This is a genomic window from Acidovorax sp. GW458-11-26-14-TSB4, assembly GCF_059423865.1.
The window spans coordinates 111,692-169,224 of sequence record NZ_JBWKYR010000011.1; the positions used below are offsets into that span (position 1 = coordinate 111,692).

The following is a 57,533-nucleotide window of genomic DNA, read 5'->3' on the forward strand; positions in this document are numbered from 1 at the left end:
CCGTCCACCCCAGCGTGGACCCGATCAAGCCCGCCCACAGCAAAGGCAGGGTGATGTCGTCAGGCAGCAGGGTCGTGTCCCAATCGATCATGGCCAGCGCCACCATCGCTGCGGCGAAAAGGCACCAGGCCAGGGTGGGTGCAGACAGCCCTCCCCAATGGCCCAGAAAGGCAAACAGGCCCGCTGTGCCCAGTTCCACCAAGGGGTAGCGCACGCTGATGCGCACCCCGCAGGACGAGCATTTGCCGCGCAGGAACAGATAGCTCAGGACAGGAATGTTCTCATACCACTGCACCATGTGCCCGCAGGCCGGGCAGCGCGAGCGCGGCACCATGAGGTTGAAAGGCTCTGCGGGGGGGGCGGGCGGCACTTCTGCGGCGTCGGTCGCCGGTGAGGTGCTCGCAGGCATCAGCGCTGCCTGCTCCGCAGCGTAGGCCGCCACTTCCGCGTTCCATTGCCGCTCCATCATCTTGGGCAGCCGGTAGATCACCACATTCAAGAAACTGCCGATCATCAAGCCCAATGCGCCGACCAGCGCGGCGCTCCACCACGGATCCAGGCCCATTACACGACTTGGCCGAGCTTGAAGATGGGCAGGTACATCGACACCACGATTCCACCAATCAGAGTACCCAGGAACACGATGATGATGGGCTCCATCAGGCTGGAAAGACCTGCGACCATTTCGTCGACCTCGGCTTCGTAGAAATCAGCGGCCTTGCCCAGCATATGGTCGATCGAACCGGATTCTTCACCGATCGCGCACATCTGCAGCACCATCGACGGAAAGATATTGGCATTGCCCATGGCCGCAGTGAGGCTGGTGCCGGTGGAAACCTCCTGCTGGATCTTTTCGGTGGCCACAACGTAGACCGAATTTCCCGAGGCGCCACCTACGGAATCGAGGGCTTCCACGAGCGGCACGCCAGCGGCAAACATGGTGGCCAGGGTCCGGGTCCAGCGGGCAACGCAGGACTTGTCGATCAAGGCGCCGAAAATCGGTATTTTCAAAAGTACCCGGTCCATGAACCGTTGCATCTTTTCGTTGCGGCGCCAGGCCTGCATAAAGAAATAGAACCCGCCACCGATGACGCCGAAGATCAACCACCACCATTTGACGAAAACGTCGCTGATACCCATTACGAGAAGGGTCGGGGCGGGCAGATCTGCGCCAAACGAAGAAAATACGTCCTTGAATGCTGGGATCACGAAGATCATGATCACTGTAACCACCACGAAAGCCACGATCAGCACGGAGATAGGATACATCAAGGCCGACTTGATCTTGGACTTGATGGCCTCGGTCTTCTCCATGTAGGTCGCCAGGCGGTCCAGCAGGGCTTCCAGGATACCGGCCGCTTCGCCGGCCTCCACCAGGTTGCAGTAGAGGGTATCGAAGTACAACGGATGCTTGCGGAAGGCTGCATTCAGCGAAGTCCCCGTTTCCACATCGGTGCGGATGTCGTTGAGCAGCTTGGTCACGCTGGCATTGGTATTGCCGCGGCCGACAATGTCGAACGACTGCAGCAGCGGCACACCGGCCTTCATCATGGTGGCCAGTTGGCGGGTGAACAGAGCGATGTCCTTGGGCTTGATCTTCTTGCCCGACCTCATGCGCCGCTTCTTGATCTTGGTCGGGAACACGCCCTGGCGGCGCAATGTGGCCTGGACCTGGTTTTCGCCCCCCGCGCGGATTTCTCCCCGCACGATCTTGCCGGCACGGTCCTTGCCTTCCCATTCGAAGACGAAATCCTTGATGTCCTTGGTTGCTGCTGCAGTTGCCATGGTGTTCCCCGTCGATATTCTGTAATGCTTATTCGTTGGTCACGGCCAGCACCTCTTCAAGAGAGGTCAGGCCCAGCTTGGCCTTGTGCAGGGCAGCCTCGCGCAGGGACCGCACGCCTTCGTTCCTGGCCTGCTCGGCAATCTCCAGGGCGCTGCCGTCGCGCAGGATGATCCGCTGGATTTCTTCGGAGATGGGCATCACCTGGTAGATGCCGACCCGGCCCTTGTACCCATTGTTGCAGGCCGAGCAGCCCACGGGCTTGTAGGGGACCCAGGAGCCGTCCAGTTCTTCATCGGGATAGCCCGCATCGACCAGCGCTTCATGCGGTATGTCCGCGGGTGCCTTGCACACAGGGCACAGTCGACGGGCCAGGCGCTGGGCGGTAATCAGGATGACGCTGGATGCAATATTGAACGGCGCAATGCCCATGTTGCGCATCCGTGTGAGCGTCGTCGGGGCATCGTTGGTGTGAAGGGTCGACAGTACCAAGTGGCCCGTCTGGGCGGCCTTGATCGAGATATCGGCCGTCTCCAGATCGCGGATTTCCCCCACCATGATGATGTCGGGATCCTGGCGCAGAAAGGACTTGAGCGCCACCGCGAAGGTCAGACCCGCCTTGTCGTTGACGTTCACCTGGTTCACGCCCGGCAGGTTGATTTCCGATGGGTCTTCTGCCGTGGCGATGTTCACCCCCGGCTTGTTCAGCAGGTTCAGACAGGTGTACAGAGACACCGTCTTGCCCGAGCCGGTCGGGCCGGTCACCAGAATCATGCCGTAAGGGCGGCTGATGGCGTCGAGCAGACGCGCCTTCTCTTCGGGCTCGTAGCCTAGCGCGTCAATGCCCAGCTTGGCGCTGGAGGGATCCAGAATACGGATCACGATCTTCTCGCCGAACAGTGTGGGCAAGGTACTCACCCGAAAATCGATCACCCGGTCGGGGCCGATTTTCAGTTTCATCTTTCCGTCCTGGGGCACGCGCTTTTCGGAAATATCCATGCGCGAAATCACCTTGATACGCGATGCCAGCTTGTCCTTGATGGCGATTGGCGGCGAGGTGATTTCCCGGAGCTCGCCGTCAATGCGGAAACGCACGCGGTACTGATGCTCATAAGGCTCGAAATGCAGATCGGATGCCCGCATATTGAAGGCATCCAGCAGCATCTTGTGCAGGAACTTGACGACCGGGGCATCCTCGACGTCGGAAGCGCCGGCATCGGCCGGGTCCGCCGCTTCTTCGATCGGGATATCGTCGAATTCGAAGTCGTTCCCGCTGGTCATGCCTTCCATCGACTCGCTTGTCGACTTCGTGCTGCTTTCCACCAGGCGATTCAACTTGTCATATTCGGCAATAATCCAGTCCACTCCCATCTGGGTCGTGAACTTGATTTTCTCGGCGGCCTCCTGGTCCGTGGGGTCAGCGGTTGCAACGATCAGCCGGTTGTTGCGCTTGCTCAGCACCACCACCCGGTAGGATTGGCAGATCTTGGCGTCCAGCAGGTCCTTGGGCAGCCGCAGGGGGTCGATGGCCTCCAGGTCCAGCAGGGGGGCTCCGAAAACGGCGGATACCGTATGGGCCAGATCGGTGGCCGACACAACGCCCGAACCCGTTAATTCCGCAATAAAGCTGGTCCGGTTGACTTGTGACTTTTTGTAAATATCTTCAGCCGCTTTTTGGGTCAGCTTTCCCGCAGACATCAACGCCCGGCCCAAGCCCGGAAGGGCTATTGCAGGTGTTTCTTTCTGAGCAGTATCTACAGCAGCCATGTAACCGGTAATGTGTTAGGAATTGAACAGCAGGCCATCCTATCATCGCCTATCGGCAAAGACCTGTACAGCGCTGCATATTGGCGCCTGAACCACAGTTGGAAATGGATTTGTGTGCAAAGCCGACCACCGCAGGTGGCTGGTCGGGGTGAGAGGATTCGAACCTCCGGCCTCTACGTCCCGAACGTAGCGCTCTACCAGGCTAAGCTACACCCCGTGTGGCGCCCGTGGGGCGCCTGAACCGGCCTAGCGTCGGGGCAATGCCCTAGGCGCGGCGGTCCAGCAATTGAGATGCCAAGTGTAGCAAACCAGCGGTGTATTCGTTGTCGGGAAAGGCCTGCAGGGCCGCAATGGCCCGGCGGGCCTCCGAGACCGCTGCGGCCCGGGTGACTTCCAGTGCGCCCGTCTCCCGGACGATGGCGATGATGGCGGGGAGCTGTTCGGTGGAGCCCTGCTCGATGGCTTCGCGGATGATCGCCGCCTGTGCCGCCGCGCCGCGCTGCATTGCGGCGATCAGAGGCAGGGTGGATTTGCCCTCGCGCAGGTCATCCCCGAGGTTCTTGCCCATCTCGCTGGCGTTGCCATCGTAGTCAAGCACATCGTCGATGATCTGGAAGGCGGTTCCCAGGGCTTGGCCGTACATTGCGCAGGCTTCCTCCAGCTCGGGTGGGCTGCCCGCCAGGATGGCACCCAGGCGTGCGCTCGCCTCGAAGAGCTTGGCGGTCTTGGAGCGGATGACCCGCAGGTAGCCCTCTTCATCCAGCGAGGCATCGTGCATGTTCATGAGCTGCTGCACTTCTCCCTCGGCGATCACGTTCGTGGCTTCCGAGAGGATCTCCATGACCCGCATGCTTCCGGTCTCGACCATCATCTGAAAGGAGCGGGTGTGCAGAAAGTCGCCCACCAGCACGCTGGCCGGGTTTCCGAAGGTTTCGTTGGCCGTCGCGCGGCCGCGCCGCAGGGTCGACGCGTCCACCACATCGTCGTGCAGCAGGGTGGCAGTGTGGATCAGTTCCACCACAGCCGCCAGGCCGAAGCGGTGCACGCCGCGGTAGCCCAGGGCGCCGCACACCAGCAGCAAAAGCGCGGGGCGCAGGCGCTTGCCGCCCGCCGCGATGATGTACTGCGAAATCTGTGCGACCAGGGGGACGGAGGAAGTCAAGCGTGCGGCAATCACCCGGTCCACCTCGTGCATGTCGGCAGCGATGAGCGTGAGTGCGGGCGTGGCGGCTGTTGGAGAGTGATCAGTCAAGATAGGAGCGCTCGAAGTGCAGCGGATTATAGGAACGGCCATGGCCTTCCCGCCCTGGCGGCAGGCCACGTCCGTTGCGGATGTCGCTGGCTTGCCACGATCTTGAGGCTATGCTAAACTGGCGGGCTCTGCAGAAATTCGTCTGCAGAACTCAAATCAAGAGGTCAACATGTACGCGGTCATAAAAACCGGCGGCAAGCAGTATCGCGTTGCTTCCGGCGAAAAAATTAAAGTAGAACAGATTGCTGCGGACGTAGGCCAGGAAATTGTGATCGACCAGGTTCTGGCTGTCGGCAACGGCGCTGAACTGAAGGTAGGCACGCCCCTGGTGTCCGGTGCAACGGTCAAAGCCACTGTCGTGGCCCACGGCAAGCACGACAAAGTGCACATCTTCAAGATGCGCCGTCGCAAGCACTATCAGAAACGTCAAGGTCACCGCCAGCAGTTCACCGAACTGCAAATCGGTGTGATCGCTGCTTAAGAAGGAGCTGATGTCATGGCACAGAAAAAAGGCGGCGGCTCTACGCGAAACGGACGTGACTCCAAGCCAAAGATGCTGGGTGTCAAGGCGTTCGGTGGTGAACTGATCAGTGCTGGCTCCATCATCGTGCGCCAGCGCGGTACGCGTTTCCACCCCGGTACCAATGTGGGCGTGGGCAAGGACCACACCCTGTTCGCACTGGTGGACGGCCACGTGTCGTTCGGCACCAAGGGTGCCCTGTCCAAGTCGACAGTCAATGTGACGGCCGCCTGAGGGTTTTCACCCCGGCAGCAAACGAAGCCCCGCCTGGTCGGGGCTTTGTTGTTTGGACGCCTGCGACTTCCCTCCGGCGCGTCCTGTCGGCGTCTCGGACGCCCCTCGAAAAGAGCAAAGCCCTGCTGCTCCTTCATTGGTGATTCTCCTGCGCAGCGCTCTTTTGTAAACTGGATACCCATGAAGTTCGTCGATGAAGCCTATATTGACATTGCCGCCGGTGATGGCGGCAATGGCTGCGTGTCGTTCCGGCACGAAAAGTACAAGGAGTTCGGCGGTCCCAATGGGGGCGATGGCGGCCGGGGCGGGCACGTGTTCGCCGTGGCAGATCCGAACCTGAACACCCTGGTCGATTTTCGCTACTCGCGCCGGCACGAGGCCAAGCGCGGCGAGCACGGCATGGGCTCCGACATGTTCGGCGCTGCCGGTGCGGACATCACCTTGAAGGTGCCCGTGGGCACGATCTTCTCCGATGCTGAAACCGGCGAGGTGCTGTACGAGTTGCTCAACCCGGGTGAGCTGGTCACCATCGCCAAGGGCGGCGACGGCGGTTTCGGCAACCTGCGCTTCAAGAGCGCCATCAACCGCGCACCCCGGCAGAAGACGCCCGGTTGGCCCGGTGAGAAGAAGAACCTCAAGCTCGAGCTCAAGGTGCTGGCCGACGTCGGCTTGCTGGGCATGCCCAACGCAGGCAAATCCACCTTCATCGCCGCTGTGTCCAATGCGCGGCCCAAGATCGCGGACTACCCCTTCACTACCTTGCACCCGAATCTGGGTGTGGTGCGTGTGGCGCCTGAGCAAAGCTTCGTCATCGCAGACATTCCTGGTCTGATCGAAGGCGCTTCCGAAGGCGCGGGCCTGGGCCACCAGTTCCTGCGGCATCTGCAGCGCACCCGCCTGCTGCTGCACATCGTGGACATGGCGCCGTTCGATGATGCGGTTGATCCGGTGGCGCAGGCCAAGGCCATCGTGGGTGAGCTCAAGAAATACGACCAGGAGCTGCATGACAAACCACGCTGGCTGGTGCTCAACAAGCTGGACATGGTGCCGACCGAAGAGCGGGAGCAGCGCGTGAAGGACTTCGTCAAGCGTTTCAAGTGGAAGGGGCCAGTGTTCCAGATCTCGGCGCTGACCCGCGAAGGCTGCGAGCCACTGATCCATGCCATCTACCGCCACGTGCAGGCCGAGCAGCGCTCGGAAAACACGCCCGAGGAAATCGATCCACGCTTCGCCGGGGACGCTCCTGACTGAGGCCACCGTCCGAGGGCCCATGCCAGGCATGGGCCACCAAAGAACAATGCAGTGATGGCGGCTCCTTCCGGGCCGTTCAGCGACAAGAGGCAAAAGAAACAAACATGGTTTCCAGTGTGCTGCGGGACGCCCGCCGAATCGTCGTCAAGGTAGGCTCCAGCCTGGTCACCAACGAAGGCCGGGGCCTTGATGAGGCGGCCATCGGCGAATGGAGCCGGCAATTGGCCGCCTTGGTGCGGGGCGAGGGCGGCGGCGCACCGCGCGAGGTGGTCATGGTCTCCAGCGGCGCCATTGCCGAAGGCATGAAGCGTCTGGGCTGGAACACCCGTCCTCACGAAGTGCACGAACTGCAGGCGGCAGCGGCCGTCGGCCAGATGGGCCTGGCCCAGATGTACGAGACCAAGCTGCGCGAGCAGGGCATGGGCAGTGCCCAGGTGCTGCTCACCCACGCCGACCTGGCCGACCGCGAACGCTACCTGAACGCGCGCTCCACCCTGCTCACCCTGTTGCGCCTGGGTGTGGTGCCGGTGATCAACGAAAACGACACGGTCGTCAACGACGAAATCAAGTTCGGCGACAACGACACCCTGGGTGCCCTGGTGGCCAACCTGGTCGAGGCCGATGCCCTCGTCATCCTCACGGACCAGAAGGGCCTGTACACGGCCGACCCGCGCCGCGACCCATCTGCGCAGTTCGTGCACGAAGCCAAGGCCGGCGACCTGGCACTTGAAGCCATGGCCGGCGGCGCCGGCTCCAGCATCGGCAAGGGCGGCATGATCACCAAGATACTGGCGGCCAAGCGCGCCGCCGGCTCAGGGGCCTCCACCGTCATCGCCTGGGGGCGCGAGCCAGATGTGCTGGTGCGCCTGGTCCAGGGCGAGGCACTGGGCACCCTGCTGGTGGCGCAGACGCAAAAGAAGCAGGCCCGCAAGCAATGGATGGCCGACCACCTGCAGCTGCGTGGGGCCGTACTGGTCGATGCCGGCGCCGCGGCCAAGGTGCGCGATGAAGGCAAGAGCCTGCTGCCCATCGGCATGACGGCCGTGGAAGGGGACTTCTCGCGCGGCGACGTGATTGCCGTCCGCGACCCGGCCGGGGTGGAGATCGCCCGGGGCCTGGCCAACTACGCCAGCGCCGAGGCGCGCCTACTGTGCCGCAAGTCCTCCGCGGAATTCGAGCGCCTGCTCGGTTATGTGGCCGAAGCCGAGATGGTGCACCGCGACAACATGGTGCTCACCATCGCGTGATGCTCGCAGACCATGCCGGGACGGTGCCAGCTCGCCGGAGCCGGCCTGCAGCCCGGGCAGGGGCTGCGCGCGCGCGCCTACTTGGCGGGGGGCGGGACGCTGCTGCTTTCCGTGTCCAGAGCGGACGACCCAGGCAACTCCTGCAGTGCCATGGGCCTGCTGCTTTGCGGATCGGGGTCGAAACTGGCGCCCGGCGGCAGTTCCATACCCGGGTTCACCAGCAGCGAACCCGTGCGGAACATGGCGCTGCCCGCGTGCTCGCCATCGCGCGCGCGCATGCCACTGCGCAGGTAGCGGTTGCGCTGCTCGTTGCGCGGCAGAAAGCGCGCCAACTCCGTCAGCGCCATTTCATACACACCGCGCTTGAACTCCACGACCACATCCAATGGCACCCAGTAATCGTTCCAACGCCAGGCGTCGAACTCCGGGTGGTTGGTGGCGCGCAGGTTCAAATCCCAGTCGTGTCCCACCAGTTGCAGCAGATACCAAATCTGTTTCTGGCCCTTGTAGTGTCCGCGCGCATCGCGGCGGATGTACCGGTCAGGCACCTCGTAGCGCAACCAGTCCCGGGTGCGGGCTACCAAACGCACATGGTTGGGGTGCAGCCCCACTTCCTCGTGCAACTCCCTGTACATGGCCTGTTCGGGGGTCTCCCCTCGGTCAATGCCACCCTGAGGGAATTGCCAGCTGTGGGTGCGGATGCGTTTGCCCCAGAACACCTGGTTCTTCTGGTTGAGCAGGATGATGCCGACGTTCGGCCGAAAGCCGTCCCGGTCAAGCATAATCAAACCCCAAATTTTTAAACTGTGTCCATTATGCACGGCGCTTAGAGCGCAGCAAGTGGGCTGCCCCTGAACGCCCTTCGCCCCAGCATGAAAGCCTCCCAATTCTTCATTTCCACCCTCAAGGAAGCGCCTGCCGATGCCGAGGTGGTGAGCCACCAGTTGATGACGCGCGCCGGCCTGATCAAGAAGCTGGGCGCGGGCATCTACAACTACATGCCCATGGGGCTGCGCGTGGTGCGCAAGGTCGAGGCCATCGTGCGCGAGGAGATGAACCGGGCCGGCGCCGTGGAGTTGACCATGCCCGTGGTCCAGCCGGCCGAACTGTGGCAGGAAACCGGCCGCTTCGAGAAGATGGGCCCGGAACTGCTGCGCATCCAGGACCGCCATGGCCGCGACTTCGTGATTCAGCCCACCAGCGAAGAAGTGATTACTGACATCGCTCGCCAGGAACTGCGCAGCTACAAACAGTTGCCAAAAAACTTCTACCAGATCCAAACCAAGTTCCGTGACGAGCGCCGTCCGCGCTTTGGACTGATGCGCGGCCGCGAGTTCACGATGAAGGACGCCTACAGCTTCGACCGCGATCAGGCGGCTGCCAAGGCGAGCTACCAGGTCATGGCCCAGGCCTACCGCCGCATCTTCGACCGCTTCGGTCTGACCTACCGTGCCGTGGCAGCCGACAGCGGCGCCATCGGGGGGGACCTGAGCGAGGAATTCCAGGTGATCGCCGCCACCGGCGAAGACGCCATCGTCTACTGCCCCGGCAGCGACTATGCCGCCAACATGGAAAAGGCCGAGGCCCTGGCGCCCACAGGCCCGCGCGGCGCTGCCTCCCAGGCCCTGACCAAGACCCCCACGCCCGGCAAGAGCACCTGTGCCGATGTGGCCGAACTGCTCAAGGTGCCGCTCAATACCACGGTCAAGTCGCTGGTGTTGGCCACTGACGAGATCAACGAGGCGGGCGAGACCGTCAAGACCCAGGTCTGGCTGCTGCTGCTGCGAGGCGACCATGACATGAACGAGATCAAGGCTGGCAAGGTGCCCGGCCTTTCGGGTTTCCGCTTCGCCACCCTCGGTGAAATCGAGGAGCACTTCGGCTGCAAGCCCGGCTACCTCGGTCCCCTGGGCCTCAAGAAGCCCGTGAAGACCGTGGTCGACCGGGACGTGGCGCTCATGGCCGACTGGATCTGCGGCGCCAACGAAGCCGATTTCCACATGACCGGGGTCAACTGGGGCCGTGACCTGCCCGAGCCCGACGCCGTGGCCGACCTGCGCAACGTCGTGGCAGGCGATGCCTCGCCCGACGGCAAAGGGGAACTGGCGATCGAGCGCGGTATCGAAGTGGGCCATGTGTTCTACCTCGGTACCAAGTACAGCCGCGCCATGAATGCCACCTTCCTCGACGAGAACGGCAAGCCCCAGCCGCTGGAGATGGGCTGCTACGGCATCGGCATCACGCGCCTGCCAGCCGCCGCCATCGAACAGAACCATGACGAGCGCGGCATCATCTGGCCCGACGCCATTGCCCCCTTCACCGTGGTGATCTGCCCCATCGGCATGGACCGCAGCGAGGAAGTCAAGGCCGCGGCCGATAAGCTCTATGCCGAATTCCTCGCCCAAGGCGTGGACGTGCTGCTCGACGACCGCGGCGAGCGCCCTGGCGCGATGTTCGCCGACTGGGAGCTGATCGGCGTGCCCCACCGGGTGGTGATCGGCGACCGTGGCCTCAAGGAAGGCCATGTCGAATACCAGCACCGCCGCGACAGCGCCGCCACCAAGGTGGCGATCACCGACATTTGGGCCCACGTGAAGGGCCGCATGGCGGTATGAGCGGCGAGGGGGTGGACGCATTGAACGGGCTGGGCACCGGGCTGTCGCGGCGCAACTGCCTGGTGGCCGCCGCGTCGCTGGCGGCTCCCTCGGCCTGGCTGGTTGCGCCCACGGCGGCGCACGCTGGCGGCCAGCTCGAAGAGCCCCTGATGGACTCGGTGCGCACCGCGCTGAGCTCCGCCATCGCCAACCAGGCCCCGCCCGAGCCCGAATTCTTCACCACCGACACCCGCCTGCATTACGTGCGCTGGCTGGCCGCGATGAGCGACCGCCTGCGCCGGCGCAAGCCCGAGTGGGAGGTGCGCCGCGACTTTCTGCAGACCGTCTGGTACGAGTCCAAGCGCGCCGGGCTCGACGTGTCCCTGGTGCTCGGCCTGATCCAGGTGGAGAGCGGCTTCCGCAAGTTCGCCGTTTCCAGCGTGGGCGCGCGCGGCTACATGCAGGTCATGCCGTTCTGGACACGCGTGATCGGCGATGGCGATGCCGGCAAGCTCTTTCATATGCAGACCAACCTGCGCTTTGGCTGCGTGATCCTGCGCCACTACATCGACCGCGAGCGCGGCGATTTGTTCATGGCGCTGGGCCGTTACAACGGCAGCCGGGGGCGTCCACCCTATCCGAATGCCGTATTCGGTGCCCAGCGCAGCTGGGAATACGTCGACCGGCCAGCGGCTGGCTGATCTCTCGCGGGAGCTAGACGATGGTTCCTGGCGTGTTCGCGTTGTCCTGGCCTCCCGCCTGCGACAGGCGCGAAACCATCACCTGGTCGATGCGGTAGCTGTCCACGTCCAGCACCTCGAATTTGTAGCCGCCCCAGCTCACGCTGTCCGTGCGGCGCGGTACGCGGCGCAGCATCACCATTAAAAAGCCGGCCAGCGTCTCGTACTCCTCGGCATGGGGCAGTTCGTCGAGCGATAGGGCGCGCAGCACGTCGCCGATGGGCGTCACGCCGTCGATGAGCCACGAGTTCTCGTCGCGCCGCACGATCTGCTCCTCGTCCAGCGGCGAGACCAAGTCGCCCATCACCGTGCTCATCACATCGTTGAGGGTCACCACACCCACCACCAGGCTGTATTCATTGACGATGACCGCAAAGTCCTCGTGCACCTGGCGGAACTGCTCCAGCACCTCCGACAAGGTGAGCCGGTCCGGCACGATCAGCACCTTGCGCACCAGGCTGTCGTCGGCCAGCGAGATGGGCTGGTTGTTGAGCACGCGCTGGAACAGGTCCTTGGCGTCCACATAGCCCACCACGTGATCGATGTCGCCCTCGCACACCGGGTAGGTGGAGAACGGCTCGGCCGCAATGCGCAGGCGTATCACCGAATCGGGCTCGTCGCGCAGGAAGAAGGACACCCGGTCGCGCTGCGACATGGCGCTCGACACGGTGCGCGTATCGAGCTCAAACACATTCGTGATCACCTGTTGCTCGCGCGCCGCCAGCACGCCGGCGCGCGTGCCGGCCTCCATCATGGCCAGGATGTCGTCCGAGGTGATGCGGTCGTCGCGCAGCGACGACAGCCCGAGCACGCGGAACAGCGCATCTGCCAGCCGGCTGTAGAACCAGACCACTGGGCGCAGCAGGGTCATGCACCAGGCCATGGGCTCGGCCAGGCGCACCACCAGCCGCTCGGGTTCGGCCATTCCCAGGCGCTTGGGGAACAGGTCGGCAAACAGGATGAACAGCGAGGTGATGACCAGGAACGAGGCCAGGAAGCCCACCGTCTGTGCATGGCCCTCGCTCAGCCACCAGCCGAACAGCACGCTGAAGTGCGGGCTCAGCGCCCCCTCGCCGACGATGCCGCCGAGGATGGCCACCGCGTTCTGCCCCACTTGCACCACCGTGAAATAGTCGCCCGGGTGCTCCTGCATGCGCAGCACGCGGTCTGCGCGTGCATCGCCCTCGTCGGCCATCTGCCGCAGCCGCAGGCGGCGTGCGGCCGCCAGCGAAATTTCGGCCATGGAGAAGAAGGCGCTGGCTGCAATCAGCAGCCCGATCACGAAAAAGCTTTGGGTAAGACTCATGGAAGGCGACAGAGCGTGGCGCTGTGGCACACCGGGCTACAGAGTGTATCTGCCTGCCCGGCGCACCAAGGCGCCCATTGCGGGCCTCCGCCTACTGCACGAAGCCGATGCGCCCGCGCCCGGCGGCGGCCCGCGGCAGGTCGGCCACCTCCACCGTGGAACGCCGGTCCAGCCGGGCGTTGCCAAAGCCCGTCATCAGTGCACGGCGCATCTCGCGCGGCGGCATCGTGGCCAGCAGGTCCAGCACGTCGCCCTGGGGCTCGGGGTCGATCAGGCGGCCCCAGTCGTGTCCCGCGCGTATGCCCTGGTACAGGTTGCGTGCAATGGTGCGGGCCTGCGCCAGCGTGGGCGCCTCCACCTCGAACACGTTCATGCGGTTCAGGATGGGGTCGGGAATGCCGCGCGTGTCGTTGGCCGTGGTGATCCAGATGACCTGGCTTGCGTCGATGGCCACCTCGGCGAACTCATCGGTGAAGCTCTGCGCCGTGTCGTGCTCGAGCAGGCTGTAAAGCGCGCCCAGCGGGTCGTACTGCGCATCGGATGCGGCCTTGTCGATCTCGTCGACCACGATCACGGGGTTGGCGTACTCGCCCTCCACCAGCGCTTCGAACACCTTGCCAGGCCGTGCGCCCTTCCATTGCGCGGACGAGCCCGAGAGCAGCCAGCCCGCGGTCATGGAACTCATGGGCAACAGGTTCATGCCCGTGCCCAGCAGTTCGGCCAGGTGCCGCGCGAAGTGGGTCTTGCCGATGCCCGGCGGGCCCAAAAGTAGCATGGGTGTCACTTCCAGGCCGTCGCTGCTGTCCTGCGCCAGGGCCACATGGCGCTTCACATCGTCCAGCACGTCGGTGAAGTTGGGCAATTGTTCGTAGAGGCTGGCCATGTCGGGCACGCCCGAGGGCTTGACCTGGAAGCGCTCCGGTCCGCGTTCGAGCATGCGCTCGTATACGGTGCGCAGGGATTCGTACTCGCGCTGGTTGCCCGACTCCTGCAGCCGTGAGAGCTTGCGCTCCACATCGCCGGGGTGGAACACGTTGCGCATCTGGGCCACCGGCAGGCGCAGGGCGGGGGTGTGGGGAACAAGGCTATGGCCGGTCATCGCATGCTCCTTGGTGAGTTGCAAAAGCGTCACATCTCGCAAGCATTCAAGCACACAACATGCCCGACGAAATGCAGGACAAGCCCTGACAACGCCTTGTGTTGCCAGAAAGCACAAAGCCGCCCGTGGGCGGCTTCTTGGCAAGCGAGGAATCGCTTATTCGCCGGTGCCCAGCACCTGCTTGAGTTCGCCCGACTCGTACATTTCCATCATGATGTCCGAGCCGCCGATGAACTCACCCTTCACGTACAGTTGCGGGATGGTGGGCCACTGGCTGTATTCCTTGATGCCCTGGCGGATCTCGTCGTCCTCGAGCACGTTCACGGTGACCACAGTCTTGGGATCCACACCGCTGGCCTTGAGGATCTGGATCGCGCGGCCCGAGAAGCCGCACATGGGGAAGCTGGCGTTGCCCTTCATGAACAGCAGGATGTCGCTGGATTTCACGAGGGCGTCGATGCGTTGCTGGGTGTCGCTCATGGGAATACTCCTTCAAAGGGGCGGGCGGGCCTCCGCGGCCCGCAATACCGCGATTATTTCATTCCTGGCCATTGTCCGCCCGAGCAGCGTGCGATGCCTGCCAGGTCCATGCGGCTTTGCACCTGCTCGAAGCCCCGCTCGCGCAGCAGCGCGCACACGGCTTGCGCCTGGTCATGGCCGTGCTCCAGCAGCAGCCAGCCGCCGGGGAGCAGATGGTCCGGGGATTGCACCACAATGGTGCGTATATCGTCCAGCCCGTCCTCGCCACTGGCCAGGGCCGCAAGCGGTTCGTGGGTCAGCGCCGCCAGATGCGGGTCGGCGGCGGGAATATAGGGTGGGTTCGAGACAATGGCGTCAAAGCGTCCATCCACGCCATGCAGCCAGTTGGCCTGCACAAACCGTACGGGCAGAGCCAGTCGCGCGGCATTGGCCTGCGCCACGGCCAGCGCGTCCGCACTGGCATCCACCGCCAGCACCTGGGCGGCGGCGCATTGGTGCTGCAGGGCCAGCGCGATGGCGCCGCTGCCTGTGCCCAGGTCCACCACGTGCGGAGCGGGCAGGGGTGTGATGAGCTTGAGCGCCCAGTCCACCAGGGTCTCGGTGTCGGGACGCGGGTCCAGCACGCGTGCGTCCACGGACAGGGGCAGGCCGTAGAACTCCTTGGTGCCGGTGAGGTAGGCCACCGGCTCTCCTGCCGTGCGGCGCAGGCACAGCGCCTGGAAGCGCTGCGCTGTTTCGGGCGACAGCGCGTCGGTGTCGTGCGCCAGCAGCCAGGCGCGGTCGGTACCGGCCCGGCCCACCGCCTGCAGCAGCAGCAGTTGCGCGTCGATGCGCGCCAGGCCCAGGGTGCGGGCCTGGCCCAGGGCATCGGCCACGGTGGCGGGCGGGTTGGCGGTGGTGTCGTCCATGGCGGGCAGGGCGTTGCAGGGGATCAGACCGCCGCGCTGGTCTCCAGTTCCTCAAGCTGCTCGGCCTCACGCGCATGGGCCAGAGCTTCGAGCACATCGCCCAGGTCACCTTCCATCACCAGCAGCAGCTTGTACAGCGTGAGGTTGATGCGGTGGTCCGTGAGCCGGCCCTGCGGGAAGTTGTAGGTGCGGATGCGGTCGCTGCGGTCACCGCTGCCGATCAGGCCCTTGCGCAGCGCGGCTTCCTTGGCGGCGCGCTCGCTGCGCTCCTTTTCCTGGATGCGTGCCTGCAGCACCTGCAGCGCCTTGGCCTTGTTGCTGTGCTGGCTGCGGCCGTCCTGGCATTCGGCGACGATGCCGGTGGGCAGGTGCACCACGCGCACGGCCGAATCGGTCTTGTTGATGTGCTGGCCGCCGGCGCCGCTGGCGCGGAAGGTGTCGATGCGCAGGTCCGCCGGGTTGAGCTTGATGGTCTCGGTCTCGTCGGGTTCGGGCATCACGGCCACCGTGCAGGCGCTGGTGTGGATGCGGCCCTGCGTCTCGGTCGCGGGCACGCGCTGCACGCGGTGGCCTCCGGACTCGAACTTGAGGGCACCATACACATTGTCCCCCTCGATGCGCAGCACGATTTCCTTGTAGCCCCCGAGTTCGGCCGCGTTCTCGCTCACCACCTCGACTTTCCAACCCACGTTGGCGGCATAGCGCGAGTACATGCGCGTGAGGTCCCCCGCGAACAGGGCCGACTCGTCACCGCCGGTGCCGGCACGGATTTCCAGGAAGGCGTTGCGGCTGTCATCCGGATCCTTGGGCAGCAGCAGTCGTTGCAGCTCGTCTTCCAGTTCCACCAGCTCGGCTTCGGCACTGGTGATTTCCTCCTGCGCCATCTCGGCCATGTCGGGGTCGGCGAGCATCTCGCGGGCGCCGGCAAGGTCGGCCTCGCGCTGCTGGTAGCGGGCATAGCGGCCGGCCACCTGGGTGACTTCGGCGTGCTCGCGCGAGATCAGGCGGTACTGCGCCATGTCGCCCATGATGTCCTCGCGCGAGAGCAGGAAATCGAGTTCGCCCAGGCGCTGGGCATAGCGTTCCAGCTGGTTTCGGAGAAAGGTCTTCATGCGGTGCCAAAAAGTGGGGAGGGGGCTGCGCTTTCGCAGCGGATGCTGCCGGTAGCGGACAGCGGGCCGGTGGGGCGGCGGTCGCCGCTACAGGCCGTTGTGCTTGCTTTGCGAGCGCAGGAACAGGCGCGAGACGGTCTGCGCCGTCTGGGCACGCATCTCGGCATCGCCGGCATGCAGCTCGGCCATGGTGCCGTGCAGCATCTTCTGCGTGATGCCGCGCGACAGGGCTTCGAGCACGGCATCCACGTCCTCGCCGCGGGCCAGCAGCTTCTTGGCGCGCGCGATCTCGGCGGCGCGCCAGCTGTCGGTCTGGGCATTGAGCTGCTGGATCAGGGGCACCACGCCGCCTTCGGGGTGGCGCTGGTCCATCCAGTGCATGAAACTCTGCACGCCCGCATCGATGATGGCCTCGGCCTGGGCCACGGCGGCCTGGCGGTTGGCCTGGGCGGTCTGCACCACGCTGGCCAGGTCGTCCACGGTGTACAGGTAAACGTCACCCAGGGCCTTGACCTCGGGCTCGATGTCGCGCGGCACGGCCAAGTCCACCATGAACATGGGGCGGTGGCGGCGCTTCTTGAGCGCGCGCTCCACGGCACCCAGGCCGATGATGGGCAGGCTGCTGGCCGTGCAACTGATGACGGCGTCAAACTCGTGCAGCCGCTCTGGCAGGTCGGCCAGGCGCATCACCTCGCCGCCAAAGCGCGTGGCGAGCTTTTCGCCACGCTCCAGTGTGCGGTTGGCAATCGCGATCTGCTTGGGGTTCCTGGCCGCGAAGTGCGTGGCACACAGCTCGATCATCTCACCCGCGCCCACGAAGAGCACGCGGATCTTGCCCAGGTCTTCGAACAGCTGGCCCGCCAGGCGCACGGCGGCGGCCGCCATGCTGATGCTGTGCGCACCGATCTCGGTGGAAGTGCGCACCTCCTTGGCCACCGCAAAGCTGCGCTGGAACAGCTGGTTCAGCGTGGTGCCCAGGGCACCGGCCGTCTCGGCGGCGCGCACGGCGTCCTTCATCTGGCCCAGGATCTGCGCCTCGCCCAGCACCATGGAATCGAGCCCGCTGGCCACGCGGAAAGCGTGGCGCGCCACCAGGCTGTCTTCGAGCGAATACGAGTGCGAGCGCAACAGCGCCGGGCTCACGCCGCCGCTTTGCGCCAGCCAGCCCAGGGTGTGGTCGATGGCCGCCTGCTCGCCCGCGCAGTAGATCTCGGTGCGGTTGCAGGTGGAGATGATGGCCGTTTCCACGCTGGGGTGGCGGCTTTGCTGGCCCAGCGACTGGCGCAGGCCCTGCAGGGTGGGCGCAATCTGGTCGAGCGCGAACGCGAACCTGCCGCGCAGATCGAGGGGCGCGGTGGTGTGGTTGATGCCGAGGGCCCAGACTGCCATGCCCCGATTATAAAATCGTTGGAACATCCCGGTACAACTGCCTGGGATAGCCTTGATCTGGGTCAATTCCTATGGGTCCGCTGGACACGCTCAACCACCTGCTCAACTTCTTCGCCCCGGCCGCAGCCATGGCGGTCCTGATGGCGCTGGGCAGCCGCATCCTCCGCTGGAAATCGGGTTCGAACTACGCTGCATGGGCACAGTTCGCTATCCAATTGGGAGTGGGTAGCGCCGTGCTGCTGGCCGGCCTGGTGGTCCTGGGCCGGGACGGCAAGATGGCCACCTATGCCGCCCTGGTGGTGGCCTGCGCCACCTGCCAGTGGTGCTTGGGCAAAAGCTGGAAAGCCTGAGTCAGCCCGGCGCAACCGGCGCCAGGGGCGTATCTCCTCCCTGTGCCCGCGCACTGTGCGCCACCGCGGTGGTGGCCGGCGGCGACAGCGCCAGGCCCGCATCGCGCAGCTTGTCCAGGATGGAAAACAGCAGATCGCTGCGCACCCCACCCGCATTGCGCGGGTTGCTCACATAGCCAATCGCCAGGAAGGTCAGCGTGCCGTTCAGGATGCCTTCGAGCTGCACGATGGGTTCGGGGTCGTCCATGATGCCCTCGTGGGCGGTGAAGGCCTCCAGGATCAGCGTGCGCATGCGCTGGGCATCGGTATCGAGCGGTGCCGGCAGGCGCAGCAGCACGCGGCCCGGGGCGCCGGTGAGCGTCATGTTGCGCACGGTCTTGGTGATGAACTCGGAGTTGGGCACGATCACGGTGGAGCGGTCCCCGAGCTGGATCTCGGTGGCGCGCACGTTCACGCGGCGCACGTCGCCCTCGGTCTCGCCCAGCACCACCCAGTCGCCCACGCGCACCGGCCGTTCGGCCAGCAGGATAAGGCCCGAGATGAAGTTCTGCACGATGGCCTGCAGCCCGAAGCCGATCCCCACCGAGAGCGCACTCGCCACCCAGGCGATGCGCTCTACGCTGATCCCCAGGCCCGCCAGCGCGATGGCGATCACCGCCACGCCACCCACATAGCCCAGCAGGGTGACGATGGAGCTGCGCATGCCAGGCTCCAGCGAGGTGTTGGGAAAGAACTGGTCGCTGAGCCAGCGCTTGAGGATGCGGATCATCACGAAGCCGGCACAGGCAATCGCCAGCGCCGTGAGCAGCGCCTGCGGCGCCAGCGTCACGCTGCCCACCTGCAGCGTCTGGTTCACGCTGCCGCCGCGGCGGAACACTTCGTCCGGCGCGGTGCCCAGCGGGGCCAGCAAGGCGATCACCATGTAGAACAGCAGCACCACGCGCAGCGCGCCCGAGGCCACCACGGCGCTCTGGTCGAGCAGCTTGCCGTCGATGCCCAGGCCCTTGTGCAGGCGCTGGCCAAAGCCGCCGCGCGAGGACAGAACGGCTTGCGCCACGTCCTCCACCAGCTCGAACAGCAGGTAGGTGGTGGCAAAGACCACGCCGGTCCAGACCATCTGGCCGGCCAGCATGTGCGCCAGTGCCACGAAGCCCAGTACCAGCAGCACCAGGATGGCGATGGCTGTGGCGGCCGCGCCCGCCACCAGCAGGCCCATCCAGATGGGGCGGGGGGCCGGTGCCTGCGAGGCTGGCTCGCTGGCGTTGCTGCCATCCTGCCCTTCCTGGCCCACGCCAGCGGATGGTGTTGCGGCAGGGGCGCGCAGGTGGCGCAGTGCGCACAGGATCACCAGAGCCATCAGCAGGGCCGACACGGCGTGTGCCGAAACCTCGGCCGAGAGGCTGGCGCCCACCACGCGGTTGACCTCGATGACAAGCCCGCCGAGCACGGTCGTCAGCGCCAGCCACCAGGGGTAGGGGGCGAGGCGCGTGGCCAGCTCGTCCGACAGGGCGGTGAGGCGCCAGGAACTGCGCTTGCGGGAGATCAGCGCATGGCCGAGCGCGATCATGAACGCCGCGAACACCGCCAGCTGCAGGGTGGCGCGCTCGAAGGCCTGCAGGCGCGGGCTCGGGGACGCCTCCACCGTGAGCCCGCCCCAGGCCAACTGGACGGCCAGGGCCAGCAGCATGGTGTGCACCAGCACCGATGCGAAGGCCAGCAGCGAACGGCGCAGCCGCCCTGGCGGCAGCCGCGCCGGGGCCAGGCGCAGCAGCAGGCGCTCGGCCAGCCAGGGGCCGGCAATGGCCACGAACAAGGCCATGGCCATGCTGACCACGAAGCCGGTGCGGTGTGCGGGCTCCCAGGCCCGGGCTGCCGCTTGCCGCAGCTCGGTGCCCAGCGATTGCAGGCGTGCCAGATCGCCGGGGAAGGCGCTGCGCACATTGCGCCAGAAGCTGCCGGTCAGGGGCGAGTCGATGCGCGTCGTGAGCGCGGTCTGGAACTGCTCACGGCGCTGGCGGATGATGTCGGCGCCGCGCTGCTCGGCATCCACCGCGATCAGGCGCGCCAGCTTGAGCTCGGCATCGATGCTGCTGCGCTCCTTGGCCAGCGCGCTGCGCTGCTGCGCCACGTCGGGGGCCTCTGCCGTGGCCCCCTTGTCCGGGGCCGGGCCCAGTCCGGACAGCCGCGTGTCGACGTCGGCCAGCGCTTCGGCGCGCCGTGCCGCCACCTGGGTGGCTGCCGTGCCGATGGCCGAGATGTCGCTGAGCCATTGGCGGTAGTCGTCGTCTTCGCCGATCTTTGTGGGGATGGCCTCGAAGCGCTCGCGCAGCGCGTCGACGCTGGGCAGTTCGGGCTTTTCGCTGCCGGAAGCACTGGCGGGGGCTGCAGGAGGGGCCGGCGTGCGGCCCTGGGCGTGTGCGGTAGGCGGCGCCAACGCGGCCAGCGCCAGCACGAAAGCCAGGAAGGCAGCGCCAGCCGCCAGGCGGGCACGGATGCAATGCAATGTCATGCCCGCATTGTGCTGCGCCCACTGCAGTCCTTGTGAGAGAGTGTTCCAGCCCGCCGCGGCGGGGTGCCGGCCGGTTCTTCAGCCCGCCGGGCTGAACAGATCCACCCGGTCGGTGATGATGCCGTCCGTGCCCAGCGCGATCAGGCGCTGTGCGGCCCAGGGATCGTTCACGGTATAGCTCAGCGCGCACATGCCCTGGCCCTGCACGGTGGCCACCAAGGCGGCATCCCACAGCGCATGGTTGCAGACGATGGCCATGCAGCCCAGGCCGACGGCCTCATCCACGAAGCCCTGGCGGTGCACGTCCACCAGCAGGGCACGCGGCAGCTGCGGTGCGGCAGCACGGGCGCTGGCCAGCGCGGCAGGCTGGAAGGATGACAGCAGGGGCGGCACGGCCTGGCCCTGCCACAGGCGGGCAGCGGTCTCGGCCACCACGCGGCCGGTCACTTCATCGTGCCCGGGCGTGGGCTTGATCTCGATGTTCAGGAAATAGCCATTGGCGATGCAGTAGCGCGCCAGCGCCTCCAGCGTGGGCAGGGGTTCGCCCGCATGGGCGCGCGAGTGCCAGCCGCCCGCGTCGAGCTGCGACAGAGCGCTCCAGTCCAGGTCGCCGCCGGTACCCTGGCCGTTGGTGGTGCGCTGCAGCGTGGCGTCGTGCATCAAGAAGGGCACGCCGTCGCGGCTGAGCTTGGCATCGCATTCGAACATGCGGTAGCCATGCTGGGCACCCAGGCGGAAGGCCGCCAGCGTGTTCTCGGGTGCCAGCTTGCCCGCGCCCCGGTGGGCGATCCAGCGGGGGTAGGGCCAGGCGGGGATCTGCTCGTGGCTCATGGCGCGTCAGCCAGCGATGCGCTTGCCCGTGGCTGCGTCGAAGGCGTGCAGGCGGTCCGTACGCGGCGCGACGTGGATCACCGAGTCGGGCGCTGGCGAATGGGTTCCTTCCTCCACGCGCACGATGAGCTGCTCGCCATTCAGGCGGCCGTAGATCAGGCGCTCGGCGCCCAGCAGCTCCACGGTTTCCACCGTCACGGCCCAGCCGTCGCTGCCCACGTCCAGGTGCTCGGGGCGGATGCCGAGGATGGTGCCTTCCTTGCCGCCTGGGGCGTTCTTGAGCAGGTTCATCGGTGGCGAGCCGATGAAGCTGGCCACGAAGGTCGTGGCGGGCGTGTGGTAGACCTCTTCGGGCGTGCCGAACTGCTCCATGTTGCCGGCGTTCATCACGATCATGCGCTGGGCCAGGGTCATGGCTTCGACCTGGTCGTGCGTCACGAACAGGCTGGTGATGCCGAGCTCGCGGTGCAGCTTCTGGATTTCCAGGCGGGTCTGGGCGCGCAGCTTGGCGTCCAGGTTGGACAGCGGCTCGTCGAACAGGAAGACCTGGGGCTGGCGCACGATGGCGCGCCCCATGGCCACGCGCTGGCGCTGGCCACCCGAGAGCTCGCGCGGCTTGCGTTCGAGCAGGTGGCCGAGCTCCAGGATCTTGGCGGCCTTGTCCACGCGCGCCTTGATCTCTTCCTTGGGCACCTTGGCGATCTTCAGGCCGTAGGCCATGTTCTCGAAGTTCGTCATGTGCGGGTAGAGCGCGTAGTTCTGGAACACCATGGCGATGTCGCGCTGGGCCGGTTCCAGGTCGTTCACCACGCGGTCGCCGATGCGCAGCTCGCCGCCGGAGATTTCCTCGAGCCCCGCCACCATGCGCAGCAGGGTGGACTTGCCGCAGCCCGAGGGGCCGACGATGACGACGAACTCACCGTCCTTGATCTCGGCGTTCACGCCGTGGATGACCTGGTTGGCCTTGGGGCCGGTGCCGTAGCGCTTGACGATGTTGCGAAGAGAGAGGGATGCCATAACAACTGGAGGATCTGGTTTGTGTCTGGACGGCATGGGTGGTGCCGCCACGGTCATAGAGAGGGTGTGTGCGGCCTGTTACTTCTCGGTGTCCACCAAGCCCTTGACGAACCAGCGCTGCATCAGCACCACCACCAGCGCGGGCGGCAGCATGGCCAGCAGCGCAGTGGCCATCACGATGTTCCACTCATTGCCGGCATCGCCGCCGGCGATCATGCGCTTGATGCCGATGACCACGGGGTACATGTCTTCCGAGGTGGTCACCAGCAGCGGCCACAGGTACTGGTTCCAGCCGTAGATGAACTGGATCACGAACAGCGCCGCGATCGAGGTGCGCGACAGCGGCACCAGGATGTCCTTGAAGAAGCGCATGGGGCCGGCACCGTCCACGCGGGCGGCTTCGACCAATTCGTCGGGCACCGTGAGGAAGAACTGCCGGAACAGGAAGGTGGCCGTGGCCGAGGCGATCAGCGGCACCGTGAGGCCCGCATAGGTGTTGAGCATGCCCAGGTTGGAGACCACCTGGTAGGTGGGCCCGATGCGCACTTCCACGGGCAGCATCAGGGTGATGAAGATCAGCCAGAAGCAGATGCCCTTGAACGGAAAGCGGAAGTACACGATGGCAAAGGCCGAGAGCAGCGAGATCGCGATCTTGCCCACGGTGATCACGATCGCGGTGACGAAGCTCACCCACATCATGCGCGCCACGGGCGCGGTGGAGCCGGCGCCGGCGCCGCCGCCGAACAGCGTGTCGTGGTAGGTCTGCCAGAAGTTGCTGCCGGGCAGCAGAGGCATGGGCGCCTGCACGATGTCCTGGGCGGTGTGGGTGGACGCCACGAAGGCCAGGTACAGCGGGAAGCCGACGATGATCACGCCCAGCACCATGATCAGGTGCGAGAAGAGTTTGAGGTAAGGGCTGCGCTCTACCATGGTCAATACTGCACTTTCTTTTCCACATAACGGAACTGGATGACCGTCAGGGCAACGACGATCACCATCAGCACCACCGATTGCGCGGCCGAACCACCCATGTCCATGGCCTTGAAGCCGTCGTGGTAGACCTTGTAGACCAGGATCGAGGTGTCGCGCCCCGGGCCTCCATGCGTGGTGGAATCCACGATGGCGAAGGTGTCGAAGAAGGCGTAGACCACGTTGATCACCAGGAGGAAGAAGGTGGTGGGCGAGAGCAGCGGGAACTGGATGCTCCAGAACCGGCGCCAGGGGCCGGCACCGTCGATGGCGGCGGCCTCGATGAGCGATTTCGGGATGGACTGCAGGCCCGCGAGGAAGAACAGGAAGTTGTAGGAGATCTGCTTCCACACCGAGGCGATCACGATCAGCGCCATGGCGTGGTCGGAATTGAGCTGGTGGTTCCAGTCGAAGCCCGACTTGCGCAGCAGGTAGGCCACCACGCCCAGCGAGGGCGAGAACATGAACATCCACAGCACGCCAGCCACCGCGGGGGCCACGGCGTAGGGCAGCAACAGGGCGGTCTTGTAGACCAGCGCGCCCTTGATGATGCGGTCGGCGAAGATGGCCAGTACCAGGGACACGCTGATGCCGATCACCGCCACCAGGGCCGAGAAGAAGGCCGTGGTCTTGAAGGACGCAAGGTAGCCCGGGTCGTTGAACAGCGTCCTGAAATTGTCGAATCCGACCCAGTTGGTCGACGTGCCGAAGGCGTCCTGCTCCTGCAGCGACTGCACCAGGGCCTGGCCCGCGGGCCAGAAGAAGAAGACGCTGATGATGGCCAACTGGGGGGCAATGAGCACCCACGGCAGCCACGCGGAGCGAAAGAGAACGCGTTTTTCCATGTCCAGACTCTCAAAAAGACAACCCGCCAACCAGCAAACCGGGTGGGTTTGCAAGGGAGGCGGGCTTTCGGCAGCGACCCGGCCGGTGTGCCGGTGCCGCTGCCATGAACGCTCGAAAAGCGCTTACTTGTTGGCGCGTGCGAAGCGCACCAGTTGCTCGTTGCCGCGGGTTGCGGCCGTGTCCAGGGCTTCCTTGGGGGTCTTCTTGCCCGACCAGATCTGCTCGGTTTCCTCGTCGATGATGGTGCGGATCTGCACGAAATTGCCCAGGCGGATGCCGCGCGACTTGTCAGTGGCCTTGCGGATCATCTGCGTCACGGCCACGTCGGTGCCGGGGTTCTTTTCATAGAAACCGGAGGCTTCGGTCAGCTTGTAAGCTGCCGTGGTCACGGGCAGGTAGCCGGTGCGCTGGTGGCTGGCGGCCTGGATCTTGGTGTCGTTCAGGAAGTTCAGGAAGTCGGCCACGCCCTTGTACTCCTCGGCCTTCTTGCCGGACATCACCCACAGGCTGGCACCGCCGATGGCGGTGTTCTGGGGCGCGCCCTTCACGTCGTCGTAGTAGGGCAGGGCCGAGATGCCGTAGGCGAACTTGGCTTCCTTGGCGACGCGGGCGTACAGGCCCGACGAGCCGGTGATCATGGCGCACTCGCCCGAGGGGAACGAGGCGTCAGGCGCATTGGCGCGGCCCTTGTAGACGAAGCTGCCGTCCTTGGAAGCCTTGGCCAGGTTCTCGAAGTGGCGCACGTGCAGCGGGGTGTTGATCTGCAGTTGGGCGTCGTTGCCGTCGAAACCGTTGTTCTTGGACGCGAACAGCGTGTTGTGCCACAGCGAGAAGCTTTCCAGCTGCGTCCAGCTGATCCAGCTGGTGGTGAACGGGCAGCTGTGGCCGCTGGCCTTGAGCTTGGAGGCGGCAGCGAACACTTCGGGCCAGGTCTTGGGGGCCTTTTCAGGGTCCAGGCCGGCCTTCTTGAAAGCATCCTTGTTGTAGTAGAAGATGGTGGTCGAGCTGTTGAGCGGGTAGCTCAGCATCTGGCCGTTGGGTGCGGTGTAGTAGCCGGCCACGGCCGACACGTACTGGGTGGGGTCGAACTTGAAACCGCCGTCGTTCAGCACCTTGGCGGCGGGAACGATGGCGCCCTTGCTGGCCATCATGGTGGCGGTGCCCACTTCGAACACCTGGATGATGTGGGGCGCATTGCCGGCGCGGAAAGCCGCCACGGCGCTCGTCATCGATTCGTCATACGAGCCCTTGTAGGTGGGCACGACCTTGTACTTGGTCTGGCTGGCGTTGTACTGCTTGGCCAGATCGTTCACCCAGTCACCCAGGGCGGCGCTCATGGAATGCCACCATTGGATTTCTACTTGCTGTTGGGCCTGCGCGGGTGCGCAGACGGACAGGGCGATGGCAGCCGACAGTGCCAGGTGCTTGAATTGCATGGAAAGTTCCTTCTGGAGGATGGCGAAATGCACAAAGGGCGGATGCTAGGCAGCCCTTGTGACAATGATGTGTCGTTGTCGGCCATGGTCACAACGGGGGAAATCCCTCTGTGACCGGCTGATGTGTTTATTTGTGACGATTATGTGACAGCTTTGGGCATTCTCGGAGCTGGGCAAGGTTTTGTGCGTTGCACCATGCTTGGTGCATAGTGGTGCTTGTGCTGCCCTCATCCGGTGCGCAATTGCGTTTTCTGACCCGTTCCGATTTCTTTCGCAACCATCAACTGCCATGGCCAACAACTCTCTGGACAAGAACAAGATCAAATTCCTGCTGCTCGAAGGCATCCACCCCTCTGCGGTGGAAGTGCTGCGATCCGCAGGCTACACCCAGATCGAAACCGTCTCCGGCGCGCTGCCCGACGAGGAGTTGAAGGCCAGGATCGCCGACGTGCATTTCCTGGGCATCCGCTCGCGCACGCAGCTGACCGAAGAGGTGTTTGCGCGTGCCAACAAGCTGGTGGCGGTGGGGTGCTTCTGCATCGGTACCAACCAGGTGGACCTCGACGCCGCGCGCGAGCGCGGTATCGCGGTGTTCAACGCCCCGTACTCCAACACCCGCTCGGTGGCTGAGCTGGTGCTGGCCGAAGCCATCCTGCTGCTGCGTGGCGTTCCGGAAAAAAATGCCGTGGCGCACCGCGGCGGCTGGCTCAAATCGGCCGACAACGCCTATGAGATCCGCGGCAAGACCCTGGGCATCGTCGGCTACGGCTCCATCGGCACCCAGCTCTCGGTGCTGGCCGAGGCCATGGGCATGCATGTCGCCTTCTTCGACGTGGTCAACAAGCTGCCCCTGGGCAATGCGCGCCAGGTGCACAAGCTGCACGATCTGCTGGCGCAAAGCGACATCGTGAGCCTGCACGTGCCTGAACTGCCGTCCACCCAGTGGATGATCGGCGCGGCCGAGATCGCGGCCATGAAGCCGGGCGGCATCCTGATCAATGCCGCACGCGGCACGGTGGTCGAGATCGAGCCGCTGGCCGAGGCGCTCAAGGCGCGCAAGCTGCTGGGTGCCGCCATCGACGTCTTCCCGGTGGAGCCACGCACCAACAAGGACGAGTTCCAGTCCCCCCTGCGCGGGCTGGACAACGTGATCCTCACGCCGCACGTGGGCGGCTCCACCATGGAGGCGCAGGCCAACATCGGCCTGGAAGTGGCCGAGAAGCTGGTGAAGTACAGCGACAACGGCACCAGCACCTCGTCGGTCAACTTCCCCGAGGTGGCGCTGCCCGCCCACCCGGGCAAGCACCGCCTGCTGCACATCCACCGCAACGTGCCGGGCGTGCTGTCCGAGATCAACCGCATCTTCTCGGACAACCAGATCAACATCTCGTCCCAGTACCTGCAGACCAACGAGAAGATCGGCTACGTGGTGATCGACATCGACGCCGCCTCGTCCGACCTGGCGCTGGACAAGCTGGCCCAGGTGGGCGGCACGCTGCGCACGCGCGTACTGTTCTGATGGAAAGCTGAGGGCGCGGGGCCGCTGCCGGCAGCAGTGGCCCCGGCGCGGCTGTGGCGTGGGCAGCGCCATGCGGGGCAATGGCTGACCTCTTGCACAGGGCGTTTCCGACATGCCGGGCGCAGCGCCCGGACAGAATAGTTAACAGTCCGAAACCTCCGCATTGGTGGGTTCCCCTGTCATTATTGCTGCATGGTCCTGTTACACATCCAGTCGCCCAATCCGTCCGTATGGAGGGCATGTGCACTCCATACGACAGACGTTTTGCCTATCCTCGCACCTGCTATAAAATATTGCACTTCACACAAATTCTTACAAAAGGATTTGTGAAGCCCTTTCGCACGCCGGTGCCTGCCACCGGGTCCATTGCGAGAGGCGGCCCTCCAGGCGTTGCCTGCGACGGGCCGTGCACGCACCTGTTCCGCTGAATCCTCGTTGCCCTATGTCCGGGAAATCGTTTTCTCATGGTGTGCCTGCGCGCCAGACCCTGCAAGCTGCCCTGGCCGCCGGTGCCCTGGCCTGCGTGCTGGCGCATGCGGCCACCTTGCCGGCCGAGGCCTATGACGCGCTGGTGCGCCGCGCACGCAGCGGCGACACCGCGCCAGCCCTGGAATATTTGCGCCAGGAGCCATTGGCGCGGCCCGATGCCGCGCGCCTGGTCGCCGACTGGATCGACATCGCCGGCTGGGCCCGGCTCGACGAGGAAGTGGTGCAGGTGTACCGCGAGCACGGTGCCCGGCGCGAACTGCCGGTGAGCACACTGGCGAACGTGGCCCTGGCCCACCGCAACCTGCGGCAATGGGATGAGGCCCTGGCCCTGTATGCGCGCGCGCTGGCGCTCAAGCCGGAAGACCCGCAGTTGCGCATCGGCGAGATCCAGGTGCTGGCCGACGCCGGGCGTGACCCCGACGCGCAGGCCAAGGCCCTGGCCCTGGTGGCCGACGCCCCCATGGTGGCGCGCCGGCGCCTGGCGCTGGCCTACGTGCACACGGCCGCGCGCCGCTTCCATGCTGCGCTGGCCGAGACCAGCCGCGCGCGCTCGCTGGCGCCCGATGACGCTGGCGTGGAGTCTGCCTATGCCGACGCGCTGCAGTCCGCCGGGCTGCCCATGGAGGCGCAGGAACTCGTGGACGCCAGGCCCTCCTTGCTGGGCAGCCCGCAAAAGCGCCGGTTGCTGGGCGACATCGGGGCGGAGTTGGTGCGCCTGTCCTTCTCTCCCGCCCGGGGCGAGAGCCAGCGCTTTGCGCTGGCAGACCGCGCGCTGGCCTTCTACGAGCCGGTGCTGACCCAACTGCGCACAGACCCGGAGGCGCTGCGCGACGTGCAGCGCATGCGCGTCGACCGCATCGGCGCCCTCACGGTGCGCGCCCGCATGGACACTGCGGTGTCCGAATACGAGGCCCTGCGGCGCGACGGTGTGCCCGTGCCCGACTACGCGCTGCGCTGGGTGGCCGGTGCCTACCTCTACCTGCGCCAGGCCGAGGCGGCGCGCCGGCTCTACAGCGAACTGCGCGAGCGCCACAAGGCCGATCCCGTGGGCAGCGCGGGCGATGCCTCCGGCCTGTTCTACGCGCTGGTGGAGGTCGAAGCCATGGACCAGGCCGTGGCGCTGGCCGACGACACGGCGCAGACCCTGGCAAAGATTCCCTCGGGCCTGGGCGCCTGGGCCGGCGCGGCCATGGAAGCCGCCCAGGCGCACAGCTTCTCGGACGACACGCCCGAAGCCCAGCTGCGCTTCGAGCGCATGGTCGCCATGGCCCCGGGCAACCTGGGCGCGCGCATCGCGCTGGCCGGCGTCTACCGCGGCCGCGCCTGGCCGCGGCGCGCCGAAGAAGAGCTCAAGATGGTCGAGGCCATGGAGCCGCGCGCGCTCTCGCTGGAGCTGCAGCAGGGCTTCACCGCGCTGGACCTGCAGGAATGGGCCCAGGCCGATGCACTGGCCGACGACGTGATGGCGCGCTACCCCGAGAACCTGCAAGCGCAGCGCCTGGACCGGGTGCGTCGTGTCTACCGCATGCCCGAATTGCGCATCTCCGGCTACCGCGGGCTCTCCTCGAGCCCCAACCCGTCCACCGGCAACGGCGACTACGGCATCGACACGGCGGTCTACAGCGCCCCCATCAAGGACAACTGGCGGGTCTTCGCCGGTTACGGCTTCGGCAGCGGCGATTTCCGCGAAGGGCGCGGCCTGCACCGCACCGTGCGCACCGGGGCCGAATGGCGCGGGCGCGACAACACGGCAGAGGGCGAAGTGTCCAGCCACGACTTCGGCTACGGCCACCGCACCGGGCTGCGGCTCGAAGCGCGGCACGAATTCAGCGACCAGTGGCAGGTCAGCGGTGCAGCGGAGCGCATTTCGCGCGATACGCCCCTTCGCGCACTGCGCAGCGACATCACCGCCAACAGCGCCACCGCGGGCCTGCGCTGGCGTGCAAACGAACGGCGCGAGTGGAATCTCACACTCGGAGCGCTCGACTACTCCGATGGCAACCGCCGCACCTCCTTCGGCATCGTGGGGCGCGAGCGCATCTTCACGCGCTACGGGCTCTATGGCGATCTGGTGCTGGAGCTTTCGCGCTCGCGCAACAGCCAGCCGGGCGGCCCGTACTTTGCGCCCGAGTCCGACTGGTTCGCGATGCCCACACTGGACGTGCAACACGTCTTGTACCGCCACTACCAGACGGAGTGGCGCCAGCGCTTCCAGCTGGGGGTGGGCTCCTACGGCCAGCGGGGCTACAGCACCGGCGGAGTCGCCACCTTCGGCTATGGCCAGCGCCTGCGCATGAACGACACCTTCGAGCTGGGCCTGGCGTTCTCCATCACCCGCCGCCCCTATGACGGTGTGGACGAGAACATCCGGCGCGCCGCGTTCGACCTTCTCTACAAATTCTGAGGCCTCCTCGATGATTCCCGCGTTCCTTCGCCTCGCTGCCCTGCTCGCCATCGCAGCGCTGGTGTCCGCCTGCGCAGGCACCGCGCAGCCCTTCGTGCACCCGCGCGACCGCGCCCTGCCCGAGGCCGACCGCCCCTGGCCGGCCAACAGTTTCGTGACCGTGGCCTACCACGACGTGCAGGACGGCGAGGGCGACCCGCGCTACCTGGGCGTGCGCACCGAGCGGCTGGTGGCGCACTTCGGCTGGCTGCGCGAGAACGGCTACCAGCCCGTGTCGGTCGACCAGATCCTGGCCGCGCGCGACGGCGGCAAGCCCCTGCCCCCCAAGGCCGTGCTGCTGACCTTCGACGACGGCTACCGCAGCTTCTACGACCGTGTGTTCCCGCTGCTCAAGGCCACCGGCTGGCCCGCCGTGCTGGCGCCGGTCGGCGCCTGGCTGGACGCCCCGGCGGACCAGCCCGTGGACTTTGGCGGCCTGCCCACGCCGCGCGAGCGTTTCGCCACCTGGGCGCAGGTGGCGGAGATGGCGGCCTCCGGCCTGGTGGAGGTGGGTGCGCACACCGACGACCTGCACGAAGGCGTGCTGGCCAACCCGCAGGGCAACACCCAGCCCGCCGCGGCCACGCGCCAGTACGATCCGGCCACCGCCACGTATGAGAGCGACGAGGCCTTCACCCGGCGCCTTGAGGCCGACGTGGTGGCCATCACGGCCAAGATCCGCAAGGTGACCGGCAAATCCCCCCGGGTCTGGATCTGGCCCTACGGCGCCGCCAACGGCACGGCCCTGGCGGTGGTCAAGCGCCATGGCTACCAGATCGCCGCCACGCTCGACGAGGGCATGGGCCACACCGCCAATCTTTACAATACGCCGCGCCTGCTGGTAACGGGCGACCCTTCGGTGGACCAGTTCGCCTCGGCCGTCATCTCCACCCAGGAGCACCGCGTGCTGCGCGTGGCCCACGTGGACCTCGACTACCTGTACGACGAAGACCCGGCGCAGCAGGCGCGCAACTTCGACCACCTGGTGCAGCGCATCTCGGACCTGCGCGTGAACACGGTGTTCCTGCAGGCCTTCTCCGATGCGCAGGGCGACGGCACGGTGCACACCCTGTACTACCCCAACCGCTGGCTGCCCATGCGCGCCGACCTGTTCAACCGCGTGGCCTGGCAGCTGCGCACACGCACGCGCGTGGCGGTGTACGCCTGGATGCCGGTTCTGGCGTTCGATCTCGACCCGGCGCTGCCGCGCGTGCTGCGCCTGGACGCCCAGGGCCAGGTGAGCGCCGACACCGGCCAGTACCGGCGCCTGTCGCCCTTCGACGCCACGGTGCGCTCGCGCATCACCGACCTGTACGAAGACCTGGCCAAGAGCGCCTGGTTCGATGGTGTGCTGTTCCACGACGATGCGCTGCTCTCCGACTTCGAGGACGGCAGTCCTGCGGCCCTGGCCGCCTACCGCCAGGCCGGCCTGCCCGGCACCGTGGCCGAGCTGCGTGCCGACCCGGCCGTGCACCGGCGCTGGACGCGCTTCAAGACGCGCGCATTGACCGACTTCACCCTGCACCTGGCGGAGCGCGTGCGCGCCATCCGCGGGCCCCAGGTCAAGACGGCACGCAACATCTTCGCCATGCCCATGCTCGCGCCCGAGAGCGAGGAATGGTTTGCGCAGAACCTGGACGACTTCCTCGCCTCCTACGACTGGACCGCGCCCATGGCGATGCCGCTCATGGAGAAGGTGCCCGAAGGCGAGGCCGACGCCTGGCTGGACCGCGTGGTGGACAGCATCACGCGCCGCCCGGGCGCGGTGGACCGCACCATCTTCGAGCTGCAGGCCGTGGACTGGCGCACCGGCCAGCCGGTGGCCAGCGAGCGCCTGGCGCACTGGATGCGCCGGCTGCAGGTGCGTGGCGCGCGCAGCTTCGGCTACTACCCCGACAACTTCATCACCGGCGTGCCCAGCGTCGAGGTGATGCGTCCGGTGCTCTCCAACAGCGGGGCCATGCAGCCATGATGATGCACCGCGCCATCGCGCTGGCGGTGCTGGCACTCATCATCGGCGGCCCGCTCGGGCTGCAGATGCTGTTCACCAGCGACGCGGTGCTGGACTTCGTGTTCCTGTACCCGCTGTTCATGTCCGGGATCTGGATCGCCGGCGGCCTGTACTACTGGATGCATTGGGAGCGGCACTGGGCCTGGGGGCCCGACGTGCTGCCGCCTGAACTCGCGGGCCAGCCCCTGGTGTCCATTCTTGTGCCCTGCTACAACGAGGGCGACAACGCTGCCGACACGCTGGGCGCGGCGCTGGCCCAGCGCTACCCGAACATCGAGGTCATCGCCATCAACGACGGCTCGCGCGACAACACGGGCGAGGTGCTCGATGCGCTGGCCGCGGAGCACCCGCGCCTGCGCGTGGTGCACCTGGCACAGAACCAGGGCAAGGCCATCGGCTTGCAGATGGGCGCGGCCGCCGCGCGCAGCGAATACCTGGTGTGCATCGACGGCGACGCGCTGCTCGACCGCGATGCGGTAGCCTACCTGGTGGCGCCGCTGATCAACAACCCGCGCGTGGGCGCCGTCACGGGCAATCCGCGCATCCGCACGCGCTCCACGCTGGTGGGGCGCATCCAGGTGGGGGAGTTCTCGTCCATCATCGGGCTCATCAAGCGCACGCAGCGCGTGTACGGGCAGGTGTTCACGGTGTCGGGCGTGGTGGCGGCCTTTCGCCGGCGCGCGCTCGATGACGTGGGCTACTGGAGCCCCGACATGATCACCGAGGACATCGACATCAGCTGGAAGCTGCAAAAGCGCCACTGGTCGATCTTCTTCGAGCCGCGTGCGCTGTGCTGGATCCTCATGCCGGAGACGCTGCGCGGCCTGTGGAAGCAGCGCCTGCGCTGGGCGCAGGGCGGTGCCGAGGTGTTCCTCAAGAACCTGCGCGGCATGTGGAACTGGCGCAACCGCCGCATGTGGCTGTTGATGCTGGAGTTCTGCATGTCCACCGGCTGGGCCTTCATGTTCGCGCTGACCATCGTGCTGTACCTGCTGGGCAAGCTGTTCGAGATGCCCGACAACCTGTTCGTGCCCCGGCTCATGCCGCCGTCCTTCACCGGGCTGGTGCTGTCGGTCACCTGCCTGCTGCAGTTCGCGGTGAGCGTGTCCATCGAGCGGCGCTACGAGCCCGGCATCCGCAGCACGCTGTTCTGGATGATCTGGTACCCCGTGGTGTTCTGGATGCTCAGCCTGTTCACCACCCTGATGAGCTTCCCCAAGGTCATGCTGCGCTCCAAGCAGGCGCGTGCGCGCTGGGTCAGCCCCGACCGCGGCATTGCCAGCGCCAGCGCCAAGGGGCCTGCGCCATGAACGGCCCATTGATCCATACCCGCCAGGGCGGACTGATGCGCCTGGTCGACGTGCTGGCCACGCTGCTGGCCTGGGCAGGCTTTCTTTACCTGTTCGCGCGCGGCATCCTGGCCATGATGCGCTACCAGGGGCCGGATGTAGCCTCGCGGCTGGAGCTGCTGCATGCCACCATCGACACGCTGGGCTGGTACATCGTGATCGCCCTGTTCAACGCCAGCGTGCTGGCCACCTGGGCCCTCTACAACCAGATCCGCCGCCGGGTGGAGCGCCGCGGCAAGATCCCTGCGCTCGATGACGACAAGCTCTCGGCCAGCTTTCGCCTCACGCCGCAGTTGCTGCGTGCACTGCGCTCGGGGCAGGTCATCGTGGTGCACAACGACGAGCACGGCGGTATTGCCGACGTGGTGGCGCGCACCATCCCGGGCATGCTGCCGCATCCGGGCCCCGCGAACGACGCCCTCGGCCAGGGCGCTCACCAGCGCGCCTAGGCGGGCTCTGCGACCCCGGATGCCCCGTCCCGGGCAGTCCGCGGGCGGGTGGCATAAAATCACGCCCCCGAGGCTCATGGGCGCGCAGCGCCCACCCCAGGTAGACCCCCATGAATGTTCCGATAGCGTTGGCTGCCTTGCAGACGCAGGCCGCCGAGCCTGTGCGTCTGCGCGAGATCCCCTACAACTACACCTCGTTCTCCGACCGGGAGATCGTGATCCGCCTGCTCGGATCCCCGGCCTGGGAGGTGCTCGACCAGCTGCGCAAGGAACGGCGCACCGGGCGCTCCGCCCGCATGCTGTACGAAGTGCTGGGCGACATCTGGGTGGTGCAGCGCAACCCCTACCTGCAGGATGACCTGCTGGACAACCCCGGCCGGCGCAAGCAGCTGGTGGAGGCCCTGCAGCACCGCCTGGCCGAGATCGATAAGCGCCGCACCCCGGGCGACGACGCCGGGCGCGACCGCCTGGTGGGCGAGCTGGTGCAGGCCGCGGGCCAGGCCGTGGCCGCCTTCAACGCCACCTTCGTGCAGGCCGGCGAGCTGCGCCGGCGCATCCAGCGCACGCTGGGGCGCCTGACGGCCAAGGACAACATCAAGTTCGACGGCCTCTCGCGCGTGTCCCACGTGACGGACGCGACCGACTGGCGCGTGGAGTACCCGTTTGTCGTGCTGGTGCCCGACACCGAAGCCGAGATGGCGCTGCTGGTCAAGGGCTGCATCGAACTGGGGCTGACCATCATCCCGCGCGGGGGCGGCACCGGCTACACCGGCGGGGCCATCCCGCTGACCTGGAAGAGCGTGGTCATCAACACCGAGAAGCTCGAAGCCATGACCGAGGTGGAGATGCGCCGCCTGCCGGGCATGGACCGCGATGTGGGCACGGTGTGGACCGAGGCCGGCGTGGTCACCCAGCGCGTGGCCGACGCCGCCGAACGCGCGGGCTTCGTCTTCGCCGTGGACCCGACCAGTGCCGAGGCTTCGTGCATCGGCGGCAACATCGCCATGAACGCAGGCGGCAAGAAGGCCGTGCTGTGGGGCACGGCCCTGGACAACCTGGCCAGCTGGCGCATGGTGACGCCCGAAGCCCAGTGGCTTGAAGTGACCCGCCTGGACCACAACATGGGCAAGATCCACGACGTCGAGACTGCCACCTTCGAGCTGCAGTATTTCGAGGCCGACGGCAAGACACCGGTGCGCACCGAGCAGCTCGCCATCCCGGGCCGCACCTTCCGCAAGGAAGGCCTGGGCAAGGACGTGACCGACAAGTTCCTCTCGGGCCTGCCGGGCATCCAGAAGGAGGGCTGCGACGGCCTGATCACCAGCGCGCGCTGGGTGGTGCACCGCATGCCCGAGCACACGCGCACCGTGTGCATGGAGTTCTTCGGCAACGCCAAGGACGCGGTGCCCAGCATTGTCGAGATCAAGGACTACATGTTCGCCGAGCAGAAGCGCTCGGGCGTGCTGCTGGCAGGCCTGGAACACCTGGACGACCGTTACCTGAAGGCCGTGGGCTACGCCACCAAGAGCAAGAAGGGCAACGGCGGTCTGCCCAAGATGGTGCTGATCGGCGACATCGCCGGTGACAACGCCGACGAGGTGGCGCGCGTGACCAGCGAGGTGGTGCGCATCGCCAACTCGCGCAATGGCGAGGGTTTCATCGCCATCAGCCCCGAGGCGCGCAAGAGATTCTGGCTCGACCGCAAGCGCACGGCTGCCATCAGCCGCCACACCAACGCCTTCAAGATCAACGAGGACGTGGTGATTCCGCTGCCGCGCATGGCCGAGTACACCGACGGCATCGAGCGCATCAACATCGAGCTGTCGCTGCAAAACAAGATCAAGCTGTGCGATGCGCTCACCGACTTCTTCGAGCGCGGCAACCTGCCCCTCGGAAAGCAGGACGACGCCAATGAAATCCCCTCGGCCGAGCTGCTCGAGGACCGCGTGGCCCAGGCCATCGCCCTGGTGGCCGAGGTGCGCTCGCTCTGGGCCACCTGGCTGCAGAACGTGGACAGCCTGTTCCCCCAATTGCAGGACCACACCCTGCGCGCGAGCTGGAAGACCCAGCTTCGCGCGCCCCTGTCGGGCATCTTTGCCGGGGCAGCCTTCAAGCCCATCCTCGACGAAGCCACGGCCATCCACAAGCGCGTGCTCAAGGGCCGCGTCTGGGTGGCCCTGCACATGCATGCCGGCGACGGCAACGTGCACACCAACCTGCCGGTCAATAGCGACGACTATGAGATGCTGCAGACCGCGCACGGCGCGGTGGAGCGCATCATGGTGCTGGCGCGCAGCCTGGATGGCGTGATCTCGGGCGAGCACGGCATCGGCATCACCAAGCTCGAATTCCTCACCGACGAGGAACTGCGCCCGTTTGCCGAGTACAAGCAGCGCGTGGACCCCGAGGGCCGCTTCAACAAGGGCAAGCTCTTGCGCGATGCCGCGCCGGTGCTGGCCATGGACGCCACCCCCGGCGGCCAGGCGCGCGATCCGGCGCTGCTGCATGCGGACCTGACCAATGCCTACACGCCGAGCTTCGGCCTCATGGGGCATGAGTCGCTGATCATGCAGCAGAGCGACATCGGCGCGATTGCCGATTCGGTCAAGGACTGCCTGCGCTGCGGCAAGTGCAAGCCCGTGTGCGCCACGCACGTGCCGCGCGCCAACCTGCTGTATAGCCCGCGCAACAAGATCCTGGCCACCTCGCTGCTGGTGGAGGCCTTCCTGTACGAGGAGCAGACCCGCCGCGGCGTGAGCATCAAGCACTGGCAGGAGTTCGAGGACGTGGCCGACCACTGCACGGTGTGCCACAAGTGCGAGAGCCCCTGCCCGGTGAAGATCGACTTCGGCGACGTCACCATGAACATGCGCAACCTGCTGCGCAAGATGGGCAAGAAAACCTTCCGCCCCGGCAATGCGCTGGCGATGACCATGCTCAACGCCACCAACCCCGAGACCATCAAGTTCATGCGCAGCGCCATGGTGGACGTGGGCTTCAAGGCCCAGCGCGTGGCCGTGGACCTGCTGCGCAAGGTGGGCCGCAAGCAGACCGCCAAGCCGCCGGCCACCGTGGGCACCGCCCCGGTCAAGGAGCAGGTGATCCACTTCATCAACAAGAAGCTGCCCGGCGGCCTGCCCAAGCGCACGGCGCGTGCGCTCTTGGACATCGAGGACAAGGATTACGTCCCCATCATCCGCAACCCCAAGGCCACCACGGCCGAGGCCGAGGCGGTGTTCTACTTCCCCGGTTGCGGCTCGGAGCGCCTGTTCAGCCAGGTGGGCCTGGCCACGCAGGCCATGCTCTGGCATGCGGGCGTGCAGACCGTGCTGCCGCCGGGCTACCTGTGCTGCGGCTACCCGCAGCGCGGCAGCGGCCAGTTCGACAAGGCCGAGAAGATGATCACCGACAACCGGGTGCTCTTCCACCGCGTGGCCAACACGCTCAACTACCTCGACATCAAGACCGTGGTGGTGAGCTGCGGCACCTGCTACGACCAGCTGCAGGGCTACGAGTTCGACAAGATCTTCCCGGGCAGCCGCATCATCGACATCCACGAGTACCTGCTGGAAAAGGGCATCGCCCTGCAGGGCAAGGGCGCCTACCTGTACCACGAGCCCTGCCACAGCCCCATGAAGCAGCAGGACGGCTTGAAGACCGTGAAAGCGCTGGTGGGCGAGCAGGTGCTCAAGAGCGAGCGCTGCTGCGGCGAATCGGGCACATTGGGCGTGACGCGCCCGGACGTGTCCACCCAGATCCGCTTCCGCAAGGAAGAGGAAATCAAGAAGGGCGAGGCCGCGCTGCGCGCCAGCGGTGCCGTGGGTGCGCAGGACAACGTGAAGATCCTCACCAGCTGCCCGAGCTGCCTGCAGGGCCTGAACCGCTACCAGGACGACCTGAACAACGGCTTGCTCGAAGCCGACTACATCGTGGTCGAGATGGCGCGCGAGATACTGGGTGAGAACTGGATGCCCGAGTACGTCGAGCGCGCCAATGCCGGCGGCATCGAGCGGGTGCTCGTATGAGTGAACGCATTGCCTGCCCCCTGTGCGCCGCCGATGGCGGTACGCTGGTCTGGCGTGGCACTCGTCTGCGCGTGATCCGTGCGGACGAAGCGGGCTTCCCGGCCTTCTACCGCGTGGTGTGGAATGCCCATGCGGCCGAGTTTTCCGATCTTTCAGCGGCCGAGCGCATGCATTGCATGGAAGCCGTCACGGCGGTGGAGCAGGCGCTGCGCGACCATCTGGCGCCCACCAAGGTGAACCTGGCGGCGCTGGGCAACATGGTGCCGCACCTGCACTGGCACGTGATCGCGCGCTTTTCCTGGGACAGCCATTTCCCGGCACCGGTGTGGGCGCCGGTGCAGCGGCCCAGCCCAGAGGGCGAGGAGGCGGCACTGCGCGCGCGCCTGCCCGCCGTCGAGGCCGTGATGGTGGCAGCCCTTCAAAGGCTCTGAGTGGACAATGCGGGCCGGCGTGGCAGTCGTCGCCGCGCCGATTTTTTCGAGGTGGTATCCATGGCAGGTTTGAAAGGGGGTTCGCCCACGCCGCAGGCGCTCACGGTGCACGGCAAGTCGCGGGTGCTCGAAGTGGTGTTCTCGGACGGTGCGGCGTTCCGCATCCCGTTCGAGCTGATGCGCGTGTACTCGCCTTCGGCCGAAGTGCGGGGCCACGGTCCTGGCCAGGAGGTGCTGCAGACTGGCAAGCGCGACGTGACCCTCGACGGCCTGGAGCCCATTGGCAACTACGCCGTCAAGCCGGTCTTTTCGGACGGGCATGACACGGGCATCTTCAGCTGGGACTACCTGTACGAGCTGGGCCAGCAGCAGGATGTGCTGTGGGCGCAGTACGAGAGCCGGCTGGCCGAGGCCGGCGTGGACCGCGATGCGCCCATGGGCACGGCTGCCAAGGGCCACAGCCACGGCGGCGGCGCTTGCAGTAGCCACTGACCCCGGCGCGCCGGCGCGCCGGCGCACCACTGTGGCCCGCGCGCACCATGCCGGAACCCGCGTGCCGGCTCCGGTTGCTCTTTTTATAATAGCAAACCGGGCTTTCATGGACAGGTGTTGCCTGCCTTTTGATGCCCATACTTCCAAAACCCTTGCGGCAGATGCCCCGTTTCAGTGCGGGGTTGTCGCTGTACCTGGGGCGCCCACGCGCCTAGCATGAATCCCATGAGCACCACCCACTTCGGTTTCCAGTCGGTCGACGAGCAGGACAAGGCACGCCACGTGCGCGGCGTGTTCGATTCGGTGGCGTCGAAATACGATGTCATGAACGACCTCATGTCGGCCGGCCTGCACCGCGCCTGGAAGGCCTACACCGTGATGGTGGCCAACCTGCGCGAAGGAAGCCAGGTGCTGGACATCGCGGGCGGCACGGGCGATCTGGCGCTGGCCTTCTCGAAGAAGGTGGGGGCCACCGGCCGCGTGGTGCATACCGACATCAACGAAGCCATGCTGCGCACCGGGCGCGACCGGCTGATCGATGCGGGCGTGGTGCTGCCCACCCTGGTCTGCGATGCCGAGAAGCTGCCGTTTCCCGATGCGCACTTCGACGTGGTGAGCGTGGCGTTTGGTTTGCGCAACATGACGCACAAGGATGTTGCGCTGAAAGAGATGTGCCGGGTGCTCAAGCCGGGTGGCAAGCTGCTGGTGCTGGAGTTCTCCAAGGTGGCCAAGCCGCTGACCAAGGCCTACGACTGGTATTCCTTCAAGGTGCTGCCGCAGCTGGGCAAACTCGTCGCCGGCGACGATGCCAGCTACCGCTACCTGGCCGAATCGATCCGCATGCACCCCAGCCAGGAAGAACTCAAAAGCCTCATGCAGCAAACTGGCTTTGGGCATGTGGACTATCACAACATGACTGGCGGCATAGTGGCCTTGCATGTTGGAATCAAGTGCTGAACGGCAAGGTTCAGCCGTATACAAGATGGAGATGACATGATGAAACTGTGGTCTGTGGTTCTGGTGGCGATGCTGGCGTTCGCGCATGCGGATGCCGACGCCCGCCGCCTGGGTGGCGGCAATTCGGTGGGCAAGCAGTCCAGCAACGTGACGCAGCGCGAATCCGCGGCGCCCGGCGGCCCTGCCCAGAACGCCAACAACGCGGCCAAGCCGGCTACGCCGGCTGCGGCCCCTGCTGCCGCTGCAGCGCCCAAGAAACCCTGGGGCGCCATGCTCGGCGGCTTGGCTGCGGGCCTGGGCCTGGCCTGGCTGGCGAGTTCGCTGGGCCTGGGTGCAGGCTTCGGCAACATCCTGATGATCCTGCTGCTGGCCGTGGCGGCGTTCGCCATCTTCAAGATGGTCATGCGCATGCGCAATGGCGGCGGCAACCAGGGCGGTGCAGCCGCAGGCGGCTCGCCCTTTGCCTTCCAGGGCGCAGGTGCGGCCACGCCGGCCGCCGCCCAGGTGCCTCCGCAGTACAGCCCGAACAACGTCGGCAACGACGCATCGGCCCGTCCCTGGGAGCGCAACAGCATGGCTTTCGATGCGGCGCGTGCACAGCAGCCCGCTGCGGCTGGCGCTGCCGGTTCGGGCGTGGTGATCGGCTCCGGCCTGACCGGTGCCGCCGCCGGGGCAGGGGTTTCGGCCCTGGCTGGCTCGCAGAACTGGGGCGTGCCCGAGGGCTTCGACACGCCCGGCTTCCTGGCCGCAGCCAAGCGCAACTTCGTGACGCTGCAGGCCGCATGGGACCGCTCGGACATCTCCACCCTGCGCTCCATGATGACCGACAGCATGCTCGAAGAGATCCGCTCGCAGCTGGCCGAGCGCGAGACGCACCGCGGCGCCGAGCCCAACCACACCGACGTGGTGATGATCGAGGCGCAGCTTTTGGGCATCGAAGAGCTGGACGATGGCTACATGGCCAGCGTGGAGTTCTCGGGCATGATCCGCGAAGAACTCTCGGCCGGCCCGAGCCCCTTCCGCGAAGTGTGGAACATGACCAAGGCCAAGAGCGGTGCCAGCGGCTGGCTGGTGGCCGGCGTGCAGGCCCTGCAGTGATCGCGGCTTTGTAAATCACCTCGGATCGGCCCAAAACCCATGTTTTGGGCCGAGTTCAGGGAATAATTGGGGACTATGGCAACACAGTCCCCTTTTTCCTTCCTGGACGGCCTCTTCGAGCGCCTGGCCGCAGGCCCGCAACCACCGCAATGGCTGGTGCACGAGGTGCAGCAGCGGCTGGTGCTGTTCCTGAACCACGTGCTCATGCAGGAACGGGAAGCCATGGACCGCCTGGTGCGCCAGCGCGGGCGCGTGGCGCGCGTGCAGTGGCGTGCGTTCTCCATGGCGCTGGTGATCACCCCGGCCGGCCTTTTGAACCTGGCCGCCGAAGGCGCGGTACCCGACCTGCAGCTGGAGATCACCGAAACCTCGCCCCTGGCCCTGGCCCAGGTGGCGCTGCGCGGCGACAAGCCCGCCATCCGCATCGAGGGCGACGTGCAACTGGCGGCCGAGATCAACTGGCTGGTGGACAACGTGCGCTGGGACCTGGAAGAAGACCTCTCGCGCGTGGTGGGCGATGCACCGGCCCACACCATCAGCGAAGTGGCCCGCAAGGCCGCGCAGGCGCTGCGCCAGTTCGTGGGCTCGCGCGTGCCGCCGGCCGATGGTGGCAGCGGCCCCGCCGCTGCAGCGTACCCACCGGCACCAGCTCCGGCCCCCGTTCCGCCGGCGGGCGGTAGCAGCAGCACCAGCCCTGGCGCCGACCGGACCGGTCCATGAAGCAATTTCTCCGGGGTGCGTCCATCCTCTGGGTGGTGTTCCGCTATGGGCTCGATGGGCTGGTGCTCGACAGCTTCCAGAAGCCGTGGCTGCGTCTGGTCTCGCGCATCGTCTCCATCGGCCGCAACCTGGACGCCCCTCGCGGCCAGCGCCTGCGCGAGGCGCTGGAGCGCCTGGGGCCGATCTTCGTGAAATTCGGCCAGGTGCTGTCCACCCGGCGCGACCTGCTGCCGGCGGACATCGCCGACGAGTTGGCGCTGCTGCAGGACCGGGTGCCGCCGTTCCACTCCGACATCGCCATCGCCACCATCGAGCGCGCCTTCCGCCGGCCGGTGGACGAGGTGTTCACGCATTTCGACCGCGTGCCGGTGGCCAGTGCCTCGATTGCCCAGGTGCACTTCGCCACCCTGCGCGACCGCCATGGCATAGCGCGCGAAGTCGCCGTCAAGGTGCTGCGCCCGGGCATGCTGCCGGTGATCGAAAAGGACCTGGCGCTGATGCGCATGATGGCCGGCTGGGTGGAAGGCCTGTCGGCAGACGGCAAGCGCCTCAAGCCCCGCGAGGTGGTGGCCGAGTTCGACAACTACCTGCACGATGAGCTCGACCTGGTGCGCGAGGCCGCCAATGCCGCCCAGCTGCGCCGCAACATGGCCGGCCTGGACCTGGTGCTGATCCCCGAGATCTTCTGGGACTTCTGCCACGCCGAGGTGATGGTGATGCAACGCATGAACGGCGTGCCCATCAACCAGATCGAACGGCTGCGCGACGCCGGGGTGGATATTCCCAAGCTCGCGCGCGATGGCGTCACCATCTTCTTCACCCAGGTGTTCCGCGACGGCTTCTTCCATGCCGACATGCACCCGGGCAATATCCAGGTGAGCCTGGACGCCGCGACCTTCGGGCGCTATATCTCGCTCGATTTCGGCATCGTGGGCACGCTGACGGAGTTCGACAAGGAGTACCTCGCGCAGAACTTCACGGCCTTCTTCCGGCGCGACTACAAGCGCGTGGCCGAGCTGCACATCGAAAGCGGCTGGGTGCCGCCCGATACGCGGGTGAACGACCTCGAGTCGGCGATCCGCACCGTCTGCGAGCCGTACTTCGACCGGCCGCTCAAGGAAATCTCGCTGGGCATGGTGCTGATGCGCCTGTTCCAGACCTCGCGCCGCTTCCACGTGGAGATCCAGCCGCAATTGGTGCTGCTGCAGAAGACGCTGCTCAATATCGAGGGCCTGGGCCGCCAGCTCGACCCCGAACTCGACCTGTGGAGCACCGCCAAGCCCTTTCTCGAAAAATGGATGCTCGAGCAGATGGGGCCGCAGCGCCTGTGGCGCGAAATCCAGGCCGAGGGCCCGCACTTCGCCAAGATGCTGCCCGAGCTGCCGCGCCTGCTGCACGACTACCTGCGCAACCGGCCGCAGAACCACCGGCGCGAGCTGATGGAGCTGCTGGCCGAGCAAAAACGCACCAACCGCCTGCTCAACGGCATCATCTACTCAGGCATCGGCTTTTTCCTGGGTTGGCTGTTCTTCATGCTGGTACAGCAGTTGCAAGTGCTGCAGCGCTTCCGGATTTTCTAGCCGTTCCCTTTTTCCACCCTTCGCGACATCGAGGAGCATGCCGTGCTGTTGACCCTGGTCATTGTCTATCTGTTGATCACCATTGCCATCGGCCTCGTGGCGGCCCGGCGCGTGAAGAACGCGGCGGACTTCGCCATCGCCGGGCGGCACCTGCCGCTTTACATGATCATCACCACCACCTTCGCCACATGGTTCGGTTCGGAGACGGTGCTGGGCATACCGGCCAAGTTCATCGAAGGAGGGCTGGGCAATGTGGTCGAGGACCCTTTCGGCGCGGGCTTCTGCCTGATCCTGGTGGGCCTGTTCTTCGCGGGCAAGCTCTACCGCATGACGCTCCTGACCATCAGCGACTACTACCGCGAGCGCTATGGCCGCCTGGTGGAGATCGTCTGCTCGCTGATCATCATGCTCAGCTACCTGGGCTGGGTGTCGGCGCAGGTCACGGCGCTGGGCCTGGTGTTCAACCTGCTCTCGGGCGGTGCCATCAGCATCCCCATGGGCATGACCATTGGCGTGGTCTCCATCCTGGCCTACACACTGTTCGGCGGCATGTGGTCGGTGGCGGTGACCGACTTCATCCAGATGATCATCCTGGTGGTGGGCCTGGCCATCATCGCGGTGTTTGCGGGCAACATGGCCGGCGGGGCCGACAAGGTGATCGAGTTCGCGTCCAACCGCGAGCTGTTCCGCTTCCTGCCCGAGCCCAAGTTCCACGACGTGGTGTTCTTCATCGCCGCGGGCATCACCATGATGTTCGGCTCCATCCCGCAGCAGGACGTGTTCCAGCGCGTGATGTCGGCCAACAACATCCAGGCGGCCACGCGCGGTCCGGTGATCGGCGGTATCTGCTACATCCTGTTCGCCTTCGTGCCCATGTTCCTCGTGGCCAGCGCGCTCATCATCATGCCCGGCGAGACTGCGGCGCTGCTCAAGGAAGACCCACAGAAGGTGCTGCCCACCCTGGTGATGGCCAAGATGCCCTTCATCATGCAGGTGCTGTTCTTCGGCGCGCTGCTCTCTGCGCTCAAGTCCACGGCCTCGGCCACCCTGCTGGCGCCCAGCGTCACCTTCACCGAGAACATCTGGCGCCAGTTCCGCCCCACGATGACCGACAAGGAGCACCTGCGCACCATGCGCGTCACCACCCTGGTGTTCAGCGGCTGCGTGCTGGCCTATGCCATCCGCATGCAGGGCACCTCCATCTACGAACTGGTCTCGGGCGCCTACCAGGTACCGCTGGTGGGTGCGTTCGTGCCGCTGGTCGCGGGGCTGTACTGGAAGCGCTCCACCACGCAGGGTGCCATCCTGGCCATCGTGCTGGGCCTGGGAACCTGGCTGCTGCTGCTCAACACCCCCTGGGGCGAGGTGTTCCCGGCCCAGCTCGCCGGCCTGCTGGCTGCCATCGTGGGCATGGTGCTGGGCTCGCTGGCGCCGCAAGTGCTGGCCAACCGCCACGCCGGCCACCACCGCATGGTGGGCGTGGAATAGGCCGCAGGGCCCCAAGGCGAGGGCCTGTACAAGGGGTAGCAGTGCACGCCTATAATTGAAGGTTTTGCACTTTGCCTACAACGACACGCCCGACATGCCTATCTACGCCTACAAATGCAGCTCCTGCGGCCATGCCAAGGACGTGCTGCAAAAAATCTCCGACGCACCACTGACGGTGTGCCCGGCGTGCGGCGCCGAGGCGTTCTCCAAGCAGGTGACGGCTGCGGGCTTCCAGCTCAAGGGATCGGGCTGGTACGTGACGGACTTCCGTGGCGGCAACAACGGTGGCGGTGGCACATCCGCACCCGCCACCGACGCCAAGGGCGGCGATGCTCCCGCGGCCGCGCCTGCCGCAAGCACGGATGCTGCCACCAAGAAAGACACCTCTTCCAGCACCAGCGCAGCGAGCGCCGGTGCAGCCTCCACCTCCAAAGACTGAGCCCGCCGATGCCCTCCCTGCGCAAATGGTTGTTCACCGGTCTGCTGGTCATCGTGCCCGGTGTCATCACCGCGTGGGTACTGCACTGGATCGTCAGCACGCTGGACCAGACCCTGCAGATCCTGCCCGAGGCCTGGCAGCCCGACCGGGTGCTGGGCGTGCACGTGCCCGGCTTCGGCGTGGTGCTCACGCTGGCCATCCTGCTCGTGGTGGGGGCCATTGCCAGCAATTTCGCCGGCCGCAAGCTGGTGCAGTGGGGCGATGCCCTGGTGCACCGCATCCCGGTGGTGCGCTCGATCTACTCCAGTGTCAAGCAGGTCTCCGACACCCTGTTTTCCGAGAACGGCAACGCCTTTCGCAAGGCCGTGCTGGTTCAGTGGCCGCGCGAAGGCGTCTGGACGGTGGCCTTCGTGACCGGAGCACCCAACGGCGAGGTGGCGGCCTACCTGCGCGATGAATTCGTGAGCGTCTACGTGCCCACCACCCCCAATCCCACGGGCGGCTATTTCGTGATGCTGCGCAAGAGCGACTGCGTCGAGCTCGACATGAGCGTGGATTCGGCGCTCAAGTACATTGTTTCGATGGGCGTGGTGGCTCCGGTCGATCCGACCCAGCTGCCTCCCAAGTAACCCTTTTTCTCTCAATGCGCCCGAGGGGCGCCGGAAGTTCTGCCATGGCCATGCGTTCCCACTATTGCGGTCTTGTGACCGAAGCCCTGTTGGGCCAAACCGTCACCCTCTCTGGCTGGGTGAACCGTCGCCGCGACCACGGTGGTGTGATCTTCATCGACCTGCGCGACCGCGAAGGCTATGTGCAGGTGGTGTGCGACCCCGACCGCGCCGAAATGTTCAAGACCGCCGAGGAAGTGCGCAACGAGTACTGCGTGCAGGTCAAGGGCGTGGTGCGTGCACGCCCCAACGGCACCACCAACGACAAGCTCAAGAGCGGCCAGATCGAAGTGCTGTGCCACGAACTCAACGTGCTCAACCCCTCGGTCACGCCTCCGTTCCAGATCGACGAAGAGAACCTGAGTGAGACCACGCGCCTCACGCACCGCGTGCTGGACCTGCGCCGCCCCTACATGCAGAACAACCTGATGCTGCGCTACAAGGTGGCCATGGAGGTGCGCAAGTTCCTCGACGCCAACGGCTTCGTGGACATCGAGACCCCCATGCTCACCAAAAGCACGCCCGAAGGCGCGCGCGACTACCTGGTGCCCAGCCGCGTGCACGACGGCCAGTTCTTCGCGCTGCCCCAGTCGCCCCAGCTGTTCAAGCAGCTCCTGATGGTGGCCGGCTTCGACCGCTACTACCAGATCACCAAGTGCTTCCGCGACGAAGACCTGCGTGCCGACCGCCAGCCCGAGTTCACCCAGATCGATATCGAAACATCGTTCATGGAAGAGCAGGACATCCGCGACATGTTCCAGGGCATGATCAAGACGGTGTTCCAGAACACGCTGGGCGTGGACCTGGGCGAGTTCCCGGTCATGACCTACCAGGATGCGGCTTTCCGCTTCGGCTCGGACAAGCCCGACCTGCGCGTGAAGCTGGAGTTCACCGAGCTTACCGAGGTGATGAAGGACGTGGAGTTCAAGGTCTTCTCGGGCGCGGCCAACATGAAGAACGGCCGTGTGGTCGCCCTGCGCGTGCCCGGCGGTGCCAAGGAAGGCGCCGGCCTGTCGCGCGGCGAAATCGACGCCTACACCGAGTTCGTGAAGATCTACGGCGCCAAGGGCCTGGCCTGGGTCAAGGTCAACGACCTGTCCAAGGGCCGCGAAGGCCTGCAAAGCCCTATCATCAAGAACATCCATGACGCCGCGATCACCGAGATCCTCCAGCGCACGGGCGCACAGGACGGCGACCTGATCTTCTTCGGTGCCGACAAGGAAAAGATCGTCAACGACGCCATTGGCGCGCTGCGCATCAAGATCGGCCACAGCGAATTCGGCAAGAAGACCGGCCTGTTCGAAGACCGCTGGGCACCGCTGTGGGTGGTGGACTTCCCGATGTTCGAGTACGACGAGGACAACCAGCGCTGGAACTCGGTGCACCACCCCTTCACCAGCCCCAAGGACGGCCACGAGGACTGGATGGTCACGGCGCCCGAGAAGTGCATCTCCAAGGGCTACGACATGGTGCTCAACGGCTGGGAAATGGGCGGCGGCTCGGTCCGTATCCACCGCGCCGACGTGCAGCAGAAGGTGTTCGACGCCCTGAAGATCTCGCCCGAGGAAGCCCAGGAGAAGTTCGGCTTCCTGCTGGACGCGCTGCAGTACGGTGCGCCTCCGCACGGCGGCCTGGCCTTCGGCCTGGACCGCATCGTGACGCTGATGACCGGTGCCGAATCGATCCGCGACGTGATCGCCTTCCCCAAGACCCAGCGCGCCCAGTGCCTGCTGACCCAGGCCCCGTCGCCCGTGGACGAGAAGCAGTTGCGCGAACTGCACATCCGCCTGCGCAACCCCGATGCCGTGAAGACCACGGCGGGGGCCTGAGCAGGCAGGCCGGAGCCAGCCACCCTGTCATCCCCATGACCGGGCACGCCTTCGGACAAAGCGGTAGCGGCCATCGGCCGGTGCCGCTTTTTTCATGGGTGAGTCCCTTGCGTTCCCTTTCCCCATTCTTCCGAGGTCGTCCATGCGCTCTTCCATGAAAGCCCCCTTCGTGCTGGCGGTGTCCGCCACCCTGCTGCTGGCCGGCTGCGGTGAAAAGAAGACCGAGCTGGGCCAGGGTGGCTCGGTGGTCACCGGCTCTGCCGGCCCGGCCGGCGCACAGGATGCGGCCAAGGAACTCACCAAGTGCACCCAGCCCGTGGCCACCCTGGCCCTGGCCGAAAACCCGAATGGCTACACCGTGTCCAGCAGCTACCAGCTGCCGGCCTCGCCCGTGCCGCTGATCCGCCTGATCGCGCAGCAGAGCGGCTGCTTTCGCATCGTGGACCGTGCGGCCGGCCTGCGTGGCACCGTGCAGGAGCAGGAACTCAAGGACGCGGGCATTCTGCGCAAGAACTCCACCGTCGCCAAGGGCAAGGGCTACGAGGCGCAGTACACCCTGACCCCGAGCCTGACCTTCAGCGAGCAGGATGCGGGCCGCAGCATCGCGGGCATCATCGCCATGATCCCGGTGCTGCGCGACATCGCCGGCCTGGTGGGCCTGGCCGAACAGGTCAAGTTCAAGGAGGCGCAGACCGCGCTCTTGCTCACCGACAACGAGACTACCGAGCAGGTGGCTGCAGCCACCGGCGCCGCGCGCAGCACCGACCTGGGCGCGGCGGGCCTGCTCTGGGGCCGCATGGGCGGTGCCGGGGGCGCGGGCTGGAGCAATACCAACGAGGGCAAGGTGATCGCCGCCGCCTTCCTCGACTCGCACAACAAGCTCGTGACCCAGGTGCAGATGCTGCAGGCCAAGGAACTGCCGCCCCCTGTGGCGACGAGGAAGTGACCACCCCCTGAGTCAGGCCGCGCCGCTTTCGCAGGTCGCGGGTGGCGCCATGGAGGACTGAGGTCTCCGCACGCAGGAGGCGGGTGGTAGGGGGCGGAAGTCCGCCCGCTGGGGGCGTACCTGTCATCCTTGCCCCAATCTGGGAAATATATTTGCAAAAGGCCTGCAATATGCCTGTTTGCAGACAGCGGGCCGGGCCGCACAATGCGTCGTCACCGGGCCCACCGCGCAAAGGACCTTTCCCGTGCAAACCTCCCCGACCTCTCCCGAACAATGGCTGCGTTACATGCCGTCCGCGCAGCACCAGCGCCAGGAGCTGCGCCTGGTCGAAAGCGCCTGGGACCAGCTCTCGCTGCTCTCTTCGCTGTCGCTGCTGTCCTCCAAGGCCTCGTCGGGCGGTGACCTGGCCCAGGCGAGGCGGGACTTTGCGGCGCTCTCGCACGACCTGCTGCAGGGCCTGGTGGGCGAGGCCCTGAAGAACCGCACCGAGGATCTCGGCGCCCGCGCCCAGGTGTGCATCGACGTGCTGGTGCGCAACCTGTTCGAGCGCACCGCCGACATCGGCTTCTTTGCCACCGATGTGGGCGTGGCCGAGTACCTGGCCGACCCCGACCCGGCCCTGCGAGCGCTGATCGAGGCGCGCCTGGCCGAATACGCCAGCAAGTACACGGTCTATGGCAACATCTTCCTCTTCGACACCGACCTGGAGCCCTGCGCCAGCCTGCGCGCCGTGGCGCCGGTGGGGGGACTCGACCAGCAGGATGCCGATGGCGCCTTTCTGCGCGCGGTGCTGCAAAGCGATGCCGCCTACGTCGAGCGCCACGCCGTGCACGGCTTTTGCGGCAGCGCCGCCGAAACCCTGGTCTATGCGCGGCGCGTGCACTGCAGCGGGCGCATCGTGGGTGTGCTGTGCCTGGAATTCAAGCTCGCCGACGAGATGCCGGCCATCTTCGATTCGGTGCAGGACGGAGATGCGCAGGGCGGCACGGCGCAGGGCAGCGATGCGGTGCTGGCCCTGGCCGATGCCGATGGGCGTGTGCTCGTCTCGGGCGACCCGCTGCAACTGCCTGCAGGCTGGCGGCTGCCCCAGGCGGCGGCCGCCGGCGTGCACCTGCTGCGCCATGCCAGCCGGCGCTACCTGATGGCCGTGCGCGACACCCAGGGCTTTCAGGGCTACCAGGGACCGGGATGGCGCGGCTTGGCACTGTTGCCGCTGGACCTGGCCTTCGACGAGGCCGGCCATGACGAGCGCAGCGCGTTGGCCGGCGAGCTCTCGGGCCAGGCGGAGCTGCTGTCGCAGGAGCTGCGCGATATTCCCCGGCGCTCGGCCGCCATCCAGTCGGCGCTGGAACGCTCGGTCTGGAACGGACTGCTCGAGCTCGACCAGATCGGCGAGCCGGGCGGTGGGAACGGTGCTGTGGGCGGGGAGGCCGCAGCGCCGCGCGAGCTCCTGTTCGCCAAGACCCTGCTGGCAGAGATCGGGGCCACCGCGCGCAAGACCGCGCAGGCCTTCTCCAGCGCCCTGCAGGACCTCTACGGCGTGGTGATGCGCTCGTTGCTGCGCGACGCCCAGGGCCGCGCCGCGCTGGCCATGCAGATCCTGGACCGCAACCTCTACGAGCGTGCCAACGACTGCCGCTGGTGGGCGCTTACGCCGCAGTTCGCGCGCACCCTGGCCGCAGGCACCGTGGGCTGCAGCCAGGCCACGGCGGTGCTGGCCGAGATCAACGGCCTGTACCCCGTGTACGCCTGCCTGGTGCTGTTCGGGACCGATGGCCGGGTCATGGCCGTTTCGCAGCCGGGACAGGCACGCCATGTGGGCGCACGGCTCGACGAGGACTGGGCACAGCGCTGCCTGCGCCTGCAGGGCAGCCAGGCCTACACCGTGAGCCGCTACGAGGCCAGCCGTTTCTACGGCGAAGGCCCGACCTTCGTGTATGCCGCCGCGGTACGGACCGGCGTGGGCGAGGGCATGGGCGCCAGCGCGTCCGGGCCGGTGCTCGGTGGCATCGCCATCGTCTGGGACGCGGCCAACCAGTTGCAGTCCATCCTGGACGACTGCGCCGTGGGCACAGGCGCGCGCGACGCGCTGGCCTTTGTGGATGCAGACGACCGGCTGGTGCGCGCCAGCGGCGACGCTGCCACCATGCAGGCGCGCGAGGCCGTTGCCAGCAGCCGCCAGGGCGGGCGCATGGCTGCGCTCGGCGGCCAGCTCTACGGCGTGGGCCAGGCGCGTGGCCAGGGCTACCGCGAGTTCCGCACCAGCGACGGCTACGAGCACGGCCTGGCGTGCCTGGTGCTGCGCCACCTGTGCGAGCGCCGCGGGGTCGTTTCTTCGGTACCCCAGCCCGATGCCCACCCGGGCGCCGCCCGCGTGGGCCAGGAGAATCGCCTGCAGATGGCAACCTTCCTGATCGGCAACCACTGGCTCGGGGTGGATGCGTCCCAGGTCGTCACTGCCGCGCCCGACATGGTGGTGCTCAACGGCGGGGGGGCGCGTGCGCCGTTCCTGGGGCTTGCGCAGATCGGCGCACGCGTCTATTCCGTGGTGGACCTGCGCAGTGTGGTGGCGCCGGCGCCGGGCGATGCGCCCGTGCAGCGCGCAGCCGACCCCACCCGCCAGATGGTGCTGGTGCGCGTGCCGCTGGAGAATGGTGGCACGCGGGATTTCATCCTGCGCGTCGATGCGCTCGGCGCCATGCTCGACCTGGACCGGCGCGCGCTGCGCCCGGTGGGCGTGGCGGGCGGGCCTGCCGGCACTGCGCTGATCGATGCCGTGGTGCCCGTGCCCACCTCGGGCGGCGGCAACCCCGGGCAGCAGGGCCTGCTGTGCCGCATCTCCGCGCGCTGGCTGCTGCAGTGCGCGCTGGGCGCGCTGACCGAAGGGCCCGCGCACGACGTCGACGCCCTCGTGGCAGCGGCATGAGCAGCCCGGGGGAGGGGGCGCCGGCGCGGCCTTTCAAGATACCGCAGTCGGTGCTGGTGGTGATCCACACGCCGGCCCTGGAGATTCTGCTGATCCGCCGCGCCGACGGCGGCGAGCACTGGCAGTCCGTCACCGGGAGCAAGGACAGTGAGGACGAGCCCTGGGAGACCACCGCCGCGCGCGAGGTACAGGAAGAGACCGGCATCGACGTGCGGGCCCCCGGCTGCGTGCTGACCGACTGGTACCTGGAAAACATCTATGACATCTGGCCCCAGTGGCGCCACCGCTATGCGCCGGACGTGGTGTTCAACCGCGAGCGTGTCTTCGGTCTGTGCGTGCCCGCCGGAACGCCCGTGGTGCTGAGCCCGCGCGAGCATGTGGCCTTCCAGTGGCTGCCCTGGCGCGACGCGGCGGACCGGTGTTTTTCCGCCTCCAACGCCGAGGCCTGCTTGCAGCTGCCCCGGTTTACCGCCGCTGCGGCAGCACCCTGATCAGGTGCTCGGCAAAGCCCTCGGCTGCCGGTGAGGTGGCGCGCTGCGTGGGGCTGTACAGGCACACGTAGCGCATGGCCTCGGGCGCCAGGATGCGCCGGCGCACCAGGCCCAGGGGCTTGGCCAGCGCGCCCACGTAGTCGGGCGCCAGCGTGGCAGCGACATCGGCCGCCGCCAGGCCCAGGGCGGTGGAGATGTTGTCCACGATTTCCACGGGCGTCACGCGCTGTTCGCTGGGCAGGCCGGTGTGCATCTGCGCCACGCTGCGCTCGTGGTCACGACCTGCGGCCACCAGGGGGTGGGCGTGCAATTGCTCCCAGCTCACGCTGCGCTGGCGTGCCAGCGGGTGGGTGGGGGCGCACCACAGCACCCAGGGGCTCTGGAAGAGCTGGGTGCGGGCTACGTCCTCGCCGCAGGCGCGATCCGGCCCCAGCGCCAGGTCGGCATCGCCGCTGGCGACCGCATCCACGAGCTTTTCCACCGGTACGTCGCGGATGTGGATGCGCACCTTGGGCCGCTCCTGCAGATAGGCCTTGATGGCGCGCGGCAGGATCACGCTGGCCACAACCAGCGGAGCGGCGATGCGCACCACGCCAGCCGCGCGGTTGCGTACATCGCTGGCGGCCGACTGCGCCATGCGCAGGTGCTTGAGCACCGATTCGGCCGAAGCCAGGAACTCCCGCCCCGCGCTGGTGATGGCCACCCGGCGCGTGCTGCGCTCGAAGAGCTTGAAATCGAGCACGTCCTCCAGTTCGCCCACGAGCTGGCTCACCGCCGAGGGCGTGAGCGCCAGCCGGTCCGCCGTGGCGGTGAAGCTGCGCATCTCGGCGACGGTGACGAAGGCTTCGAGCTGGCGCAGCGTGAAGTGGGGCAGGGACATGGCCATTCATTAGACCATCTTCACAATCGGTAAGAAAGCGTTGATTGTGGTCGGCGCATCGCGTCACGATACTTTGAGACCAAAGCGCACACCGCAGCCCCGATGGAGACACCCCTTGAGCACCGAGACCCTGAACGTCGCCGGCATTGCCGTATCGCCCCACCACTACATCGACGGCCAGCGCGTGGCCTCGGACATGCGCCTCGACCTGCATTCGCCCATCGACCAGGCGCTGCTGGGCCGCATCAGCGCGGGATCGCCCGCGCAGGTGGACGCGGCCGTCACTGCGGCAGCGCGCGCCTTCCCCGCATGGAGCACCCTCACGGCGGCCGAGCGCAAGCCGTATCTCGACCGCTTCGCCGCCGAGATCGGAAAGCGCGCCGAGGCCTTCTGCACGCTTGAATCCAACGATGCGGGCGTGCTGCTCTCGCGCATGAAGCACGGCGTGGTGCCGCGCGCCATGCTCAACATCACCTGGTTCGCCGAGCATGCGCTGTCCCTGCAGGACCGCCCCATCGAGACCGAGCAGGCCACCCACATCGTGCGCCACGATCCGGCCGGCGTGGTGGCCATCATCACGCCCTGGAACGCGCCGCTGATGCTGGCCACCTGGAAGCTCGGCCCGGCCCTGGCCGCAGGCAACTGCGTCATCGTCAAGCCGCCGGAGTGGGCGCCGCTGACCAGCAGCCTGCTGGCCGACTGCGCGCACGCTGCCGGCCTGCCGCCCGGGGTGTTCAACCTCGTGCAGGGCGCGGGTGCCAGCACCGGTGCGCGCCTGGTCAGCGACCCGCGGCTGGCGCGCATCTCGTTCACCGGCTCGGTGCCCACGGCCAAGTGGATCGCCCAGTCGGCCGGCGCCAGCCTTGTGCCTTGCAGCCTGGAACTGGGCGGCAAGTCGGCCTTCATCGTGCTGGAGGATGCCGACATCGACAACGCCGCCGCCACCGGCGCGCTGATGTACCGCAACGCCGGCCAGGTGTGCCTGGCGGGCACGCGCTTCCTGGTGCACCGCAAGGTGCACGGTGCCTTCGTCGCCGCGCTGCGCGGCTATGTTGAAAAGCTCACCGTGGGCGACCCGCGCGAGTATGCCACCGAGGTCGGCCCCATCATCCACCCGCGCCAGGTGGAGCGCGTGCACGGCTTCGTGCAGCGCGCCGTGGCCGATGGCGCCACGCTGCTCTGGGGCGGTGCGCACCACCCCTTCGGCGCGCAGTACTACCAGCCCACCCTGCTGACCGATGTGCGCCAGGACAGCGAGATCGTGCAGAACGAAGTCTTCGGCCCGGTGCTCACCCTGCAAAGCTTCGACAGCGACGAGGAGGCCATCGCACTGGCCAATGGCACGGACTACGGCCTGGGCGGCGTCTGCTACGGCGCTACCGAGCACGCCAGTGCCGTGGCGCAGCGGGTGCGCACCGGCTTCATCTGGGTCAACAGCTTCGGTATCCGCGACCTGGCCGCGCCCTTTGGCGGCATCAAGCGCAGCGGCGTGGGCCGCGAGGGCGGGGATTGGAGCTTCGAGTTCTTCTGCGATGTGAAGGACATTGTTGTTCCGAAGAAGCCTTTCCGCGCAAGTTTCAGCCACCGATAAGCCGTCTTCAGAGGAGACACACACCATGGGAAGCATCGTTGGCGCCGCCATCGTCTCGCACCACCCCGGCCTGATGCAGTGCGAGGAATTCCGCGTGCTGCAGGGCGCGGGGGCCGACTCAGACCTCATCCCCGGCTATGCGCGCCTGCGCGAGAAGATCGCCGCGGCCCGGCCCGACGTGGCCATCATCTTCGATTCGCACTGGTTCACCACCGGCTACCACCTGGTGGACGGCGCGCCGCGTTACCAGGGCATGTTCATCTCCGACGAGATGCCCTGGTACCTGCACGGTGTGCCGTACGACTACCGCGGCCACCCGGACCTGGCGCTGGCCATCGAGGCCGTCTCGCGCGAGCAGAAGGGCTACAACCGCGTCATCAACCACCCGGACCTGGGCAAGCAGTACGCCACCATCAACCTGGTCAAGCACCTGCGCCTGGAGCGCAGCGAAACGTCCGTGGTCACCGTGAGTTCGTGCCAGAACTGCGACTGGCGCCACTTTCTGAAATCGGGCGAGGCGATTGCCGAGGCCGTGCGCCGCAGCGGCCTGCGTGTGCTGCTGCTGGCCTCGGGCGCGCTCAGCCACAGGTTCAACCCCATCGACTGGAAGCCCAACCACCCGCGCATCTTCCACGAAAGCAATGTCTCGCGCCCCGAGAACGTGGTGAGCGACAAGGGCGCCATCGCGCTCATGGAGCAGGGCCGGCACGACATGGTGCTGGACCGCTGGCAGGATGAGTACCGCAAGATGCCCTGGGAAGCTTTCGGCGCGCACTACCTGCAGATGCTGGGCGCCATGGGCGGTGCCGACTGCCGCGCGAAGGGCGTGGCCCTGTCGGCCTACGAGAACGCACGCGGCACGGGCAATGTGCACATGTGGTTCGATGGTGAACCAGCGACGGCGGAGGTGGTTGCATGAACTTCGAATTCCCGATCACCGAACTTCCCGCCGTGATGCGCGGCCCGCGCGTGGAGCGCCGCCGCGTGCTGGTGGGTGGCAGCGCCTGCTGGGGCACCATGGTGGAAGAGGGCGCACAGCAGGGCCAGTTGCGCCTGGACGATGGCCGAGTGGTTGAGACGGCCCGTGTGCAGCACCTGCCGCCGGTGGCACCCAGCAAGGTCATCGCGGTGCACATCTCGTACAGTTCGCGCAGCTTCGAGACGCGCAACCAGCCCAAGCCCACCGAGACGCCGACCTACTTCACCAAGCCGCCGACCTCGGTCAACGGCCATGGCTGCGAGATCCACAAGCCTGCCGACAGCCTGTACCTGAACTACGAGGGCGAGTACGCCGTGGTCATCGGCAAGACCTGCCGCAACGTGCTGCCCGACGAGGCCTGGGATTACATCGAGGGCTTCTGTCCCGCGCTCGACATGGGCTTGCAGAACTACCGCGACACCGACCAGGGCAGCATGCTGCGCGTGAAGGGGGCGGACACGCTCTTGCCCATCGGCCCGGGCGTCGTGCGCGGCGTCAACCTGTTCGAGCAGACGCTGCGCACCTACCGCAACGGCCTGGTGGTGCAGGAGGCGCACATCGGCGACGAGACCATCTGGGGCCCGCACTACGTGGTGGCCGACATCGCGCGCCACATCACCCTGGTGCCGGGCGACGTGATCCTGATGGGTACGCCCTGCCATTCGCGCTCGGTGGACCCGGGCGATCGGGTGGAGTGCGAGATCACCGGCCTGGGCCGCCTGGCGGGCACCGTGGTGGCCATCGAAGCGCCGCGCGCCTCGGCACTGGGCGTGGGCCACCAGCCCAGCGACAGCCCCGAAGTGCGGCGCGTGGCCTGCGGCTTCGACGAGCGCGTGCCCGAGCACCTCAAGGCCAACTACCGGCAGGCCGCAAAAGAGAACAGGAAGGATTGACGATGCTCAGCGATGCATTGATCCAGCAACTGGCCCAGGACCTGCACCAGGCCGAGAAGACCCGCGTGCAGGTGGAGCATTTCTCCAGGCGCCACCCCGGCATGACGGTGCAGGACGGCTATGCCATCTCGCGCGCCTGGGTGGCGATGAAGATCGCCGAGGGCCGCAGCGTGCGCGGACACAAGATCGGCCTGACCTCGCGCGCCATGCAGATCGCCAGCCAGATCACCGAGCCCGACTTCGGCACCCTGCTGGACGACATGTTCTTTGCCGAGGGCGGCGACATCCCCATGCAGCGCTTCATCCTGCCGCGGGTGGAGGTGGAGCTGGCCTTCGTGCTCAACAAGCCGCTGCGCGGCGAGCCGGGGCGTCCGCCGGTGAGCATCTTCGACGTGCTGGCCGCCACCGAGTACGTGGTGCCCGCCATCGAGATCATCGACGCGCGCATCGAGCAGCACGACCGCCACACGGGCGTGATGCGCAAGGTGTTCGACACCATCTCCGACAACGCGGCCAATGCCGGCATCGTCACCGGCGGGCGCCCGGTGCGGCCCGATGCGGTGGACCTGCGCTGGTGCGGCGCGCTGCTCTACAAGAACGGGGTGATCGAGGAATCGGGCCTGGCCGCGGCCGTGCTCAACCACCCGGCCACGGGCGTGGCCTGGCTGGCCAACAAGCTCGCACCTTATGGCGAGGGGCTGGCGGCGGGCGAGGTGGTGCTGGGCGGCTCGTTCACCCGCCCGGTGGCGGCTGCGGCGGGGGACACCTTCCATGCCGACTACGGGCCGCTGGGCAATATCGCGTTCCGTTTCGTGTGAGGGGATCGCTGTGCAGACACCCCTGAACACCTTCAAACAGGCCCTGGCGGCGCGCACGCCGCAGATCGGCCTGTGGTTCGGGCTGGCCAGCGGCTATGCGGCCGAGCTGGTGGCGGGCGCCGGCTTCGACTGGCTGCTGCTCGATGGCGAGCATGCGCCCAACGACGTGCCGCGCATGCTGGAGCAACTGCAGGGCGTGGCCAGCGCACGCGCCATGCTGGGCACGGGGTCGCACCCCGTGGCCCGGGTGCCCGTGGGCGATACGGCGCTGATCAAGCAGTACTTGGACATCGGCGCGCAGACGCTGCTGGTGCCCATGGTGGACACGCCCGAGCAGGCGGCCCAGCTGGTGCGCGCCATGCGCTACCCGCAGGACGACGGG

At 66.7% G+C, this 57,533-nt stretch carries 49 protein-coding genes and 1 tRNA gene (2 of these 50 running past the window's edge); 31 read left to right on the top strand and 19 right to left on the bottom strand.

Annotated elements, in window-relative coordinates:
• The 5 genes from AC07X5_RS21295 to AC07X5_RS21315 form a co-directional block, all read right to left on the bottom strand.
• On the bottom strand, window positions 1–565 hold the 5' portion of the coding sequence (locus tag AC07X5_RS21295; protein WP_494771734.1) for a prepilin peptidase. The gene continues 347 nt to the left of window position 1, outside the view; 565 of the gene's 912 nt are visible here — the first part of the coding sequence; its start codon is at window positions 563–565; its stop codon lies beyond the left edge, outside the window.
• Complete coding sequence (locus AC07X5_RS21300; protein ID WP_494771735.1) at window positions 565–1,785, bottom strand: type II secretion system F family protein; 1,221 nt, start codon at window positions 1,783–1,785, stop codon at window positions 565–567. Before AC07X5_RS21300 ends, AC07X5_RS21295 begins: the two co-directional genes overlap by 1 nt.
• A gap of 28 nt (window positions 1,786–1,813) precedes the next feature.
• Window positions 1,814–3,550, bottom strand: coding sequence for a type IV-A pilus assembly ATPase PilB (pilB, locus tag AC07X5_RS21305; protein WP_494771736.1), 1,737 nt, complete (start codon window positions 3,548–3,550; stop codon window positions 1,814–1,816).
• A 140-nt stretch (window positions 3,551–3,690) separates the two neighbouring features.
• Window positions 3,691–3,767 (bottom strand) — tRNA-Pro (locus AC07X5_RS21310).
• A 48-nt stretch (window positions 3,768–3,815) separates the two neighbouring features.
• Complete coding sequence (locus tag AC07X5_RS21315; RefSeq protein ID WP_409957970.1) at window positions 3,816–4,745, bottom strand: polyprenyl synthetase family protein; 930 nt, start codon at window positions 4,743–4,745, stop codon at window positions 3,816–3,818.
• 226 nt (window positions 4,746–4,971) lie between these two features.
• Between AC07X5_RS21315 and rplU the strand changes: the two genes are divergently transcribed.
• From rplU to proB, 4 genes are all read left to right on the top strand, one after another.
• On the top strand, window positions 4,972–5,283 hold the full coding sequence (gene rplU, locus AC07X5_RS21320; RefSeq protein ID WP_024814187.1) for a 50S ribosomal protein L21: 312 nt from the start codon (window positions 4,972–4,974) through the stop codon (window positions 5,281–5,283).
• A gap of 15 nt (window positions 5,284–5,298) precedes the next feature.
• Window positions 5,299–5,556 (top strand): 50S ribosomal protein L27, encoded by a 258-nt coding sequence (gene rpmA, locus AC07X5_RS21325; protein ID WP_007854552.1) that lies wholly within the window; start codon window positions 5,299–5,301, stop codon window positions 5,554–5,556.
• A gap of 180 nt (window positions 5,557–5,736) precedes the next feature.
• Window positions 5,737–6,807 carry an Obg family GTPase CgtA gene (cgtA, locus tag AC07X5_RS21330; RefSeq protein ID WP_494771737.1) on the top strand — a complete coding sequence of 357 codons (1,071 nt, stop codon included), beginning with the start codon at window positions 5,737–5,739 and terminating at the stop codon, window positions 6,805–6,807.
• 104 nt (window positions 6,808–6,911) lie between these two features.
• Window positions 6,912–8,054: a glutamate 5-kinase gene (gene proB, locus AC07X5_RS21335; RefSeq protein ID WP_409961970.1), complete on the top strand. Its 1,143-nt coding sequence runs from the start codon at window positions 6,912–6,914 to the stop codon at window positions 8,052–8,054.
• A gap of 77 nt (window positions 8,055–8,131) precedes the next feature.
• Here proB and AC07X5_RS21340 read toward each other — a convergent pair whose 3' ends face one another.
• Window positions 8,132–8,836, bottom strand: coding sequence for an RNA pyrophosphohydrolase (locus tag AC07X5_RS21340; RefSeq protein WP_409961968.1), 705 nt, complete (start codon window positions 8,834–8,836; stop codon window positions 8,132–8,134).
• Between the two features lie 90 nt (window positions 8,837–8,926).
• Here AC07X5_RS21340 and AC07X5_RS21345 point away from each other — a divergent pair, with 90 nt between their 5' ends.
• Together AC07X5_RS21345 and AC07X5_RS21350 are read left to right on the top strand one after the other, a co-directional pair.
• Window positions 8,927–10,669, top strand: a complete 1,743-nt coding sequence (locus tag AC07X5_RS21345) for a proline--tRNA ligase (protein ID WP_494771738.1) — start codon at window positions 8,927–8,929, stop codon at window positions 10,667–10,669.
• Window positions 10,666–11,349 carry a lytic transglycosylase domain-containing protein gene (locus AC07X5_RS21350; RefSeq protein WP_409954858.1) on the top strand — a complete coding sequence of 228 codons (684 nt, stop codon included), beginning with the start codon at window positions 10,666–10,668 and terminating at the stop codon, window positions 11,347–11,349. Before AC07X5_RS21345 ends, AC07X5_RS21350 begins: the two co-directional genes overlap by 4 nt.
• Before the next feature lie 13 nt (window positions 11,350–11,362).
• Here the strand turns inward: AC07X5_RS21350 and paeA are convergent, their stop codons facing one another.
• The 6 genes from paeA to hemA form a co-directional block, all read right to left on the bottom strand.
• Window positions 11,363–12,694 (bottom strand): polyamine export protein PaeA, encoded by a 1,332-nt coding sequence (gene paeA / locus AC07X5_RS21355; protein ID WP_494771739.1) that lies wholly within the window; start codon window positions 12,692–12,694, stop codon window positions 11,363–11,365.
• A 91-nt stretch (window positions 12,695–12,785) separates the two neighbouring features.
• Window positions 12,786–13,793, bottom strand: coding sequence for an AAA family ATPase (locus tag AC07X5_RS21360; RefSeq protein WP_409954855.1), 1,008 nt, complete (start codon window positions 13,791–13,793; stop codon window positions 12,786–12,788).
• Between the two features lie 156 nt (window positions 13,794–13,949).
• Window positions 13,950–14,273 carry a Grx4 family monothiol glutaredoxin gene (grxD, locus tag AC07X5_RS21365; protein ID WP_007854573.1) on the bottom strand — a complete coding sequence of 108 codons (324 nt, stop codon included), beginning with the start codon at window positions 14,271–14,273 and terminating at the stop codon, window positions 13,950–13,952.
• Between the two features lie 53 nt (window positions 14,274–14,326).
• The gene (gene prmC, locus AC07X5_RS21370; RefSeq protein WP_409954851.1) at window positions 14,327–15,181 is read right to left on the bottom strand and encodes a peptide chain release factor N(5)-glutamine methyltransferase; all 855 of its coding nucleotides are present in this window, start codon (window positions 15,179–15,181) and stop codon (window positions 14,327–14,329) included.
• 23 nt (window positions 15,182–15,204) lie between these two features.
• Entirely contained in the window at window positions 15,205–16,293 is a 1,089-nt protein-coding gene (prfA, locus tag AC07X5_RS21375) for a peptide chain release factor 1 (RefSeq protein WP_494771740.1), read from the bottom strand.
• An 87-nt stretch (window positions 16,294–16,380) separates the two neighbouring features.
• Window positions 16,381–17,682 carry a glutamyl-tRNA reductase gene (hemA, locus tag AC07X5_RS21380; protein WP_494771741.1) on the bottom strand — a complete coding sequence of 434 codons (1,302 nt, stop codon included), beginning with the start codon at window positions 17,680–17,682 and terminating at the stop codon, window positions 16,381–16,383.
• A gap of 71 nt (window positions 17,683–17,753) precedes the next feature.
• Here hemA and AC07X5_RS21385 point away from each other — a divergent pair, with 71 nt between their 5' ends.
• Window positions 17,754–18,032: a hypothetical protein gene (locus AC07X5_RS21385; RefSeq protein ID WP_409954799.1), complete on the top strand. Its 279-nt coding sequence runs from the start codon at window positions 17,754–17,756 to the stop codon at window positions 18,030–18,032.
• A 1-nt stretch (window position 18,033) separates the two neighbouring features.
• Here AC07X5_RS21385 and AC07X5_RS21390 read toward each other — a convergent pair whose 3' ends face one another.
• The 6 genes from AC07X5_RS21390 to ugpB form a co-directional block, all read right to left on the bottom strand.
• Window positions 18,034–20,541 (bottom strand): DUF3772 domain-containing protein, encoded by a 2,508-nt coding sequence (locus AC07X5_RS21390; RefSeq protein WP_494771742.1) that lies wholly within the window; start codon window positions 20,539–20,541, stop codon window positions 18,034–18,036.
• A gap of 78 nt (window positions 20,542–20,619) precedes the next feature.
• Complete coding sequence (gene ugpQ, locus AC07X5_RS21395; protein ID WP_494771743.1) at window positions 20,620–21,372, bottom strand: glycerophosphodiester phosphodiesterase; 753 nt, start codon at window positions 21,370–21,372, stop codon at window positions 20,620–20,622.
• A gap of 6 nt (window positions 21,373–21,378) precedes the next feature.
• The gene (locus AC07X5_RS21400; RefSeq protein ID WP_409954796.1) at window positions 21,379–22,389 is read right to left on the bottom strand and encodes a sn-glycerol-3-phosphate import ATP-binding protein UgpC; all 1,011 of its coding nucleotides are present in this window, start codon (window positions 22,387–22,389) and stop codon (window positions 21,379–21,381) included.
• 78 nt (window positions 22,390–22,467) lie between these two features.
• Complete coding sequence (gene ugpE / locus AC07X5_RS21405; protein WP_494771744.1) at window positions 22,468–23,319, bottom strand: sn-glycerol-3-phosphate ABC transporter permease UgpE; 852 nt, start codon at window positions 23,317–23,319, stop codon at window positions 22,468–22,470.
• A gap of 2 nt (window positions 23,320–23,321) precedes the next feature.
• The gene (gene ugpA, locus AC07X5_RS21410; protein WP_409954795.1) at window positions 23,322–24,203 is read right to left on the bottom strand and encodes a sn-glycerol-3-phosphate ABC transporter permease UgpA; all 882 of its coding nucleotides are present in this window, start codon (window positions 24,201–24,203) and stop codon (window positions 23,322–23,324) included.
• A 123-nt stretch (window positions 24,204–24,326) separates the two neighbouring features.
• A complete protein-coding gene (gene ugpB / locus AC07X5_RS21415; protein WP_494771745.1) occupies window positions 24,327–25,640 on the bottom strand; it encodes a sn-glycerol-3-phosphate ABC transporter substrate-binding protein UgpB in 1,314 nt (437 codons plus the stop codon).
• 289 nt (window positions 25,641–25,929) lie between these two features.
• Here ugpB and serA point away from each other — a divergent pair, with 289 nt between their 5' ends.
• From serA to nudB, 19 genes are all read left to right on the top strand, one after another.
• On the top strand, window positions 25,930–27,159 hold the full coding sequence (serA, locus tag AC07X5_RS21420; RefSeq protein ID WP_494771746.1) for a phosphoglycerate dehydrogenase: 1,230 nt from the start codon (window positions 25,930–25,932) through the stop codon (window positions 27,157–27,159).
• 442 nt (window positions 27,160–27,601) lie between these two features.
• Window positions 27,602–30,052, top strand: a complete 2,451-nt coding sequence (pgaA, locus tag AC07X5_RS21425; RefSeq protein WP_494771747.1) for a poly-beta-1,6 N-acetyl-D-glucosamine export porin PgaA — start codon at window positions 27,602–27,604, stop codon at window positions 30,050–30,052.
• 10 nt (window positions 30,053–30,062) lie between these two features.
• Window positions 30,063–32,063 carry a poly-beta-1,6-N-acetyl-D-glucosamine N-deacetylase PgaB gene (gene pgaB / locus AC07X5_RS21430; RefSeq protein WP_494771748.1) on the top strand — a complete coding sequence of 667 codons (2,001 nt, stop codon included), beginning with the start codon at window positions 30,063–30,065 and terminating at the stop codon, window positions 32,061–32,063.
• Entirely contained in the window at window positions 32,063–33,412 is a 1,350-nt protein-coding gene (gene pgaC / locus AC07X5_RS21435; protein ID WP_494771749.1) for a poly-beta-1,6-N-acetyl-D-glucosamine synthase, read from the top strand. The genes pgaB and pgaC overlap by 1 nt, the downstream gene beginning before the upstream one ends.
• A complete protein-coding gene (pgaD, locus tag AC07X5_RS21440) occupies window positions 33,409–33,900 on the top strand; it encodes a poly-beta-1,6-N-acetyl-D-glucosamine biosynthesis protein PgaD (RefSeq protein ID WP_494771750.1) in 492 nt (163 codons plus the stop codon). Before pgaC ends, pgaD begins: the two co-directional genes overlap by 4 nt.
• A gap of 110 nt (window positions 33,901–34,010) precedes the next feature.
• Window positions 34,011–37,925 (top strand): DUF3683 domain-containing protein, encoded by a 3,915-nt coding sequence (locus AC07X5_RS21445; RefSeq protein ID WP_494771751.1) that lies wholly within the window; start codon window positions 34,011–34,013, stop codon window positions 37,923–37,925.
• A complete protein-coding gene (locus AC07X5_RS21450; protein ID WP_494771752.1) occupies window positions 37,922–38,356 on the top strand; it encodes an HIT family protein in 435 nt (144 codons plus the stop codon). The genes AC07X5_RS21445 and AC07X5_RS21450 overlap by 4 nt, the downstream gene beginning before the upstream one ends.
• A gap of 60 nt (window positions 38,357–38,416) precedes the next feature.
• Complete coding sequence (locus AC07X5_RS21455) at window positions 38,417–38,848, top strand: gamma-butyrobetaine hydroxylase family protein (protein ID WP_494771753.1); 432 nt, start codon at window positions 38,417–38,419, stop codon at window positions 38,846–38,848.
• Window positions 38,849–39,073: 225 nt separating this feature from the next.
• Entirely contained in the window at window positions 39,074–39,805 is a 732-nt protein-coding gene (gene ubiE / locus AC07X5_RS21460) for a bifunctional demethylmenaquinone methyltransferase/2-methoxy-6-polyprenyl-1,4-benzoquinol methylase UbiE (RefSeq protein ID WP_409959286.1), read from the top strand.
• Window positions 39,806–39,841: 36 nt separating this feature from the next.
• The gene (locus tag AC07X5_RS21465; RefSeq protein WP_494771754.1) at window positions 39,842–40,903 is read left to right on the top strand and encodes a Tim44 domain-containing protein; all 1,062 of its coding nucleotides are present in this window, start codon (window positions 39,842–39,844) and stop codon (window positions 40,901–40,903) included.
• A gap of 75 nt (window positions 40,904–40,978) precedes the next feature.
• Window positions 40,979–41,623, top strand: coding sequence for a ubiquinone biosynthesis accessory factor UbiJ (locus AC07X5_RS21470; protein WP_494771755.1), 645 nt, complete (start codon window positions 40,979–40,981; stop codon window positions 41,621–41,623).
• A complete protein-coding gene (gene ubiB / locus AC07X5_RS21475) occupies window positions 41,620–43,203 on the top strand; it encodes a ubiquinone biosynthesis regulatory protein kinase UbiB (RefSeq protein ID WP_494771756.1) in 1,584 nt (527 codons plus the stop codon). Before AC07X5_RS21470 ends, ubiB begins: the two co-directional genes overlap by 4 nt.
• Window positions 43,204–43,245: 42 nt before the next feature.
• Complete coding sequence (locus AC07X5_RS21480; protein WP_494771757.1) at window positions 43,246–44,691, top strand: high affinity choline transporter 1; 1,446 nt, start codon at window positions 43,246–43,248, stop codon at window positions 44,689–44,691.
• 94 nt (window positions 44,692–44,785) lie between these two features.
• The gene (locus tag AC07X5_RS21485) at window positions 44,786–45,130 is read left to right on the top strand and encodes an FmdB family zinc ribbon protein (protein WP_494771788.1); all 345 of its coding nucleotides are present in this window, start codon (window positions 44,786–44,788) and stop codon (window positions 45,128–45,130) included.
• An 8-nt stretch (window positions 45,131–45,138) separates the two neighbouring features.
• Window positions 45,139–45,759 carry a DUF502 domain-containing protein gene (locus AC07X5_RS21490; protein WP_494771758.1) on the top strand — a complete coding sequence of 207 codons (621 nt, stop codon included), beginning with the start codon at window positions 45,139–45,141 and terminating at the stop codon, window positions 45,757–45,759.
• 44 nt (window positions 45,760–45,803) lie between these two features.
• Window positions 45,804–47,627, top strand: coding sequence for an aspartate--tRNA ligase (gene aspS, locus AC07X5_RS21495; RefSeq protein ID WP_494771759.1), 1,824 nt, complete (start codon window positions 45,804–45,806; stop codon window positions 47,625–47,627).
• Between the two features lie 142 nt (window positions 47,628–47,769).
• Window positions 47,770–48,573, top strand: coding sequence for a curli production assembly/transport component CsgG (locus AC07X5_RS21500; protein ID WP_494771760.1), 804 nt, complete (start codon window positions 47,770–47,772; stop codon window positions 48,571–48,573).
• A 244-nt stretch (window positions 48,574–48,817) separates the two neighbouring features.
• Complete coding sequence (locus AC07X5_RS21505) at window positions 48,818–51,499, top strand: chemotaxis protein CheW (protein WP_494771761.1); 2,682 nt, start codon at window positions 48,818–48,820, stop codon at window positions 51,497–51,499.
• Complete coding sequence (nudB, locus tag AC07X5_RS21510; RefSeq protein WP_409959302.1) at window positions 51,496–51,990, top strand: dihydroneopterin triphosphate diphosphatase; 495 nt, start codon at window positions 51,496–51,498, stop codon at window positions 51,988–51,990. The genes AC07X5_RS21505 and nudB overlap by 4 nt, the downstream gene beginning before the upstream one ends.
• Here the strand turns inward: nudB and AC07X5_RS21515 are convergent.
• Window positions 51,965–52,870, bottom strand: coding sequence for a LysR family transcriptional regulator (locus tag AC07X5_RS21515; RefSeq protein ID WP_494771762.1), 906 nt, complete (start codon window positions 52,868–52,870; stop codon window positions 51,965–51,967). The genes nudB and AC07X5_RS21515 overlap by 26 nt on opposite strands.
• A gap of 115 nt (window positions 52,871–52,985) precedes the next feature.
• On the opposite strand from AC07X5_RS21515, the gene AC07X5_RS21520 reads away from it, so the two are divergent.
• The 5 genes in view from AC07X5_RS21520 to AC07X5_RS21540 are tightly spaced (at most 25 nt apart) and all read left to right on the top strand, a layout consistent with a single transcriptional unit that may run on beyond the window.
• Window positions 52,986–54,461 (top strand): aldehyde dehydrogenase family protein, encoded by a 1,476-nt coding sequence (locus AC07X5_RS21520; RefSeq protein ID WP_494771763.1) that lies wholly within the window; start codon window positions 52,986–52,988, stop codon window positions 54,459–54,461.
• Between the two features lie 25 nt (window positions 54,462–54,486).
• Window positions 54,487–55,380 (top strand): DODA-type extradiol aromatic ring-opening family dioxygenase, encoded by an 894-nt coding sequence (locus AC07X5_RS21525; RefSeq protein WP_494771764.1) that lies wholly within the window; start codon window positions 54,487–54,489, stop codon window positions 55,378–55,380.
• Window positions 55,377–56,333 (top strand): fumarylacetoacetate hydrolase family protein, encoded by a 957-nt coding sequence (locus AC07X5_RS21530; protein WP_494771765.1) that lies wholly within the window; start codon window positions 55,377–55,379, stop codon window positions 56,331–56,333. The genes AC07X5_RS21525 and AC07X5_RS21530 overlap by 4 nt, the downstream gene beginning before the upstream one ends.
• 2 nt (window positions 56,334–56,335) lie before the next feature.
• A complete protein-coding gene (gene hpaH / locus AC07X5_RS21535; RefSeq protein ID WP_494771766.1) occupies window positions 56,336–57,151 on the top strand; it encodes a 2-oxo-hept-4-ene-1,7-dioate hydratase in 816 nt (271 codons plus the stop codon).
• Window positions 57,152–57,161: 10 nt separating this feature from the next.
• Window positions 57,162–57,533, top strand: the beginning of a protein-coding gene (locus tag AC07X5_RS21540) for an aldolase/citrate lyase family protein (protein ID WP_494771767.1). 516 nt of this gene lie beyond the right edge of the window; the window shows 372 of its 888 coding nt (coding positions 1–372); its start codon is at window positions 57,162–57,164; its stop codon lies off the right edge, out of view.

Coding starts and splice junctions, on each gene's coding strand:
- cgtA (WP_494771737.1), top strand. CDS start 5,737: ATGAAGTTCGTCGATGAAGCCTATATTGACATTGCCGCCGGTGATGGC.
- hemA (WP_494771741.1), bottom strand. CDS start 17,682: ATGGCAGTCTGGGCCCTCGGCATCAACCACACCACCGCGCCCCTCGAT.
- AC07X5_RS21445 (WP_494771751.1), top strand. CDS start 34,011: ATGAATGTTCCGATAGCGTTGGCTGCCTTGCAGACGCAGGCCGCCGAG.
- pgaB (WP_494771748.1), top strand. CDS start 30,063: ATGATTCCCGCGTTCCTTCGCCTCGCTGCCCTGCTCGCCATCGCAGCG.
- prmC (WP_409954851.1), bottom strand. CDS start 15,181: ATGGACGACACCACCGCCAACCCGCCCGCCACCGTGGCCGATGCCCTG.
- AC07X5_RS21340 (WP_409961968.1), bottom strand. CDS start 8,836: ATGCTTGACCGGGACGGCTTTCGGCCGAACGTCGGCATCATCCTGCTC.
- nudB (WP_409959302.1), top strand. CDS start 51,496: ATGAGCAGCCCGGGGGAGGGGGCGCCGGCGCGGCCTTTCAAGATACCG.
- ubiE (WP_409959286.1), top strand. CDS start 39,074: ATGAGCACCACCCACTTCGGTTTCCAGTCGGTCGACGAGCAGGACAAG.
- AC07X5_RS21350 (WP_409954858.1), top strand. CDS start 10,666: ATGAGCGGCGAGGGGGTGGACGCATTGAACGGGCTGGGCACCGGGCTG.
- grxD (WP_007854573.1), bottom strand. CDS start 14,273: ATGAGCGACACCCAGCAACGCATCGACGCCCTCGTGAAATCCAGCGAC.
- pgaD (WP_494771750.1), top strand. CDS start 33,409: ATGAACGGCCCATTGATCCATACCCGCCAGGGCGGACTGATGCGCCTG.
- AC07X5_RS21465 (WP_494771754.1), top strand. CDS start 39,842: ATGATGAAACTGTGGTCTGTGGTTCTGGTGGCGATGCTGGCGTTCGCG.
- AC07X5_RS21525 (WP_494771764.1), top strand. CDS start 54,487: ATGGGAAGCATCGTTGGCGCCGCCATCGTCTCGCACCACCCCGGCCTG.
- paeA (WP_494771739.1), bottom strand. CDS start 12,694: ATGAGTCTTACCCAAAGCTTTTTCGTGATCGGGCTGCTGATTGCAGCC.
- aspS (WP_494771759.1), top strand. CDS start 45,804: ATGGCCATGCGTTCCCACTATTGCGGTCTTGTGACCGAAGCCCTGTTG.
- serA (WP_494771746.1), top strand. CDS start 25,930: ATGGCCAACAACTCTCTGGACAAGAACAAGATCAAATTCCTGCTGCTC.
- ubiB (WP_494771756.1), top strand. CDS start 41,620: ATGAAGCAATTTCTCCGGGGTGCGTCCATCCTCTGGGTGGTGTTCCGC.
- proB (WP_409961970.1), top strand. CDS start 6,912: ATGGTTTCCAGTGTGCTGCGGGACGCCCGCCGAATCGTCGTCAAGGTA.
- AC07X5_RS21485 (WP_494771788.1), top strand. CDS start 44,786: ATGCCTATCTACGCCTACAAATGCAGCTCCTGCGGCCATGCCAAGGAC.
- rpmA (WP_007854552.1), top strand. CDS start 5,299: ATGGCACAGAAAAAAGGCGGCGGCTCTACGCGAAACGGACGTGACTCC.
- ugpB (WP_494771745.1), bottom strand. CDS start 25,640: ATGCAATTCAAGCACCTGGCACTGTCGGCTGCCATCGCCCTGTCCGTC.
- AC07X5_RS21300 (WP_494771735.1), bottom strand. CDS start 1,785: ATGGCAACTGCAGCAGCAACCAAGGACATCAAGGATTTCGTCTTCGAA.
- ugpA (WP_409954795.1), bottom strand. CDS start 24,203: ATGGAAAAACGCGTTCTCTTTCGCTCCGCGTGGCTGCCGTGGGTGCTC.
- pgaC (WP_494771749.1), top strand. CDS start 32,063: ATGATGCACCGCGCCATCGCGCTGGCGGTGCTGGCACTCATCATCGGC.
- AC07X5_RS21345 (WP_494771738.1), top strand. CDS start 8,927: ATGAAAGCCTCCCAATTCTTCATTTCCACCCTCAAGGAAGCGCCTGCC.
- AC07X5_RS21360 (WP_409954855.1), bottom strand. CDS start 13,793: ATGACCGGCCATAGCCTTGTTCCCCACACCCCCGCCCTGCGCCTGCCG.
- AC07X5_RS21390 (WP_494771742.1), bottom strand. CDS start 20,541: ATGACATTGCATTGCATCCGTGCCCGCCTGGCGGCTGGCGCTGCCTTC.
- AC07X5_RS21530 (WP_494771765.1), top strand. CDS start 55,377: ATGAACTTCGAATTCCCGATCACCGAACTTCCCGCCGTGATGCGCGGC.
- AC07X5_RS21490 (WP_494771758.1), top strand. CDS start 45,139: ATGCCCTCCCTGCGCAAATGGTTGTTCACCGGTCTGCTGGTCATCGTG.
- ugpE (WP_494771744.1), bottom strand. CDS start 23,319: ATGGTAGAGCGCAGCCCTTACCTCAAACTCTTCTCGCACCTGATCATG.
- AC07X5_RS21455 (WP_494771753.1), top strand. CDS start 38,417: ATGGCAGGTTTGAAAGGGGGTTCGCCCACGCCGCAGGCGCTCACGGTG.
- AC07X5_RS21500 (WP_494771760.1), top strand. CDS start 47,770: ATGCGCTCTTCCATGAAAGCCCCCTTCGTGCTGGCGGTGTCCGCCACC.
- AC07X5_RS21385 (WP_409954799.1), top strand. CDS start 17,754: ATGGGTCCGCTGGACACGCTCAACCACCTGCTCAACTTCTTCGCCCCG.
- ugpQ (WP_494771743.1), bottom strand. CDS start 21,372: ATGAGCCACGAGCAGATCCCCGCCTGGCCCTACCCCCGCTGGATCGCC.
- hpaH (WP_494771766.1), top strand. CDS start 56,336: ATGCTCAGCGATGCATTGATCCAGCAACTGGCCCAGGACCTGCACCAG.
- AC07X5_RS21450 (WP_494771752.1), top strand. CDS start 37,922: ATGAGTGAACGCATTGCCTGCCCCCTGTGCGCCGCCGATGGCGGTACG.
- prfA (WP_494771740.1), bottom strand. CDS start 16,293: ATGAAGACCTTTCTCCGAAACCAGCTGGAACGCTATGCCCAGCGCCTG.
- pgaA (WP_494771747.1), top strand. CDS start 27,602: ATGTCCGGGAAATCGTTTTCTCATGGTGTGCCTGCGCGCCAGACCCTG.
- rplU (WP_024814187.1), top strand. CDS start 4,972: ATGTACGCGGTCATAAAAACCGGCGGCAAGCAGTATCGCGTTGCTTCC.
- AC07X5_RS21515 (WP_494771762.1), bottom strand. CDS start 52,870: ATGTCCCTGCCCCACTTCACGCTGCGCCAGCTCGAAGCCTTCGTCACC.
- AC07X5_RS21400 (WP_409954796.1), bottom strand. CDS start 22,389: ATGGCATCCCTCTCTCTTCGCAACATCGTCAAGCGCTACGGCACCGGC.
- AC07X5_RS21315 (WP_409957970.1), bottom strand. CDS start 4,745: ATGCACGAGGTGGACCGGGTGATTGCCGCACGCTTGACTTCCTCCGTC.
- AC07X5_RS21470 (WP_494771755.1), top strand. CDS start 40,979: ATGGCAACACAGTCCCCTTTTTCCTTCCTGGACGGCCTCTTCGAGCGC.
- pilB (WP_494771736.1), bottom strand. CDS start 3,550: ATGGCTGCTGTAGATACTGCTCAGAAAGAAACACCTGCAATAGCCCTT.